At 55.4% G+C, this 57,671-nt stretch carries 55 protein-coding genes (2 of these 55 cut by a window edge); 33 read left to right on the plus strand and 22 right to left on the minus strand.

Going from position 1 to position 57,671, the window contains the following annotated elements:
- The 6 genes from ACOOFE_RS26290 to ACOOFE_RS26315 form a co-directional block, all read right to left on the minus strand.
- On the minus strand, positions 1-697 hold the 5' portion of the coding sequence (locus ACOOFE_RS26290) for a thiolase family protein (protein WP_420412754.1). 473 nt of this gene lie to the left of the window's left edge; only the first 697 of its 1,170 coding nucleotides appear in the window; its start codon is at positions 695-697; its stop codon lies off the left edge, out of view.
- Positions 694-2,175, minus strand: a complete 1,482-nt coding sequence (locus tag ACOOFE_RS26295; protein ID WP_420412755.1) for an AMP-binding protein — start codon at positions 2,173-2,175, stop codon at positions 694-696. The genes ACOOFE_RS26290 and ACOOFE_RS26295 overlap by 4 nt, the downstream gene beginning before the upstream one ends.
- A 28-nt stretch (positions 2,176-2,203) precedes the next feature.
- Positions 2,204-2,758, minus strand: a complete 555-nt coding sequence (locus tag ACOOFE_RS26300; protein WP_141184183.1) for a biotin transporter BioY — start codon at positions 2,756-2,758, stop codon at positions 2,204-2,206.
- Positions 2,759-2,897: 139 nt separating this feature from the next.
- On the minus strand, positions 2,898-3,509 hold the full coding sequence (locus ACOOFE_RS26305; RefSeq protein ID WP_420412756.1) for an energy-coupling factor transporter transmembrane component T family protein: 612 nt from the start codon (positions 3,507-3,509) through the stop codon (positions 2,898-2,900).
- The gene (locus ACOOFE_RS26310) at positions 3,506-4,282 is read right to left on the minus strand and encodes an energy-coupling factor ABC transporter ATP-binding protein (protein WP_420412757.1); all 777 of its coding nucleotides are present in this window, start codon (positions 4,280-4,282) and stop codon (positions 3,506-3,508) included. The genes ACOOFE_RS26305 and ACOOFE_RS26310 overlap by 4 nt, the downstream gene beginning before the upstream one ends.
- 156 nt (positions 4,283-4,438) lie before the next feature.
- The gene (locus ACOOFE_RS26315) at positions 4,439-5,848 is read right to left on the minus strand and encodes a PLP-dependent aminotransferase family protein (RefSeq protein WP_420412758.1); all 1,410 of its coding nucleotides are present in this window, start codon (positions 5,846-5,848) and stop codon (positions 4,439-4,441) included.
- A 94-nt stretch (positions 5,849-5,942) separates the two neighbouring features.
- Between ACOOFE_RS26315 and ACOOFE_RS26320 the strand changes: the two genes are divergently transcribed.
- The 3 genes from ACOOFE_RS26320 to ACOOFE_RS26330 all read left to right on the plus strand — a co-directional run bounded on the left by ACOOFE_RS26320 (position 5,943) and on the right by ACOOFE_RS26330 (position 8,852).
- The gene (locus ACOOFE_RS26320) at positions 5,943-6,539 is read left to right on the plus strand and encodes a LysE family translocator (protein ID WP_420412759.1); all 597 of its coding nucleotides are present in this window, start codon (positions 5,943-5,945) and stop codon (positions 6,537-6,539) included.
- Between the two features lie 298 nt (positions 6,540-6,837).
- On the plus strand, positions 6,838-7,533 hold the full coding sequence (locus ACOOFE_RS26325) for a substrate-binding periplasmic protein (protein ID WP_420412760.1): 696 nt from the start codon (positions 6,838-6,840) through the stop codon (positions 7,531-7,533).
- Positions 7,534-7,922: 389 nt separating this feature from the next.
- The gene (locus ACOOFE_RS26330) at positions 7,923-8,852 is read left to right on the plus strand and encodes a LysR family transcriptional regulator (protein WP_420412761.1); all 930 of its coding nucleotides are present in this window, start codon (positions 7,923-7,925) and stop codon (positions 8,850-8,852) included.
- Positions 8,853-8,879: 27 nt separating this feature from the next.
- Here ACOOFE_RS26330 and ACOOFE_RS26335 read toward each other — a convergent pair whose 3' ends face one another.
- Both ACOOFE_RS26335 and ACOOFE_RS26340 read right to left on the minus strand, forming a co-directional pair.
- Positions 8,880-9,689: a 3-keto-5-aminohexanoate cleavage protein gene (locus ACOOFE_RS26335; RefSeq protein WP_420412762.1), complete on the minus strand. Its 810-nt coding sequence runs from the start codon at positions 9,687-9,689 to the stop codon at positions 8,880-8,882.
- Positions 9,690-9,691: 2 nt separating this feature from the next.
- Positions 9,692-11,008, minus strand: a complete 1,317-nt coding sequence (locus ACOOFE_RS26340; protein WP_420412763.1) for an aspartate aminotransferase family protein — start codon at positions 11,006-11,008, stop codon at positions 9,692-9,694.
- 190 nt (positions 11,009-11,198) lie between these two features.
- Here ACOOFE_RS26340 and ACOOFE_RS26345 point away from each other — a divergent pair, with 190 nt between their 5' ends.
- Positions 11,199-11,615 (plus strand): YcbK family protein, encoded by a 417-nt coding sequence (locus ACOOFE_RS26345; protein WP_420412764.1) that lies wholly within the window; start codon positions 11,199-11,201, stop codon positions 11,613-11,615.
- 155 nt (positions 11,616-11,770) lie between these two features.
- Here the strand turns inward: ACOOFE_RS26345 and ACOOFE_RS26350 are convergent, their stop codons facing one another.
- Positions 11,771-12,130 carry an ArsC family reductase gene (locus tag ACOOFE_RS26350; RefSeq protein WP_420412765.1) on the minus strand — a complete coding sequence of 120 codons (360 nt, stop codon included), beginning with the start codon at positions 12,128-12,130 and terminating at the stop codon, positions 11,771-11,773.
- A 491-nt stretch (positions 12,131-12,621) separates the two neighbouring features.
- On the opposite strand from ACOOFE_RS26350, the gene ACOOFE_RS26355 reads away from it, so the two are divergent.
- The 11 genes from ACOOFE_RS26355 (at position 12,622) to ACOOFE_RS26405 (ending at position 30,997) form a co-directional block, all read left to right on the plus strand.
- Positions 12,622-14,055 carry an adenylate/guanylate cyclase domain-containing protein gene (locus ACOOFE_RS26355; protein ID WP_420412766.1) on the plus strand — a complete coding sequence of 478 codons (1,434 nt, stop codon included), beginning with the start codon at positions 12,622-12,624 and terminating at the stop codon, positions 14,053-14,055.
- Between the two features lie 14 nt (positions 14,056-14,069).
- Positions 14,070-15,230, plus strand: coding sequence for an acetylornithine deacetylase (gene argE / locus ACOOFE_RS26360; RefSeq protein ID WP_420412767.1), 1,161 nt, complete (start codon positions 14,070-14,072; stop codon positions 15,228-15,230).
- Positions 15,231-15,362: 132 nt separating this feature from the next.
- Positions 15,363-16,946 (plus strand): ABC transporter substrate-binding protein, encoded by a 1,584-nt coding sequence (locus tag ACOOFE_RS26365; protein WP_420412768.1) that lies wholly within the window; start codon positions 15,363-15,365, stop codon positions 16,944-16,946.
- A 72-nt stretch (positions 16,947-17,018) separates the two neighbouring features.
- Positions 17,019-17,993, plus strand: coding sequence for an ABC transporter permease (locus tag ACOOFE_RS26370; RefSeq protein ID WP_420412769.1), 975 nt, complete (start codon positions 17,019-17,021; stop codon positions 17,991-17,993).
- A gap of 12 nt (positions 17,994-18,005) precedes the next feature.
- Positions 18,006-18,950: an ABC transporter permease gene (locus ACOOFE_RS26375; protein WP_141184194.1), complete on the plus strand. Its 945-nt coding sequence runs from the start codon at positions 18,006-18,008 to the stop codon at positions 18,948-18,950.
- A 9-nt stretch (positions 18,951-18,959) separates the two neighbouring features.
- Entirely contained in the window at positions 18,960-20,681 is a 1,722-nt protein-coding gene (locus ACOOFE_RS26380; RefSeq protein WP_141184195.1) for an ABC transporter ATP-binding protein, read from the plus strand.
- 630 nt (positions 20,682-21,311) lie between these two features.
- Complete coding sequence (locus tag ACOOFE_RS26385) at positions 21,312-22,892, plus strand: HAD family hydrolase (protein WP_420412770.1); 1,581 nt, start codon at positions 21,312-21,314, stop codon at positions 22,890-22,892.
- Positions 22,893-22,978: 86 nt separating this feature from the next.
- Entirely contained in the window at positions 22,979-24,775 is a 1,797-nt protein-coding gene (locus ACOOFE_RS26390; protein WP_420412771.1) for an IlvD/Edd family dehydratase, read from the plus strand.
- Between the two features lie 161 nt (positions 24,776-24,936).
- On the plus strand, positions 24,937-27,399 hold the full coding sequence (locus ACOOFE_RS26395; protein WP_420412772.1) for a response regulator: 2,463 nt from the start codon (positions 24,937-24,939) through the stop codon (positions 27,397-27,399).
- Between the two features lie 247 nt (positions 27,400-27,646).
- On the plus strand, positions 27,647-28,570 hold the full coding sequence (locus ACOOFE_RS26400) for a GNAT family N-acetyltransferase (protein ID WP_420412773.1): 924 nt from the start codon (positions 27,647-27,649) through the stop codon (positions 28,568-28,570).
- A 150-nt stretch (positions 28,571-28,720) separates the two neighbouring features.
- A complete protein-coding gene (locus ACOOFE_RS26405; protein ID WP_420412774.1) occupies positions 28,721-30,997 on the plus strand; it encodes a transglycosylase domain-containing protein in 2,277 nt (758 codons plus the stop codon).
- On the opposite strand, the gene ACOOFE_RS26410 is transcribed toward ACOOFE_RS26405, so the two are convergent.
- From ACOOFE_RS26410 to rph, 9 genes are all read right to left on the minus strand, one after another.
- The gene (locus ACOOFE_RS26410; protein WP_420412775.1) at positions 30,994-31,839 is read right to left on the minus strand and encodes a dienelactone hydrolase family protein; all 846 of its coding nucleotides are present in this window, start codon (positions 31,837-31,839) and stop codon (positions 30,994-30,996) included. The two genes, ACOOFE_RS26405 and ACOOFE_RS26410, sit on opposite strands and share 4 nt — an antisense overlap.
- 182 nt (positions 31,840-32,021) lie before the next feature.
- The gene (locus ACOOFE_RS26415) at positions 32,022-32,894 is read right to left on the minus strand and encodes a dienelactone hydrolase family protein (RefSeq protein WP_420412776.1); all 873 of its coding nucleotides are present in this window, start codon (positions 32,892-32,894) and stop codon (positions 32,022-32,024) included.
- 13 nt (positions 32,895-32,907) lie between these two features.
- A complete protein-coding gene (locus ACOOFE_RS26420; protein ID WP_420412777.1) occupies positions 32,908-33,330 on the minus strand; it encodes a hypothetical protein in 423 nt (140 codons plus the stop codon).
- A 63-nt stretch (positions 33,331-33,393) separates the two neighbouring features.
- Complete coding sequence (locus tag ACOOFE_RS26425) at positions 33,394-34,125, minus strand: M48 family metallopeptidase (protein WP_420412778.1); 732 nt, start codon at positions 34,123-34,125, stop codon at positions 33,394-33,396.
- A gap of 147 nt (positions 34,126-34,272) precedes the next feature.
- Entirely contained in the window at positions 34,273-34,698 is a 426-nt protein-coding gene (locus tag ACOOFE_RS26430) for a DUF2852 domain-containing protein (protein WP_420412779.1), read from the minus strand.
- Between the two features lie 165 nt (positions 34,699-34,863).
- Complete coding sequence (gene phaZ / locus ACOOFE_RS26435; protein WP_420415641.1) at positions 34,864-36,384, minus strand: polyhydroxyalkanoate depolymerase; 1,521 nt, start codon at positions 36,382-36,384, stop codon at positions 34,864-34,866.
- Positions 36,385-36,705: 321 nt separating this feature from the next.
- On the minus strand, positions 36,706-37,869 hold the full coding sequence (hemW, locus tag ACOOFE_RS26440) for a radical SAM family heme chaperone HemW (RefSeq protein WP_420412780.1): 1,164 nt from the start codon (positions 37,867-37,869) through the stop codon (positions 36,706-36,708).
- A gap of 6 nt (positions 37,870-37,875) precedes the next feature.
- The gene (rdgB, locus tag ACOOFE_RS26445) at positions 37,876-38,514 is read right to left on the minus strand and encodes an RdgB/HAM1 family non-canonical purine NTP pyrophosphatase (RefSeq protein WP_420412781.1); all 639 of its coding nucleotides are present in this window, start codon (positions 38,512-38,514) and stop codon (positions 37,876-37,878) included.
- A gap of 13 nt (positions 38,515-38,527) precedes the next feature.
- A complete protein-coding gene (rph, locus tag ACOOFE_RS26450; protein WP_141184206.1) occupies positions 38,528-39,241 on the minus strand; it encodes a ribonuclease PH in 714 nt (237 codons plus the stop codon).
- A 189-nt stretch (positions 39,242-39,430) separates the two neighbouring features.
- On the opposite strand from rph, the gene hrcA reads away from it, so the two are divergent.
- From hrcA to ACOOFE_RS26500, 10 genes are all read left to right on the plus strand, one after another.
- Positions 39,431-40,483, plus strand: a complete 1,053-nt coding sequence (gene hrcA, locus ACOOFE_RS26455; protein ID WP_420412782.1) for a heat-inducible transcriptional repressor HrcA — start codon at positions 39,431-39,433, stop codon at positions 40,481-40,483.
- Positions 40,484-40,545: 62 nt separating this feature from the next.
- A complete protein-coding gene (locus ACOOFE_RS26460; RefSeq protein WP_420412783.1) occupies positions 40,546-41,355 on the plus strand; it encodes a HesA/MoeB/ThiF family protein in 810 nt (269 codons plus the stop codon).
- A 90-nt stretch (positions 41,356-41,445) separates the two neighbouring features.
- Positions 41,446-41,676 (plus strand): DUF2798 domain-containing protein, encoded by a 231-nt coding sequence (locus tag ACOOFE_RS26465; protein WP_420412784.1) that lies wholly within the window; start codon positions 41,446-41,448, stop codon positions 41,674-41,676.
- Between the two features lie 56 nt (positions 41,677-41,732).
- On the plus strand, positions 41,733-42,398 hold the full coding sequence (locus ACOOFE_RS26470) for a phosphoribosylanthranilate isomerase (RefSeq protein WP_420412785.1): 666 nt from the start codon (positions 41,733-41,735) through the stop codon (positions 42,396-42,398).
- Positions 42,399-42,411: 13 nt separating this feature from the next.
- Positions 42,412-43,617 carry a tryptophan synthase subunit beta gene (gene trpB / locus ACOOFE_RS26475; protein WP_420415642.1) on the plus strand — a complete coding sequence of 402 codons (1,206 nt, stop codon included), beginning with the start codon at positions 42,412-42,414 and terminating at the stop codon, positions 43,615-43,617.
- A gap of 479 nt (positions 43,618-44,096) precedes the next feature.
- Complete coding sequence (locus ACOOFE_RS26480) at positions 44,097-44,267, plus strand: hypothetical protein (RefSeq protein ID WP_420412786.1); 171 nt, start codon at positions 44,097-44,099, stop codon at positions 44,265-44,267.
- Positions 44,268-44,436: 169 nt separating this feature from the next.
- Positions 44,437-45,270, plus strand: coding sequence for a tryptophan synthase subunit alpha (gene trpA, locus ACOOFE_RS26485; protein WP_141184211.1), 834 nt, complete (start codon positions 44,437-44,439; stop codon positions 45,268-45,270).
- Between the two features lie 181 nt (positions 45,271-45,451).
- Positions 45,452-46,411: an acetyl-CoA carboxylase, carboxyltransferase subunit beta gene (gene accD, locus ACOOFE_RS26490; protein ID WP_420412787.1), complete on the plus strand. Its 960-nt coding sequence runs from the start codon at positions 45,452-45,454 to the stop codon at positions 46,409-46,411.
- A gap of 139 nt (positions 46,412-46,550) precedes the next feature.
- Positions 46,551-47,867, plus strand: a complete 1,317-nt coding sequence (locus ACOOFE_RS26495) for a bifunctional folylpolyglutamate synthase/dihydrofolate synthase (RefSeq protein WP_420412788.1) — start codon at positions 46,551-46,553, stop codon at positions 47,865-47,867.
- Positions 47,868-47,901: 34 nt separating this feature from the next.
- Positions 47,902-49,164, plus strand: coding sequence for a hypothetical protein (locus tag ACOOFE_RS26500; protein WP_420412789.1), 1,263 nt, complete (start codon positions 47,902-47,904; stop codon positions 49,162-49,164).
- On the opposite strand, the gene ACOOFE_RS26505 is transcribed toward ACOOFE_RS26500, so the two are convergent.
- Positions 49,161-50,078, minus strand: coding sequence for a methylated-DNA--[protein]-cysteine S-methyltransferase (locus ACOOFE_RS26505; RefSeq protein ID WP_420412790.1), 918 nt, complete (start codon positions 50,076-50,078; stop codon positions 49,161-49,163). The genes ACOOFE_RS26500 and ACOOFE_RS26505 overlap by 4 nt on opposite strands.
- A gap of 78 nt (positions 50,079-50,156) precedes the next feature.
- Positions 50,157-50,618 carry an Lrp/AsnC family transcriptional regulator gene (locus tag ACOOFE_RS26510; RefSeq protein ID WP_141184216.1) on the minus strand — a complete coding sequence of 154 codons (462 nt, stop codon included), beginning with the start codon at positions 50,616-50,618 and terminating at the stop codon, positions 50,157-50,159.
- A 203-nt stretch (positions 50,619-50,821) separates the two neighbouring features.
- On the opposite strand from ACOOFE_RS26510, the gene rocF reads away from it, so the two are divergent.
- On the plus strand, positions 50,822-51,688 hold the full coding sequence (rocF, locus tag ACOOFE_RS26515) for an arginase (RefSeq protein WP_420415643.1): 867 nt from the start codon (positions 50,822-50,824) through the stop codon (positions 51,686-51,688).
- 10 nt (positions 51,689-51,698) lie between these two features.
- Positions 51,699-52,790: an ornithine cyclodeaminase gene (locus tag ACOOFE_RS26520; protein WP_420412791.1), complete on the plus strand. Its 1,092-nt coding sequence runs from the start codon at positions 51,699-51,701 to the stop codon at positions 52,788-52,790.
- Positions 52,791-52,879: 89 nt separating this feature from the next.
- Here ACOOFE_RS26520 and ACOOFE_RS26525 read toward each other — a convergent pair whose 3' ends face one another.
- Together ACOOFE_RS26525 and pyrF are read right to left on the minus strand one after the other, a co-directional pair.
- The gene (locus tag ACOOFE_RS26525; RefSeq protein ID WP_420412792.1) at positions 52,880-53,713 is read right to left on the minus strand and encodes a substrate-binding periplasmic protein; all 834 of its coding nucleotides are present in this window, start codon (positions 53,711-53,713) and stop codon (positions 52,880-52,882) included.
- Positions 53,714-53,806: 93 nt separating this feature from the next.
- Positions 53,807-54,532, minus strand: a complete 726-nt coding sequence (gene pyrF, locus ACOOFE_RS26530; RefSeq protein WP_420412793.1) for an orotidine-5'-phosphate decarboxylase — start codon at positions 54,530-54,532, stop codon at positions 53,807-53,809.
- A gap of 237 nt (positions 54,533-54,769) precedes the next feature.
- Here pyrF and hisB point away from each other — a divergent pair, with 237 nt between their 5' ends.
- The 6 genes in view from hisB to hisF are tightly spaced (at most 29 nt apart) and all read left to right on the plus strand, a layout consistent with a single transcriptional unit that may run on beyond the window.
- Positions 54,770-55,363 (plus strand): imidazoleglycerol-phosphate dehydratase HisB, encoded by a 594-nt coding sequence (gene hisB / locus ACOOFE_RS26535; RefSeq protein ID WP_420412794.1) that lies wholly within the window; start codon positions 54,770-54,772, stop codon positions 55,361-55,363.
- A 29-nt stretch (positions 55,364-55,392) separates the two neighbouring features.
- Complete coding sequence (locus ACOOFE_RS26540) at positions 55,393-55,896, plus strand: DUF2628 domain-containing protein (protein ID WP_420412795.1); 504 nt, start codon at positions 55,393-55,395, stop codon at positions 55,894-55,896.
- Positions 55,893-56,546 carry an imidazole glycerol phosphate synthase subunit HisH gene (hisH, locus tag ACOOFE_RS26545; RefSeq protein ID WP_420412796.1) on the plus strand — a complete coding sequence of 218 codons (654 nt, stop codon included), beginning with the start codon at positions 55,893-55,895 and terminating at the stop codon, positions 56,544-56,546. The genes ACOOFE_RS26540 and hisH overlap by 4 nt, the downstream gene beginning before the upstream one ends.
- A 17-nt stretch (positions 56,547-56,563) precedes the next feature.
- The gene (locus ACOOFE_RS26550; RefSeq protein ID WP_141184224.1) at positions 56,564-56,851 is read left to right on the plus strand and encodes a DUF1330 domain-containing protein; all 288 of its coding nucleotides are present in this window, start codon (positions 56,564-56,566) and stop codon (positions 56,849-56,851) included.
- 6 nt (positions 56,852-56,857) lie between these two features.
- Positions 56,858-57,601, plus strand: coding sequence for a 1-(5-phosphoribosyl)-5-[(5-phosphoribosylamino)methylideneamino]imidazole-4-carboxamide isomerase (gene hisA, locus ACOOFE_RS26555; protein WP_420412797.1), 744 nt, complete (start codon positions 56,858-56,860; stop codon positions 57,599-57,601).
- On the plus strand, positions 57,598-57,671 hold the 5' end (the start) of the coding sequence (hisF, locus tag ACOOFE_RS26560; RefSeq protein ID WP_420412798.1) for an imidazole glycerol phosphate synthase subunit HisF. 706 nt of this gene lie beyond the right edge of the window; only the first 74 of its 780 coding nucleotides appear in the window; it begins with the start codon at positions 57,598-57,600; the stop codon falls past the right edge of the window. The genes hisA and hisF overlap by 4 nt, the downstream gene beginning before the upstream one ends.

The following is a 57,671-nucleotide window of genomic DNA, read 5'->3' on the forward strand; positions in this document are numbered from 1 at the left end:
TTGTTGCGGCAGTGAGACCAGTTGATTGATTTCCTGCGAGGACGGGCGCGCGCAGCGCTGTCCGGCTCGTAAGGCCGCGTGTAAAACTGTCAGTCTTTAGATCGCTGCCCGGACAATGCACCAGTCTATCGCCGATGCTAGCGGCCGCAGCACGCGCTTTATCATGTGAGCCAACCGCAAATTCTGCCTGAGCGGTTCGGCAAAGTTCATATCGGTTCGCAAGCTCGGCAGCGGCTTCTGTTAGGTCCGGATCGGAAAACGGAGGCGGCGCAAAAGGCGGGCGGCTATAGGCGATCGGCTCAGACACAGGCGCAAGGGGCCGATGCAGTCGCAGGGGTGCCCGGCTGAAACTCTCCGTACCTCCAGCCAAGACACACTCGGCAGCGCCCGCTTCGATCAACCGGGCCGCCATGATGATCGCATCCAGGCCCGAGCAGCATTGAGTGTCGAGGGTCAAAGCCGGAACGGTTTCAGGCAATCCGGCGCGAAGCGCGGCCATGCGCGCCGGGTTGCCCCCGGCATACAGCGCATTTCCCAGAAGAACGTGGTCGACTGATGTGTGATCAAGGCCGGCGTCTTCAACAAGTTTGTCGAGGACTGGCGCTGCCAATTCATCGGCCTGAAGGTGACTGAGGCTGCCGCCCCTTGGGGCGACCGGAGTTCTACGCGCTGCAATGACAACGGCGCGGCGCGTCATAGGGCCTGGCTTTCCATCTGCCGGACCCCTGACTGTTCACAATCTAGACTGTCCTTTATAGCGGGAATGTCGGGTTTGCCGCCCGCGGTCAGAGGCAGTTTATCTCTGATGTGAAACCGCTTCGGACATTTGGCACGCCCAACACGTGCCCTGCAATGATCCGCCAGCGCGCGTTCAGGGTCTTCAAGAGCTGTTTTAAGTTCAACAACAGCTTCGAGCCTTTGGCCACGCAATGAATCATCAAGACCCAAGACAACTGCCCCGGAAACATCCGGATGCTGGAGAAGGGCCGCTTCAATCTCTTCCGGATAGACATTCAGCCCAGAGGTAATGACCATCCGGTTCCCACGTCCGGATAGGAACAAAAAACCATCCTCATCCAGAAAACCGTGATCTCCAAAGGTCAGCCAACCGTCTTGCCACTTTGTTTCCGGCGCAGTGCCGCAAATATAGTCCCTGAAAAGAAGGGCGCTTTTCACCCAAACCGGACCGGATACCCCGGCCGCTGCTGGATCAGCCGGATCACCAATGGCCACTTCAACACCATCCGCCGGGCGTCCGACAGATCCAAGTGGCAGTTCTTCGCCGCTACGGGCAAAACTGATGAAACTTGTTTCAGACGCGCCGTAGAACTCTACCAACCGGGCATTCGGGAATACCTTTGTAAGCGCGGTGCGGGCCTCTCCGGACCATTTTGCGCCGCTGCAAAAGACCAGGGGTACGCACTCCAGCGGCCCCGTCCGGCGTGCGGCTTCAACAATCAGCTGCAGTTGGGTCGGCGTTGCATAAAGCGCCGCGCCGCCGCCATCTGCCTGCAATTCGGCAAGAACCGTTCGTGGATCAAACTGCGGCATTAGCGTTACCGAGATCCCTCGATGAAGCCCATGCGCCGCGCCATAAAGATGGAGGGAATGGCTCACACCACCAGCAAGAACAATCCGGTGCGGGTGTATTTGGTCAAAATCAACATCACTCAGCCGGAAACTCTCCAACCACGAGCGGTGCGACCTCACATACCCTTTTGGAAGGCCGGTCGAACCGGATGTGAAGCCGGCATAAAAGTCGGAGCAATCTGGTGGCGGAGCCTTTTGTATAAGAGCCAAGGTCGGACCATTCGCGTCAGCCATTTTTTCATTTTTTTGCCAGAGCGCCTGATACTCAGCGTCATCAATACAAAGGGCTGGCTGTGTTGCCGCGATCAACTCCTGAATTCGCGACTTTGGCCAAGAGGCCTCCATAATCATGGCAATCCGGCCAGCACGTGCACAGGCAAAAAAACAAACGAGAGTTGCCGCGGGATCTGAAAGAAGAAGTGCCACGCGCGCGCCAGGCACAGTTAGCGCCAGGACAGCGGCCTCAAGCTTTTGAACCGCGTCAAAAAATCCGTTCCACGTCAAATTGGTGGACGCGCATTTCAGCGCGGCACTGTTCGGATGGTGCCACGCTGAAGTTTCCAGGTGTTCGCCGATATAAGCCATCCGGCGCCGGGTCCCAAAGATCTCAGGATTAAGACCGTGACAGGACTGCGCCCGGCAAACCACGTGCAATTGTCTGAGCAACGACGGCAGTAATCGCCACCTTGATCAAGTCGCCAGGAATGTAGACGGCGCTGCCCAAGGCCGCTTTAGCCAAAGACAAACCGGTCATGATCGAAATACCTGGAATGCCGAAGGCGTAGACAACCAGAATGCCGCCAACGGCCGCAGCGACTGCGGAGGACACCAACATGCTGGAATTGGGTGTTGCGCGCATGATCAGACCGGCAACAAACGCCCCAACCGGCCAACCGATCAAGAAGCCGACGGACGGGCCGGCAAAAACCCCGAGACCGCCACGGCCACCGGCCAGGAATGGCGCGCCCAACGCAACAAGGAACAGAAACAGAAGGACAGCAAGGCCGCCGCGGACCGGACCAAGCATCACGCCGGCGAGCATGACGCCGAGCGTTTGCGCGGTGATCGGAACACCCCCAAGAAACGGAATTGCAACCGGCGGCAACAAACCAAGCGCAGCGATCAAAGCTGCATAAAAAGCAATGTGAACCAGAGAACGATCTGCCATGGGAGTTTTTACCTTCTTTCTCGACTTCGTTGTTTCATTGTTCAAGAGCCCAGCACCCACATTTGCCCGGCTCCATTCCCTTTTCAGCTGGCCCATTGTCTTTGATTGAATTGCGGCCTGCTAAATTCCTCCACACCCGTCAGCGGGGCGCCATTCCTTCCGATCCGCCCCGGGCTGCCAAAGCTTCCGACACATTGTCTGACATCTTAAGCGCCTGCAGCGCAAACGGTGCAATCAGCCGCCAAGATGTCTTTTGCCCGGTTCTCGCCTGGAAGGCTTCCCGCAACATCCCGAAAATTTCGATCAGGTGCGGCGCAAAGCGCAAAACCAGAGTCACCCCAAGTGCCGGCTTGCGGGCGGAAAACCCGAGCCACTCAAGCGGCCGGAAGAGCGGCATCACCGCAGCAAGCATATCATCCATACGCGTTGTCATCGAGACAAAGCTGGCCGCAAGCACCATAACGCAAAGCCGCAAAACAGCAGCGATGCCTTCCATAACCGTCCCAGACAACCAATGCAGCGCCAGAATAGCCGCCAGAAAGATCGATAGCCCCTTGAGCAGCCGCAGCCGCTCGACACCGCCCCGCCCCAAGGACACATAGGCAGCGAGCACAGCTGCAAAACAGACCAGAAACACCCAGATGGTCTGGGTCTTGAACAACAAAAGACTGCCAATTGCCACTACAAGCAGCTTCAGCCCGGCCGGCAGGCGGTGCGCCCAACTTTGACCAGATAGGTAGACCGACATCATATTGCGGCCACCTCCATAAAGGTGCCGGACCGGCGTTCGATATCAGCCTGGTAAGCAGCAATCACCTTTGCAGCCGGACCATCCATCCTCACGCGACCGTCTTCCAGCCACAGTATCCGGTCAAACCCTTGAAGCAGGCTTATGTTGTGACTGACCATAACAATGCGCTGCGGCAGTGACATGAGCTTGTCAAAAATCCGGCGCGACGCAAGGGCATCCAGGCTTGTCATTGGTTCGTCCAGGACCAAGACACCGGGATTCATCACCAGAACCGCCAGAATACAAATCAGCTGCTTTTGTCCACCCGACAACTCGGCAAAGGGCATGGCGGCAAGGCCGCTGCAGCCATGCTGATCGAGAAATTCCAACGCTTGCGTCTGGGCTTCCTGTTTGGTGGCACCGAGCTGGGTTAGGCCGAAAGCAATTTCTTCTTCAACAGTTGGAAAAATTGCCTGATGATCCGGGTTTTGAAAAACAAAGCCGACATGGCGCGGCAGCTCGCTGCGCACGTCCGCTGCTTCGGCGCCAAACAACGTCACGCGGCCGCTGTCGGCCAAATGGAGCCCATTCAACAAACGCACAAAACTGCTTTTGCCGGACCCATTCAGACCAATCACCCCAATGCGGTGTTCATCAAGCGTCAGGTTGAGATCACGCAAGATCTCCCGGCCACCCAGCGTCAATCCGGCTTGATCGAACCGGGCATAGGGCGACGCGGTTGGATTGCAGGCTCCAGCTTTTTTATCTTGTTTTTTTGAGCGCCAAAGCACCATCGGTTCCTGCCACGCACTAGCCGAGCGGCTGATATGTTGCCGCTACGTTTGCGCCGCTTATCGTCTGGAACGCTATTGATGTCAAAACATCCACATCAATTTGGATGCAAACATCGCCGCTTTGACTAGGCCCTTCCCCTATAACAAGGCAGGTTGTTACCCCACAGGACGAGTAAGGTCCGGTGGCTCAGAAAACTCAGCGATTGTCGCCTTTATCCGCTCAAGTGCCCAGCGGAACCGCTCGTCGCTTTCTTCTGATCCGAACGTGATGCGGATATAGGGTGCTGGTTTTTGTCCTTTGGTTTGGAAATACCGGGCGGACAGCACCGAGATATCCTGATGCGACAGCGCGGCTTGAAGCGCATCGGGATCAACATCCGGTGGCAGAGCCAACCAGCCAAAGACCTTTTGACTGCCACTTTGCAGGAAATGCGGTTCTAGAATCTTACGGGCCACTTCAAACCGGACACTGTTGGCCCGCCGCTTTACACGCAAAGCCTTCGCCAGCTGACCTTCGCGGACCCAGCCCGAAATCAGCTCGGCCGTAATTGGCGATGCCATCCAAGTACTTTCACCGATTTTGTTTCGGATAGAATCGCCGAAGGGTGCAGGAACGTGCACAAAACCGATCCGGCTTCCCGGAGAACAGACTTTTGAAATACTGGCAATGGAAGCAGTCCGCTCCGGCGCCAATGCGCCAAAAGCCGGCAAAGTTTCGGTGAGAAATGGGGTGTAGGGATCATCTTCTATGATCTTCAGATCGTGCGCCCTTGCCACATCGACCAAGGCATTGCGCTCTTCACAGGACATGGTGTGGGTGGTCGGGTTTTGCATATTGGGCATTAAAAAGACGCCCTTCACGTGATGCAAGCTAGCCGCTTGCGCCAGGGCATCCGGATCCATCGCCCCAAGACCTCCATCAGCCCGCTGCAAGGCAGGCACAGGAACGGCCTTCAAGCCGAGCGCTGCCAAGGAACTGAATATCGACGGATAGGTGAACTGATCGACCGCGACGGCATCGCCGGGCAGAAACAGCGCCTGACACGTAACCTGGATCCCATGCTGAGCACCGCAAGTGACGGCGACCCGGTCCGGATCGGCATCCAGCCCATAATCCTTAAACACCAAGACCCCGGTTTCCCGGTGCGCCATTAGCCCTTCCGACGGTACAAACCCATTGAGACGCTCAATCCCGTGCGTTTTCGCCATACGAACCAACCCATCCGACAGGCTGGGATTGAGATGCGGATAGGCGAAATTGCGCGCTAAGTCACAACTGTCCGGTTCGCCTTCTTTCGGGATCAATGGCGAAATCTTCTGACTTTCCGGCGCCACATAAGTGCCGCGTCCTGTTTCACCTTTGACCAGCCGGCGGCGCTCCGCTTCGGCGTAGGCGCGCGTCACCGTGCCCAGCGTTATGCCAAGTTGATAGGCAAGCTCGCGTTGCGGCGGCAGGCGGTCTCCTCGGGCCAAACTGCCCGCCAGAATATCCGCCTCCAGCGCATCGGCAATTGCCAGGTAAATCGGCCCAGAAGCCGTATCGATCGCAGGAACCCACATTGTCATGAGAACAATGTTATCATTGACCCATACATTTTTTCAAGTCAGTGGTTGTTTTGAGCACTTTGTATCGATTGTATCGAAATTGAATGAGTCCCTGATGGATATCGCCACCTTAACGGCCTTCGCCCTATTTATTATCGTTATGACCGGCACGCCTGGCCCGGGAAACCTGACCTTCTTGGCCATTGGTGCGGCGGCTGGCTACCGTTCTGCATTCCCGGTTATTGTTGCATCACAAATCGGTTCTCTTCCGCTGAAACTGAGTGTTGCGTACGGTCTTGGTCATGTGATGGCCAACGGCGGGCCGATTGTATTGGCCTTCAAAATCCTCAGCATGGCCTATATGACCTACCTTGCCTGGCGGATTGTGTCTTTGAGCGTAAAACCCAAAGGTGAAGTGTCTTTGCCCAGTTTTTGGGAGGGGCTTTTGATCCACCCGCTCAGCCCGAAGACTTGGGCCATGAACATGGTTGCCTTCACAACCTTTCTTGCTGGCAATGGTCTCAGCGTTCATGAAAACGCGATCATTCTGACCACCGGTTTTGTGCTCGGCGGGCTCGTGTTTCACTCTCTTTGGGCCCTGGCTGGGGTATCCATTCTGGCGATCGTCGGCGAAGGCCGTTTGATGCGGGCGATCACTGTGTTGATGGCCTTTACAATGCTCGCGGCGACCATTTGGGCGTTAATGCTGTAGAGCTCAAATCTATGATTTGCCGCAGCCAACGGGAGCACAATCTGGTGTGAAACCGTCTGATAGCCGCAGACTTCACTGCCTCGCGGACAGCAGGAGCTTTTGAAGCCAATTATTCGATCTGCCGGAGACAATTCCTGTCGATTTTCAACGCCTCAAACACCAAGTCCCGAAAAACTGCCAATTTATTGCGATCTGCACACATGCTCAAATACAGCTCTTCTATCAGGTATAACTGAGGAACAATCTGTTGGGTCGCAAGCCTTGGTTCCGAATTCTTATTGCCGTTCCCGCAGTTTTTTTGACGGCGATAACGGCCACCGCAGATACTCGCACTCCAACGATCATTTTGGCGACAAACTACCCGCCGTTCGATATTGAAGAGCCGATAGATAGCCTGCATGGCTTTGATCATGAAGTCACAATGGAAGTGTTCAAACGCCAGAACGTGCATGCCAAAATCGTCTATGTTCCGTGGTCACGCGCAGTCCACGAAACGGAAATCGGAAATCATCCCGGTTTGCTCACCTGCGCCCGCACCGAAGACCGGGCAAAACACTATCTTTTCAGCGAGCCCATAAGCCGGGAAGCTTATGGAATATTTTATCAAAACGATTTTCCGGTAGATGAAATCAGGAATATGCCTGATCTTGCTGGCTACCGCGTTGCCTCCGTTTTGGAATATGCGCCGAATGCCACTTTGAAAGACAATGGCGCAGTTCTTGTCGACATTCCCTCCGATGAAACAGGCTTCAAAATGCTGGAGCTCAATCGTGTCGATTTTGTTTACACCGGCAAGGCAGCCGGGGACTACATCCTCAAACAGCTCGGGCTAAGAAATAAGTTCGCTTTCAAACCTTTTGTTATCTGGGACTATCATCTTTGTTTTTCCCGCAAACACCCGCGCTCAAGTGAACTGCGGCAATGGTTTAATGCCGGGCTGGCTCGAATCAAGGCTGATCAGACTTACACGCGCATCCATGAGAAGTATCGCTGATCCAAACTGATAGACGCCAGCCCAGCAGGCATGTGCACCATTGTAATATGAGCATTACCGCCTCAGCCGATCAATTTCCTGGTGCCATTTGTCTTCGAAACTGAGGCGCGCGCGGACCGGCGGTTCAAAGCCAATATCACGGCGTAGATCCGGCGGCAGGTCGCAAATTTGGACCAGCTTCCGCCGCCCAGCCCAACTTGGTCCAATCAGACTTTGAATAAGTCCGGTTAATACACTTTTCCTGTTCCCCTGGTCTTTCACAGGGATTGAATCTGCTCTAGGCATAGCTCAACTCGTTTTTTGAATTGCATTTGTATAAATCAATATTGTCCCTCCATCATTGATTGACCAATGAAAAGACGATAGGCATGCATAAGGAGTATTTATGTATGGCACAGTCCCTTCCCCCTCTGCCCGCAATCCGGGCCTTTGAAGCCGTCAGCCGGCACCTGAGCTTCACCAAGGCAGGTGAGGAACTGGGCATGACCCAGGCAGCGGTCAGCTACCAGATCAAGCTTCTGGAAGAAAAACTCGGTTTTGCCGTGTTTGAACGCAAACCCCGCAAGATAGAGCTGACGGCCAAAGGAGCGCAGCTTGCAGAAGGGGTTGTGGACGGTTTTGAGAGGCTGCGGACTGCGTTCGAGGATGTGCGCGGTACCCATGCAAACGAACTGGTCATCAACAGCAACACAACTTTTGCCATGAACTGGCTGGGGTCCCGGCTGTTTGAGTTCCAGATGAAAAACCCGGATCTGGCGGTTAGAATCGTTCCCTACGGGCCGTGGGAAAAACCGACTTTTGACTGCGCCGATGTGACTATATCGGCCTGTTTTCCGCCCCCGGAAGGCTCTGTCACCCTACCGCTGGTCAAAGCTGAGTTTACACCGCTGGTCGCGCCGGAACTTGCTGCCAACATCGGCGGTATTCACACGCTAGAGGATCTTCTCAAAATACCGATCATCGACCCCGGCGATCCCTGGTGGTGTATGTGGTTCACTGCTGCTGGATTGCCCGATCCCGATCTGAGCCGCTGGCCGGAATCCCGTATGGGATCTCAGGCGCTGGAGGCCAACCGGGCGCTGGCCGGGCAGGGGGCTGCGATCCTGACCCCCTATTTTTGCCGCGATGCACTGCAGTCCGGACGGCTGATTCAGCCATTTGAGCTGGTCTGCGAACACCCGAATGAATCCTGGTTGCTGAGTTATCCGCCGCAAAACAAAAACAGCCGGAAAATCCGGCTGTTCTGCGACTGGGTAGTCGCGGAGCTGAAAAAGGACGGGCTTGAGGTTCCGGCAGGATCGGACGGACTGGCCGCCTAGCAACTGTTTCGCTTGAATGGGGCGCTCCTAGAGAACTGAAATGTTCTTTTCTTCCAGCGCCGCCACCAGATCCTTTACTCTGTCAGCGTTGTCGTTTGCACACGCGCCGTCGCGGTTCCAAAGACTGTTTTCAAATCCGATCCGAGCCTTGCCGCCCTTTTGAATGGCATGCACCAAACATTCGGTTTCCCGATGGCCAAAGGCACAAACCGCCCAATCGATTCTATTGCCGTTACCCCGGGCTTCTAGCCGCTCCAAAAACGGCTCCAAGTCCTCCGGCGCGCTTTCCTGATTGCTGGAATACCGACCGAGGACGAGCAATATCTGATGCCCATTTCCGGGTATCACGCCGCTTTCGACCAGATCAAAAAACCGGTCGAGATCCTCCGGACTATAAAGGATGTGCTGCACCGTACAGCCGTCCTTCAATACCTCTTCATAAAAGACTGCAGCGGCATCTGTGTTGTTATCAGGAACCATTTCCCGAACCGCGATCGAAACAAACGATGGCTTGACCGCCCGCACCAGCTGCCGTTGCTCATCCGGCGTGTATTTCCCGACAGCTTCCGTGGTGATTTGAACCTGCATATGCGGTGCAGCCGATGCCAGCTCTGACAGCAATTCTTGATACCGGTCCGCGTCCAGAACATGACCTCCGCTGTCATCGCGGACATGCGCATGGATGGCGCCGGCGCCGGCTTTAAAACAAGCCACCGCGGTATCCACGGTATCCCGAATGGACATGGGCAAAGCTTGGTGATCGGCCTTCGTCCGGCGTGCGCCATTTGGCGCCACCATGATCAATGGCAGCGGAGCCACGTCTTTCTCAAGTCTCATGATCAGAAAACGGCCTTGAACGCTGTTTGAAGTTTGTCTGTGATTTCGGAGATGTGGCTGTCGTCGATGATAAACGGCGGAGCCAACAGAATGTGATCTCCGTTAACCCCGTCAATTGTACCGCCCATCGGATAACAGATTAGCCCGGCTTCAAAGGCCGCCTTCTTGAGCGCCTTGTTGATGCCACGCTTCGGATCGAAGGGGGCTTTTGATCCCCGGTCTTCAACCAGTTCAATGCCCCGGAACAGTCCGCGTCCTCGAATGTCGCCAACATGGGGGTGCTGACCGAAAGCGTCTTTCAGTGCAGCATCCAGTTTGCCGCCGAGCGGTGCGACACCGGCGGCAACACCACCAGTCAGCTTTTTCAAGACAGCGACAGCTGCGGCACAGGCTGTCGGATGGCCGATGTAGGTATGGCCGTGCTGGAAAAACCCGGTTCCATTCTCAATCGCTTCATAGATTTCCGAGGTACACAGCATGGCCCCGATTGGCTGGTAGCCAGCTCCAAGACCCTTGGCGATGGTCAGGATGTCCGGAGCGATCCCGTCTTGTTCACACGCAAACAGGGTTCCTGTCCGGCCCATGCCGCACATGACCTCATCCAGGATCAGCAGGATACCGTAGTGGTCGCAAATCTCACGGATTCGTTTGAAATAGCCTTCGACAGGCGCCACGGCCCCGGCCGTTGCACCGACCACCGGTTCGGCGACAAAGGCCATGACATTTTCCGCGCCCAACCGCTGGATTTCAGTCTCCAGTTCATTGGCAACCCGTCGACCGTACTCAAACGCTGTTTCGTCGTCTTGCCGGCCCCGGTACTCAAAACACGGAGAAATATGAGAAGTTTCAATCATCAGCGGCGAAAACGGCTCCCGCCGCCATTGATTGCCGCCGGTTGCCAGCGCGCCGAGCGTGTTGCCGTGATAACTCTGCCTACGGGCAATCACCCGGTGCCGGGAAGTTTCACCCTTCTCCAGAAAATACTGGCGCGCCAGCTTGAGCGCAGCCTCTACGGCCTCAGACCCGCCGGAAACAAAATATACCCGGTCGAGATCGCCTGGCGCATGCTCAATCAATAAGTCCGCAAGCTGTTCGGCAGGTTCCGAGGTGAAAAACCCTGTGTGGGCAAACGCGATCTGATCGACTTGCCCCTTGATGGCTGCGATCACATCCGGATCGTTGTGACCGAGGCACGACACTGCGGCTCCACCAGAACCGTCAAAATACTTTTTTCCTGAATTATCAGTGATATAGCAGCCTTCTCCACGCACTGCGATGGGCGGCTTGGCTTTGGTATGACGGGGAAATACGTGAGACATTCTGGGGCACCTGACCAACAAAAGGCGCGCTGATAGAAAGCGCTTGTGACATTTGTATCAGAAATACATAGTGATTGAAACATTTGTTTCTAGCGCCGGTTAACCACGTCTTTCATTAAAATTTTAATCAAATGCCCGGTAATTTTGCGGGTGGGGGACAGACACACATAAGATTGCAAGGCTGTTTGTTATGCGTCAGCGTTTTTTGGCCTGGATTGTTTTTTTGGGCTTGTCCGCCGTTCTGGTGGGCTGCGGCTCGGTTGCCGGTGTCACCGGATTGGGCTGGGCGACCGGCTCCCACAACTCCATCCACTACGACGATTCTTCGTGGTGTGTTCCGCGTAAGCTGAAGAAAGTATTGAATAAAGTCGCCAAACGGTACGGCAAGGTGACCGTGCATTCCACCAAACGCTGGTGGCTGGAAAACTGGTGGAAGGGGGGCGCCAAGGATTCCTACCATCTGAATTGTCAGGCGGTTGATTTCTCAGTTGGCGGCAATCCGTCGTCTGTAATCGCTTTTCTAAAGTCCCAGCCGGCTGTTGGCGGCTACAAACACTATTCCTCAGGCCACTATCACATCGACACTGGCCCACGCCGGACTTGGTAAACGGTTCTGGCCTTCGGCCTGCCGTTTCCTCTATGCCTCATAGGCGTTTTCATTGAAAGCACTTGCCGCCGTCCTGGCCTTGAGCCGGGACCACAATGCAACAGACCCCGGCTCAGGGCCGGGGCGGCGGCAGGAACAACCGCTGTCTGCACACCCTACTTCAGCTCGCCCAACTCGAGAGCCATTTCCCAGGCCACAGCATCAAAACCAATGAAGTTCTTGGACTCGCCTTCAACGATCGGCCGTTTGATCACAGACGGATTATCAATCATCACGTCGAGCGCGCTTTTGGCATCCGTAACACCGTCCTGGGTTGCCTCATCAAGGCGCCGCCAGGTTGTGCCGCGTTTGTTCAAAACCGCGTCCCAGCCAAACTCACCAACAAAATTTGCCAGTTTGTCGGCGTCGACTCCCTCCTTCTTGTAGTCATGGAACGTGTAGTCCACACCCGCTTCTTCCAGGAATTTCCGCGCTTTTTTGACCGTATCGCAATTCTTGATGCCGTAGACCTTCATAGATCTCCATCCTGTAGCTGATTGTTTGGCGGCACCTTTGCCTTTTGGCCGCGCGGTTTCAAGGCTGCACGTCGACAATCCACGAACCGGTCACCATCTGTCTTGACGAAGGCGTTGCAAGCTGCACTCAATTGCAAACAATTTGCCGTTCACATCCTCAGGCACCGAAACAGGCATCCAAGTTCGTGACCGATTCTACTGCACTTTCAAAGCTGTCTCGAACAGTTAAAGCAGTATCCCGCCCCAGACCCGGACAGGGAAACTGGCGTCAGAGGCTGAGACTGTGGAGCGGTCTGATCCTGTTTTTGTTTTGCCTCAGCCATTTTTCCAATCACGCGTTGGGTATTATCTCCGTCAATGCGATGGAAAAGGCCTCGCTTTGGCACTACTGGATTTGGCGGGGTCCAATAGGCGAGACAGTTCTTCTCTTCGCCGCCTTAACCCACGTCGTGCTGGCATTCTGGCGCACATTCAAGCGTCGCACGTTGAAAATGCCGCCCTGGGAATTCACTCAGCTGGTTCTGGGCCTTTACATTCCCTGGACGTTGATCCCGCATGTGATTGTCACCATGGGACTGGCCAAGCAAACCGGCTTCATTCCGAACTATCACCAGATGCTCACCATTCTTTGGCCGATGAATGCGTTCATGCAAGGCGTTCTCCTGCTGGTGGTGTGGACCCATGCGATGATCGGGCTCCATTTCTGGCTGCGCCTTTATCCTATTTATCATCGGGTCAAATATGGTGCGCTTGCTGCGGCCATTGCCTGGCCGGTTCTGGCCTTGTGGGGGTTTGTTGAAGGGGCGCGGCGCCTCGCCTTGGCCAAAGACGTCAAAGTGAAAGTCAGTCAAGATCAATGGGATTGGGTATTCGTGCTGACAGATCAAGCCCGGGCGTTTTTCTTCAGCATTGTTATTTTCAGTCTTCTGGTGATCCTGGGCCGCTATCTTGCTAGCCGGTTTTCCCGAGGTGTTTCCATTTCTTATCCAGGCGGCCTGTCTGTCAAAGCGCAGCCCGGGGCATCGCTTTTAGAAATCAGCCGGATGCACGGTGTACCACTGGCCTCCGTCTGCGGTGGGCGCGCCCGGTGTTCAACCTGCCGCGTGAAAGTGATTGAGGGCCTGGATACCCTTCCGGAACCAAGTCCAGCAGAAACTACGGTTTTGAAACGGATCGGTGTCTCCGAAGATGTCCGGCTTGCCTGCCAAATCCGGCCGGCATCAAACCTTCAGGTCCAGCCTTTGGTGGCAGTCAAATCCCAAAATGGCCGTCAAACTCATATTCAAGACGCCTATTATTGGGGAGTTGAGCAGGATGTTGTCATCATGTTCGTCGACCTCAGAAATTTCACCAGCATGACAGAAGCGCAGCTGGCGTACGATGTGGTTTTTTTGCTCAATCAGTATTTGGACCGGGTGTCGGCCGTCATCCGCGCAGAAAGCGGCCATGTCGACAAGTTCATCGGTGACGGGATCATGGCGATTTTTGGTATGCAGACCGGGCCCGAAACCGGAGCGCGCCAAGCTTTGAATGCGTGCCGGCGGATAGAAAAGGTGATGCAGGCTCTCAATGATGAAAAAGGCCCACAGTTCCGCGACGCAATCCGGCTCGGTGTCGGTCTGCATCTCGGCCAAGCCATTTTGGGACGGATCGGCGCAGCAGGAAGCGACGGTTCACGAGGTGGATTGACGGCTCTTGGCGATGTTGTGAACACAGCCAGCCGCCTGGAAACGGAAAACAAAACCCACGGCAGCTTTCTGGTGGTTTCCAAGGATGTAATTGACGCAGCAAGCGCGACGGCACCTGAGGATAGCCTGTGTGAAATCAGCGTGCGCGGCAAAGAAAAGCCGCTTGAAATCTTTGCACTTCAACAAATGGATGGTTTATTGCTGCCAGGTGAAGCGGGTACGGAAATACCCGTATAAAAATTGGGGCAAGCGTGCCGAAACTCTATACGCCGAAGGAAATGCTGGCGAAACTTGTGTCATTCAACACGGTTTCAAGCCGCAGCAACCTCGAACTAATTGCTTTTGTAGAAGACTATCTTTCTTCGCATGGTGTTACATCTCATAAGGTCCCGGATGAAACAGGCGAAAAGGCCGCCTTGTTTGCAACGGTTGGCCCCTTGGTAGATGGCGGCATCGTTCTGTCCGCACATACTGATGTGGTGCCCGTTGAAGGTCAAAACTGGTCCTCGGATCCTTTTACCGCCCGCGTAGAAGACGGCCGGTTTTATGGGCGTGGCACAGCGGATATGAAAGGTTTCGCCGCGACTGTCCTTGCAAAGGTTCCTGATTTTCTCGCCGCGAGCCTCTCAAAACCGGTCCACATCGCTTTGTCCTATGATGAAGAAGTCGGCTGTTTTGGCGCGCCGCCGATGATCAAATCGATGCTTGCCAACGGGCCTCAGCCTGCCGCTGTCATTGTTGGCGAACCAACCAACATGAAGGTTGTCACAGGACACAAGGGCATCGCGGTTCTAAAAACCCAAGTTCACGGCCATCCAGTGCACTCCAGCCAGTTGCATCGGGGTGTTTCTGCGATTTCGGCCGCCGTTAAGCTGATTTCCTGGCTTGATGACCGCACAGCGGAAAACAAAGCCAAAGCCGATCCGGAATGCCCATTCGAACCGCCCTACACCACTTTGCACTGCGGAACGATCCAGGGAGGCAAAGCCCACAACATCACGGCGCAGTCCTGCGAATTCATGACCGACATCCGGCTGCTACCGGGGGAAAACATCCATGACTGGATCAAAGCCTACCAGGATTTTGCAAAAACCCATGTTTTGCCGGACATGCAAGCCATCTCAAAAGATTGCAGGATCGACATAGATGTTCTGGCCACTGTTCCAGGCCTCGCCGAAGAACGTGATGGAACAGCCGAAGAATTGGTGCGCCGCTTAACGGGCGATAACGGTCATCATGTTGTGGTTTACGCAACCGAAGGTGGTCAATTCCAAGAACACGGCCTTTCGACCGTGGTTTGCGGCCCTGGGTCTATTGACCAAGCACATCAGCCGGATGAGTTCATTGAACTTGCCGAATTGGACCGCTGTACAGTTTTTCTGGACGATCTGTGTGGAAAAGTTTTGCGCTAATGGGCTAAAACCGGTTTGATGGCTTTCGCTATCGCTGCCATAATTGGGATAATTTACGATCTCAATGGCCGTAAAGAGAAACCGAAGAACAAACAGTTCATGTAAGTGCTGAATAGCAACAAAGAGGGGACTATGAAAACCAAAACCAAAATGATTGCTGCGGTCGTAGCAACATTTGGCGTGGCATCTGCCGCGCAGGCGGAAACACTGAAGTTTGCGTTCCAAGGCACGCTGAATGCCCTGGACCCGTACAGCCTCAACGAAACATTCACGCTCTCCGCACTTGGCAATACCTATGAAGGTTTGACCCGCCGCGGCGCGGACCTTCAAATCGAACCGAGCCTGGCCGAGAGCTGGGAAGTTGTTGAGCCGAACCGCTGGCGTTTCCACCTGCGTAAGGGCGTCAAGTTCCACAATGGCAATGACTTCACAGCAGCTGACGTTGCCTTCTCTGTCGACCGTGTACGCTCTGAAGGTTCCGACCTCACCACCCGCGTTCCGGGTGATGCCAAAGTCGAAATCGTCGATGACTACACTGTCGATTTTGTCCTGACCGGTCCGAACCCGATCCTGCACTATGAGTGGGATACGTTCTACATCATGGACAAGGAGTGGACCGAAGCCAACGACGCGGTCAAAGTCACGTCTGCCTCTGACACCACACCGAACTATGCTGCACTGAATGCAAACGGCACTGGCCCGTTCAAATTGGTGAGCCATGAGCCGGGTGTGAAATCCGTCTATGAAAAGAACGACGGCTGGTGGGACACCGCATCCCACAATCTGGATACTGTTGAATTTACACCGATCGGCTCCGATGCGACACGCGTTGCAGCGCTTCTGTCCGGTGAAATGGACATGGTGTATCCGATCCCGATCCAGGACATCAAACGCATCAACGACAACGACGGCACTGTTGCTCTGACTGGTCCGGAACTGCGTACCATCTTCCTTGGTATGGACCAGATGCGCGATGAGCTGCTCTATTCCGACGTCAAGGGCAAGAACCCGTTCAAGGATGAAAAAGTCCGCAAGGCGTTCTACCATGCAATCAACATCGAGGCGATCAAGCAGAAGGTGATGCGCAATCTTGCAACACCGTCCGCCATCATGATCTCCCCGTTCATGTTCTCCAAAGCTGGTGACTTCGAACGGTATCCGTACGATCCGCAGGCTGCCAAAGACCTTTTGGCTGAAGCTGGGTATGCGGATGGCTTCTCCGTTGGCATGGACTGCCCGAACGACCGTTACGTCAACGACGAATCGATCTGTCAGGCAGTTGCTGCGATGCTGGCCCGTGTTGGCGTCAAGATTGACCTCAATGCCCAGCCAAAAGCGAAGTATTTCGCCAAGGTTCTGGCATCCGGTGGTTTTGACACCTCGTTCTACCTGCTCGGCTGGACCCCTGGTTCCTTCGACAGCTACAACATCCTTACCAACCTGATGCATTGCCGCGACGAAGCTGGCAAAGGCTCTCCGTTTAACCTTGGTGGTTTCTGCGATCAGAACATTGATGCGTTGACCGCTAAGATCCTGGTTGAAAACGATCCGGCAAAACGCGACGACATGATCGCGGAAGCCTACAAGATCTCCCATGACAACGCCTATTACATCCCGCTGCACCAGCAGGGTCTGGCGTGGGGCGTTGCCGACAACGTTGATCTTGTCCAGCGTGCGGACAACCAGTTCCACTTCCGCTTCGTCACAAAGAAGTAAGCGGTCTAAAACAATCGAGCGCCCCCGGTACTTCCGGGGGCGTCTTTTCTTGCCAAAATGTAAAGAGCCGAAATGATAGGTTTTGCAACACGTCGTTTGATACAAGCGATGATTGTCATGCTGGTGGTGGCCCTGCTCGCCTTCACCATGTTCCGTTATGTCGGGGATCCGGTCAATCAGATGGTCGGGATCGAGACATCAATTGAGGAACGCGAAGCATTGCGCGAGCGGCTGGGATTGAATGATCCCGTCCCGGTGCAGTTCTACCGCTTCATCAGCAAAGCCGTACAATTTGATTTCGGCACATCCTATCAGTTCCGCCAGCCGGTTTCCGAGCTCTTTGCCAAGCGCATTCCAGCGACACTTGAGCTCAGTTTTGCCTCCTTTATCTTCGCTCTCATCGTGGGGATACCAATGGGCATCTATGCCGGTCTCAACCGGGAATCGCCCATCTCAAAGCTGTTTTTGTCCGTCTCCCTGGTCGGGATCTCGCTGCCGACCTTCTTCATCGGTATTTTGCTGATCTTCCTCTTCTCAGTGACTTTGCAGTGGCTGCCGAGCTTTGGCCGCGGCGACGTGGTTCAGGTCGGCTCCTGGTGGACGACCGGCTTTTTGACTGTATCCGGTCTGAAAGCCCTGATCCTGCCAGCGGTAACGCTTGGCATGTACCAGATGACCTTGATCATGCGTCTGATCCGCGCCGAAATGCTGGAAGTCATCCGGACCGATTATATCAAATTCGCGCGCGCACGCGGCCTGCCGGACCGGCTTGTCAACTTCCGCCACGCGTTGAAAAACACAATGGTGCCGGTGATCACCATCACTGGTCTTCAGTTGGGCGCGATCATCGCGTTCGCCACCATTACCGAAACCGTCTTCCAATGGCCGGGCATGGGACTGATGTTCCTGCAGGCTGTTCAGAACGTCGATATCCCGATCATGTCCGCATACTTGTTGCTGACCGCATTCCTGTTCGTTGCGATCAACTTCATCGTCGACATCCTTTATTTCTTCATCGATCCGCGTCTGCGGGTCGGCCGGCCATAAGGAGACTTGAAAATGGCTGATGTCTCCAACACAAACTCCGCACCGCAAGGCCGGCTGGCGAAGATGATCGACACCGATATCTTCCACTCGTTCCTGCGCTCGAAGGTAACCGTCGTCGCAGCATTTATGACACTGCTGCTGTTCTTGCTGGCGTTTCTCGCGCCTTGGGTCGCCCCGCACAATCCTTTCGATCTGGCAACAATATCTATTCTGGACGCCCGGGTTCCGCCGGTCTGGATGGAGTTTTCCGATCCGCGCTTCCTCTTGGGAACCGATGATCAGGGCAGGGATCTCTTGTCCGGCATCTTCTATGGTATGCGCATTTCGCTGATTGTCGGCTTCTGCTCAGTTCTCGCGGCAGCCGTCATTGGCATCACAGCTGGGCTGGTTGCCGGTTACATGGGTGGCCGGGTCGATGCCATCATCATGCGGATCGCCGATGTTCAGCTCACCTTCCCGGCAATTCTGATTGCGCTTCTGATCGATGGTGTCGCGGCAGGTATCTTTGGCGGAATCGACCGCGAAGTTTTTGCGTTCTACATCCTGATCGTGGCGCTCGCCTTGTCTTTCTGGGTGCAATATGCCCGGACAGTGCGCGGTTCGACGATGGTGGAGAAAAACAAGGAATATGTGCAAGCCGCCCGGGTGATTGGCATCCCGTCAGTCATCATCATGGCTCGCCACATCCTGCCGAACGTCATGGGACCGGTTCTGGTCATCGCGACCATCAATCTGGCATTGGCAATCGTGACCGAATCCAGCCTGTCGTTCCTCGGTGTCGGCATGCCGCCCACCCAGCCGTCGCTCGGCACCCTGATCGCGATCGGCAACGACTTCCTCTATTCTGGGGAATGGTGGATTGCGATTTTCCCGGGTATTGCGCTGGCATTGCTGGTGCTCAACGTCAACCTTCTGGGCGACTGGTTGCGTGACGCCCTCAACCCGAAACTGCGCTGAGGTGCTTCCGTGAACGTCCTAGATATCAAAGACCTTCGGGTCGAGTTCCCGGGTCGCAAATCAGTCTTTGTTGCGGTTGACGGGGTCAATTTGAGCGTTGAAGCCGGCAAGATCCTTGGTGTTGTCGGAGAATCCGGCGCCGGTAAATCCACTGTCGGTAACGCAGTGATCGGCCTCCTTCAGGAGCCTGGTCATATTGCCGGTGGTGAGGTCTACCTTCACGGCGACCGGATCGACGAGCTGCCTTATAAAAAAATGCGCAAACTGCGCGGCCGCAAAATTGGCATGATCTTCCAGGATCCGCTGACCTCGCTCGATCCGCTGCAGACGGTGGAATCCCAATTGGTGGAAACCATTCGGACCCACTTGCCACTCTCGGCCAAGGAAGCCCAGCAACGCGCCATCGAGCTCATTGATGCTGTCGGCATTCCCAATCCGGCGGAACGGATCAAACAGTATCCGCATCAGTTCTCCGGCGGGATGCGTCAGCGCGTTGTGATCGCGCTGGCACTGTGCGCCGAACCGGAACTGGTGATTGCCGATGAGCCGACCACGGCACTCGACGTTTCCATTCAGGCGCAAATTCTGGAGCTGATGAAAAAGCTCTGTGCTGAACGAAATGTCGCCATGCTGGTGATCACGCACGACATGGGCGTGATTGCCGACATCACCGACCATGTCGCGGTGATGTATCATGGTGAGCTGGTGGAATACGGTGAAACCAATCAGGTCTTGGGCGCCCCAGTCCACCCCTACACACAGAGCCTGATTTCGGCCGTTCCGCGCCCGGATATCAAGGTGGAGCGCTTTCCGGTGGTCAACTACATCGAAAAGGCTGGCACACCGCAAAAGCAGATCGACATCTCTACCCATTGGCTCGGACAGTCCCGGGACTACGAAAAGGTAAGCGGTCCGCTTGTCCAGATCCGCGACCTAGAAATGCGCTTTGAAACAAAGGGTTCGATTTTCCCGTCACAGCGCCAGTATTTCCATGCGGTCAAAAAAGTCAGTTTCGATATTCATGAAGGCGAAACCTTTGGCGTCGTTGGCGAAAGTGGCTCGGGCAAATCCACCATCGCACGCGTGATTACTGGCCTTTATCACCCGAGCGGCGGATCGATCCTCTTCGGCAAGACGGAATTGACGTCACTGAAGAACCAGAAAGAAATTCTGGCGATGCGCCGTCAGATGCAGATGATTTTCCAAGATCCATATTCGTCGCTGAATGCACGCATGCGGGTCCGCGATATCATCGCTGAGCCGATCAAGTTCCACAAACTGGCCTCCAGCAACACGGAAGTCCGTCAAATCGTCGATGATCTGCTTGATCACGTTGGCCTTGGATCGGCGGCGGGTCAGAAGTTCCCGCACGAGTTTTCCGGCGGTCAGCGTCAGCGGATTTCCATTGCGCGTGCGCTGGCGACCCGGCCCCGGTTCCTCATTTGCGATGAACCAACGTCGGCGCTCGATGTTTCGATCCAGGCACAGATCCTCAATCTCTTGAAGGATTTGCAGGAAGAACTCGGCCTGACAATGCTGTTCATCAGCCATGACCTCGCCGTCATCCGCCAGATGTGCAACCGCATCGGTGTCATGCGCAATGGCGAATTGTGCGAAGTCGCAGACTGCGATCAGTTGTTTGAGGCTCCACAGCACGAATACACACAGCAGCTCCTCAACTTAATGCCGTCCATGGAACTGCTGTCCCGGGCCAATCTGGAAACCGCCTAACCCGGCCTTTGGAACAAACGCTGTCCCGCGACCTCGTGGGACAGCGCGCATCTCACCTATAAATCACTGATTCTGAGTCTTTTTTCAGATTCGCCCGAGTCGCTCTCTTGACTCCATCAGACCCGCCGATTCCCTCTTTCCCGACGTTCGATAGTCACAATGGAGTGGCAGCCCGGCAATTCTTGCCGGTCAGAGTCACCGGGTGATATCAGTACTTTCCTTTTACATACTGAACACCGCTATCATTCCCATTTATTTAATATTTTTTCATTTCTTTTAGATTTGTTCACTATGAATATCGTATATATTCCATTTATTGACCAGATATCAAAATCATTTTCTTGCTGTAATTTGTTATTACTTTTTTCTGATTTTTATTTTCTATTTCACAAACAAACTCTGCGTATTATGACTTATTTTCCGAATATTTATTCTTTAGCCGAAAGCCACTGTAAGGTCTTCGGCATCGACAATTATGCCGATGTATTCAGCGACTTAGAGATCGGGCCGCAGCTAGTCGCATTGCTCCAGCTCTAGCCGTCCCGCATTTTTGTTTCCTGCTCGCCAACCCGGCAAAAGTCTTCGGGAAGAGCGCAAACAACAGGGACGAAAATGCAACAGGTCGCGGCCATGCCAACTCAAACACTCATCGTGCTCTACCGGATGTTTTTTCTCGGCGGATCAGCATGTATTTTTGTTCTGGCAGCACTGATCTCAGATTTAACACCCGCTCTCCTGCTCGGCAGCAGCCCCTTGAGCGGGTCTATATCCGTTCCCGCACTTTGCGCCCTGTCGTGCCTGCTTGCTGCCTCTTGTCTTGCTTTTTCGTTCCCAGACCCGGCCGGCCGGCGGCTGAGCACTTTGACTTTTGCTGCAAGCTGCCTGCTTCTCGTCGCGTCGCTGAGCTTCTTACCTACTGCCATCGGCACAGTTTCCTCAGATCTGCTGGCTTTCAGTGCCGCCGTTATGATGATCCTGCGTGTTCTGGCGGTTTGGATTTTGCCGCCGCGCGGTGAACGGTGTGGCACACGGGAAGCATTCATCTCTTCCCAATTGAGCATTTTATGCTGTGGTCTTTGGCTCGCGGTTGATCCGGTCCAAGCTCCCATAGCCGGCGCTGTCTGCCTCTTGCTGTCCTGGCCCTATCTGGCTGATGGCATCAATGCCTTTGCCGACAAGGTGTATCATGAGGCCGCCAAAGCCGCCGGCCTTCGCAATGTGGCACCAGGAACCTTTACCAAAGTTGCCTCCGCACGTGACATCGTCATCGATAAAGCAGCCGTCATGTCTGGCCCTACCCTGACCGTAACGAATGTGATGGCCTTCGACAACGATCCGAGAACCCTTCTGGCTGTTGCGGCCTCTGCCGAAGCCGGCTCAGACCATCCGGTTGCCCATGCGCTCCGTCAATTGGCGGAACAGTGGCAGGTCGACCTGAAATACCCGGACCGGATAGATCCGGCCCCAGGTTTAGGTGTTGTGGCGCTTCTGGGCGGTCAAACGGTTGTTGTTGGAACAACGGATCTTTTGAACAAACTCAAGATCGACAGCTTCACGGCTGATGCCATTGCCAAATCGCTTGAAGCTGATGGCAAGACCGTACTCAGGGTAGCCGTCGGTGGACGGGTCGTCGGTGTGCTTGGGCTAGAAGGCACGTTGCGCCAGGATGCAGGTGTTGCCGGAATGGCCTTGCGGGCTGAAGGACTGGTGCCTTGGCTCTATAGTGGCGATAGCGAAAAAACCCGGCAAGCCCTTGCTGAAATGCTCGGCCTGGAGCCCGTTGCGGACCCCAAACCCGGCGAATCTGCTAGCGAAGCGGCCTTCCGGACATTGGAAGACCACAACCCCCTGGTACTCACCTTGTCACAGGACAGAACGTCCTTTGAACTCAGATCCTTCCGGCCCAGCGCTTCTGATGAAACCGCTCCTGAAACCACATTGCTTGCAGTCAGCAGCACCGATGATATTGGCGCTTTTCCTGCGCTCAAAGAACTTGCCATGCGACGGACCGCATTGGCAGCTCATGCCCGTCGGTTTTTGTCCGGTCTGTCTGTTATGTGCGGTATTTGCGGTGGCCTATTGCTGTTGCCTTTGTCGGCAACACCGGTGCTCTTTGCGGTGAGCCTTGCCATTTTGTGGGGTTTTGCCCGCTTCTCAGTCGCTGACAGGTCCCAGCAAGTGGTCAATAATGCTTTGATTGCTGCGAATTAACTCGCACACCTTTCAAAAACCGCTGCCCCCTTGTATCTATCGGCTTAATATCTCCGCCGTAAGAAATACAGAGGGTGAGGCGCCAAATGAGCAATACCAAAAAGCCGAATTTCCGGTCCGCTGCCTGGTTCGACAATCCAGACAATCCGGGAATGACGGCGCTCTATATTGAGCGGTATCTCAATTTTGGCATTACCCGCGAAGAACTGCAGTCCGGCAAACCGATAATCGGTATTGCGCAGACAGGCTCCGACCTCTCACCTTGCAACCGCCACCATCTGGAGCTAGCAAAACGGATCCGGGAAGGCATCCGGGACGCAGGCGGAATTGCCTTTGAATTTCCAGTCCACCCCATTCAGGAAACCGGCCGGCGGCCCACAGCGACGCTTGATCGTAATCTTGCCTATCTTGGACTGGTTGAATTGCTCCACGGCTACCCGATCGACGGTGTTGTGCTGACCATTGGCTGTGACAAAACCACACCGGCCTGTTTGATGGCCGCGGCCACCGTCAATATTCCAGCCATCGCACTCTCCGTTGGTCCAATGCTTAACGGCTGGCACAAAGGTGAGCGCACCGGCTCCGGCACAATCGTCTGGAAAGCGCGGCAAATGCTGGCAGCCGGCGAGATCGATTATCCAGGTTTCATGGATCTGGTTGCATCCTCCGCCCCGTCCGTCGGGTACTGCAACACCATGGGCACTGCGACGACCATGAACTCACTAGCTGAAGCCCTCGGCATGCAGCTTTCAGGATCTGCTGCCATTCCGGCGCCTTACCGCGAACGCGGCGGAATGTCCTATGAGACCGGACGCCGGATTGTTGAAATGGCGTATGAGGATCAAAAACCCTCAGACATCATGACAAGGCAAGCCTTTGAAAACGCGATTGTCGTCAACTCAGCCATTGGCGGATCAACAAACGCACCGATCCATTTGAATGGCATTGCCCGGCATCTTGGAATTGAACTCACCAATGATGATTGGCAGGAAATCGGTCATGATGTGCCGCTGCTGGTCAATCTGCAGCCGGCCGGTGACTATCTCGGCGAGGACTACTTCCATGCCGGTGGTGTTCCTGCAGTCATTTCCGAACTACTGCGCAATGGAAAACTGCCGCATCCTGATGTCGTTACCGCAAACGGCAAAACCATGCGGGAGAACTGCGACGGCATCACCACCGATCTGCCGGACGTCATCAAGCCGTTCGAAGCCCCGATGTTGGAAAAGGCCGGGTTCCTCAATCTAAAGGGCAATCTCTTCGACAGTGCGATCATGAAAACCAGCGTGATCTCAGAGGAATTCCGCAACCGCTATCTCTCCAATCCGGATGATCCTGAAGCCTTTGAGGGTCGGGCGATCGTTTTTGAAGGGCCAGAAGATTATCACGACCGGATTGACGACCCTGCACTGGAGATCGACGAGACTTGCATGCTTTTTGTCCGTGGCACCGGACCGATCGGTTATCCAGGCGGTGCGGAAGTGGTCAACATGCAGCCGCCGACGGCCCTAATCAAACGTGGCATCACCGCCTTGCCATGTATCGGTGATGGTCGCCAGTCTGGCACGTCCGGCTCGCCGTCCATTTTGAACGCGGCTCCAGAAGCGGCGGCTATGGGCGGGCTGGCCCTCATCAGAACCGGAGACCAGGTCCGGATTGATCTGAACAAAGGGACGGCAAATATCCTGATTTCAGATGAAGAACTCGCCAAACGCCGCGCCGATCTTGAAGCAAACGGCGGTTTTCAAGTTGCCGAGAGCCAAACGCCCTGGCAGGAAATCCAGCGTGGTTTGGTTGCCCAATTCGATAAGGGTATGGTTCTGGAACCTGCGGTTAAATACCAGGATGTCGCCAACAAAGGCCTGCCACGGGACAATCATTAATCTGCACGGAGCCAGTTTCGCCAAGCTCACCTGATGTCTAAACAGGTGACTCAGGATAATTCCTAGGGAGACATACGACCTCAGCATAACTGCCAATGAAACGTTTTTTCAAAGATTTACCTGCACTCTAGCTACAAATGAACTTGTAGAGAGTAGGGTTCTTGGGCAGTTACACCAGCAAGCAGGCAGCCAGCTCCGGGCAGGAAGCGGCTCCGATCGCGGAACAGAGCACCACCGAAAATGCTGCTTTGAAGCACGCCGCAACACTTCCAGAAACCGGCACTGCGGATCTGGACGGGGCTGTCATCAACACCGGTTTAGACCGGACTGCTGAGATCGATGTGGATGAGGACATCGGGCCGGAGGTTGGACCCGGGCGGCGTGCCACGGACATTCCTGTCACCGCTCCGGCCAAAGCTCTGCAAACCCTTGCGACTGTGGGCCTGGTCGTCGGACTGATTGCTGCTCTCTTCCTCGTCGCAACCGAAGGGGTTAACCGGTTCTTTGGTGTGGGACTGGCGTTTTTCGCGGGCGGACTGGCCGTATGGCGGCTGTTTGCTGACGATATGCACCGGTCCATCCGCTCTTTGCAGCACAAGGATGAAAAGATCCGCCGCCTGATGGCCCGCTGTGAGGAACTGGAGGACCGGGCCTGGGAATTGGGTGAGTCCGATGAACGCCACGCCAGCATTCTCGGAACGCTTGGTGATGTGGTTATCCGACGGGATCAAGACGGCACAATCACTTATGCCAATTCAGCAGCTGAAGATGTTTTCGGGCCAGGCCATGCGCTTCAACCGGGCAGTTCGATGCAATTGCCGATCATTCATCAAGCAAGCCGCGAATTGTTTGACCTGGATGCACCGGAAGAAGCCTGCGAAGGCATTGGATTTGGTGACCTCCACTTGAAAACAGCACAGGGTGAGCGTTGGTTTTCGCGGATCGACATTCCTGTCCGCGATACGGCCACCGACCGCCAGCTTGTTCAGACGGTTCTTCGTGATGTCACCGAGCGCCGCCTCATAGAAGAGGAGTTGCTGGCTGCCCGGCATTCAGCGGAAAGTTCCAACGAGGCGAAATCGCGGTTTTTGGCCACCGTTAGCCATGAGATCCGGACACCTTTGAATGGTGTTCTCGGCATGGCGGCACTGCTGCGCGACACCCGACTGACCAAGGAGCAAAGCGCTTATATCGAAGCTCTGGAAACCTCCGGCGAAACACTTCTTTTGCTCATCGATGAAGTTCTGGACTTTTCTAAGGTCGAGGCCGGCAAACTGGATATCCATGCGGTTCCGGTCAAGGTCGGAGCCCTGGCGGAAAGCGTTGTTGAATTGCTGGCTCCCAAAGCCCACGCAAAAGACCTCGAAATTGGAACGATGATCGATCCGCGCCTGCCGGAAAATGTCACGTTGGACGCGACCCGCGTCCGCCAGATTCTGTTCAATTTGATCGGCAACGGCGTCAAATTCACAGATACCGGTGGTGTTGCTGTCGAGCTCGTCGGCCGGCAAAAACCGGAGGGTGGCAGTTTCATCGATCTTATTGTTCGCGACACTGGGATCGGTTTCGGTGCCGACGAGGCTGAAAGGCTGTTCCAGGAGTTCGAACAAGTCGATCACGGTCCTGCACGAAAATTCGGTGGAACCGGCCTAGGTTTGGCGATTGCCCAGCGCCTTGCGCGTTTGATGGGCGGCGGCATAACCGCAAAACCGGCTGAGGGCGGTGGAGCGCTGTTTGAAGTCTCTTTGCCGATCCCCGAAAGCTTGAATGGCAGAGCGGATACAAGGCTCGACAAATTCGGCGACAAGGACATCGTTTTTGTCACCACCAGCCAGATTGAATGTCCGCTGCTTGCCCGGCGGCTTGCCAGCCACGATGCGAAGGTATCGGTTCTGGCACCTGGCAGTGAGGGGCTCGACGATGCACTGATGCGCGCTGATCTGATTGTTGTCGACAACGCCGCCTTGTCCGACAGCGCGGGCTGGCTTGCCACAGCCCATTTGAGTGGCTGTGCCGCTCCGGCTGTGGTTCTGATTTCACCACCAGAGCGGGACCGCCTGGAACATCTGCGTGAAGCCGGTTACGCCGCCTATCTGATCCGCCCGGTTCGCATCGAATCGCTGGTTCAAGTCTTCTCCGGACTTTTGGATGCAGAGTCGCCGGGCCATGCCTGGGATGTCAGCGCGGAACCGGTTCAAAATGGGTTCATGGCGAATCGCAATCCGGTGCCGAGCCGCCCCTTGAGACTGTTGGTCGCCGAAGACAATGATATCAACCGGCTTCTAAGCGAAGCCATGCTGCGCAAGCTCGGTCATGTGCCGGTCATGGCGGTCGACGGCGAAAAGGCTGTTGCGGAAGCAGCGACCGGATCCTTCGATGCAATCTTGATGGATCTGCATATGCCCGGCTTAGATGGCATCAGCGCAATCAAACAGATCCGGCTCGATGAGCACAAAACAGGCCGCCCCCAAGTCCCTGTACTCATGGTAACAGCGGATGTCATGAAGGAGGCGCGCGATCGCGCTACTGAAGTCGGTGCTGCCGGATATCTGACCAAGCCGCTGTCTGTAGACGCCATCTCGGATGCCCTTGCCGAAATCAGCCGGATGAAAGCGACTGGCTGACAGGTCTGAAGCCCCCATATGCCAATTGGTTTCACAAGGTCCGCCTTGTGATATAGGCTACACTTGAAAGACATGGGCCAAAACCCAATGTCATTCAGTTGTCGGAAAAGTATGATCTACGGCATGACCAATCTTTAGATTGCCGGATCATGAACGAAGTTCCGGCAAGGAAACCCGGTCGAGAACTCCCGCATCAAGGCGGCAGGCGGGTTTCCAATTTGAAACGGCAAAGGGTGGACCGTCCAATATGCGCCAGAACCCATTTTCTCCCAGAAAACTGGTGCGGAAATTTACGCCTGCAGTGCGTCCGGCAACAGTAATGCCGCGCAATGTTGTCCGGTTACCCGTAAAAACCGGCGAAACCCTTGGCCGTATCGGCTCTTTAGAGGTGCGCATGGCGCGCAACTTCAAGGAAGTCAAAAAAGCGCAGCGGCTGCGTTACGAAGTCTTCTACGAAGAAATGTCGGCCGTTGCCGATGCGCAGGCTCTGGCAACCCGCCGGGATGCCGATCCCTTCGATGCCTATTGCGATCATCTTCTCGTCGTTGATCATGCCTCACTGAAGCGCAACAAACTCGGACGCCTGAAGCCCGAAATCGTCGGCACCTACCGGGTGCTGCGGCAGGAAATTGCGGATCAACATGGCGGATTCTATACGTCCGGTGAATATGACATCCAAGCCTTGATCGACGCCAATCCGGGCAGACGTTTCATGGAACTTGGCCGATCCTGTGTTCTTAAGCCCTACCGGAACAAAAAAACGATCGAGCTGCTATGGCACGGACTCTGGTCTTATGTGCTGCGTCACAAGATCGACGTGATGCTCGGCTGTGCGTCGATTGAAGGGACCGATCTTGACGAGATTTCCGGCCAACTGTCTTTTCTACATCACCATGCCCGAGCACCGGAAGAATGGCGGGTTCGGGCGGTCGAAGACCGGTTCGTGGATATGAACCGGCAACCTGCAAACGATATCAATCAAAAAGAAGCCTTGCGGGCTTTGCCGCCGCTGATCAAGGGCTACTTGCGCCTCGGGGCCTTCATTGGTGATGGCGCGGTTGTTGACCATCAATTTGGCACCACAGATGTCCTAATTGTCATGCCGGTTTCTGAACTGAACACTAGGTACGTCAACTATTACGGTGCCGACGCGAGCCGCTACGCCAGCTGATCCCCTAATTCGGGCTCGAATCGCTCATAATCCCTGCCAAAAACTGCAAGGCTTAACGCCCCCTTAAATTGCCGCATTCTAGGATCATGACCGGGGATATCTGGAGCTTTCCAGACACTTGGCCAGACACTTGGTATGGGACGGTAATAGATGGCGCCAAGGGCGAAACGCCAGGCACGGGTAGAGCCGACACTCGGTGCGGCCAGCAGCAGTCTGCTGGACCTGCGGCTGCGTCCGGACGACCGGCCCAGTGGCCCATCCGGCAAATCCCGGCCAAAATCCAAATCCGGAACCAAGGCTAAACCGAAATCTAAATCCTCCGGATCATCAAAGTCCAAAAAGCCGTCATCCGCCAAAGCCACCTCCCAGCGCGGCAAAGGTAAAGCGTCTGGCGGAAAGTCCGGTGGACGCGGCGGCCGGTCCGGAGCCAAACGCCGGAGCCAAAAGCGCAAATCCCGGTCGTCGTTTACACAGTTCCTCGGCCGGCTGGTCAAGCGCGGCGTTTATTGGGGCGCTGTTCTCGGCATCTGGGCCACGATCGCTGTGGTCTGTGTGATCGGCTATTATGCCGCCTTCCTTCCGCCAACCTCAGAATGGCAGGTTCCAAGCCGTCCACCGAACATCAAGATCGTTGCCTCGAATGGCCAGTTGCTTGCAAATAGGGGCGATACCGGCGGTGAAGCCGTGCGGCTGGAACAATTGCCGCCGTATTTGCCGAATGCCGTCATTGCCATCGAAGATCGGCGGTTCCGATCGCATTTCGGCATCGATCCCCTCGGTTTGACACGTGCGCTGGTAACCAACTTGACCACCGGACGGCTGGTTCAGGGCGGGTCCACCTTGACCCAGCAGCTGGCAAAGAACCTCTTCTTAGAGCCGGACCGGACGATCAAACGGAAGATCCAGGAGCTGGTGCTCGCCTTCTGGCTTGAAGCTGAATACTCCAAGGATGAAATCCTGGAGATGTATATGAACCGGGTTTACCTCGGGTCCGGTGCCTATGGCGTTGATGCTGCAGCCCGCCGCTATTATGGAAAATCCGCACGGCTTATGACGATTGCCGAATCCGCGATAATTGCCGGCCTTTTGAAAGCACCATCGCGCTATTCCCCCGCGCGTAACCCGGATTTGGCAGAAGATCGGGCGCAGCTCGTTCTCGCAGCCATGCACGAAGAAGGTTACATCAGTGCCGAAGAAGCCAAGAACGCGCTCGCGGCCCCTGCAAAAGTCGTCCGCCGGCACACCACCGCTAGCGAAAACTATGCGGCTGATTGGGTGATGGATGTGCTGCCGCATTTTGTTGGCTCAATCGAAGGCGACATCATTGTCGACACCACCATCGATCCGGCAATCCAAAGCGCTGCGGAAACCGCACTCCGCCAGGCCTTGAAGGACAACCGTCAAACGTTCGGGGTTTCACAGGGCGCGATTGTCACCATCGATACAGCCGGTGCCGTCAAAGCGATGGTTGGCGGGGCCGATTATTCGAAAAGTCAGTTCAACAGAGCCGTTTACGCCAAGCGCCAGCCGGGATCTTCGTTCAAACCGTTTGTCTATCTGGCTGCGCTGGAAAACGGCATGACTCCGCAAACCGTGCGCCAAGATCAACCGATCACAATTGGCGGCTGGTCACCGAAAAACTATACCAAACAATACTATGGGCCCGTGACCCTGACGCGTGCCTTGAGTCTGTCGCTCAACACAGTGGCCGCCCGGCTTGCCTATGAGGTTGGCGCCGGAAATGTGGCCTCCACAGCCAAACGCCTCGGCGTCAATTCGGATTTGAAGCGAAACCTATCGTTGTCGCTTGGAACATCTGAAGTCACACCACTGGAAATTGCCGCGGCCTATGTTCCGTTTTCAAATGGTGGTTATGGTGTTCTGCCGCACATCATCCGGCGGATCAAAACTGTTGACGGTAAAACGCTCTATTCCCGGGCCGGTGATGGACGCGGCCGTGTGGTCGAGCGGCGCGATGTCGGTAACATGAACCTAATGATGTCGGAAACCCTCCTGACCGGCACCGGGCGTAAAGCCAGGCTGGAAAACGGCCGGCCGGCTGGCGGAAAAACCGGCACCAGTCAGGATTTCCGCGATGCTTGGTTCATTGGCTATACGGGCAACATGACCACCGCGGTCTGGTTCGGTAACGACGACAATTCGCCAACGAAAAAAGCGTCGGGCGGCAAATTGCCAGCCGTTGTTTGGAAAGAGGTGATGGACAAAGCACACGCGAAACTGCCTGCCGCCGATCTTCCAGGCGTACCAAACGTGCCCGTCTCTGTGTCCGCACCGAAACGTCCCGTTGCTCCGCCGTCCAACACCGAGGCAGAAAGCGGACCCATTCCGCCAGCACCGCTCGGCGACAGTGGGGAACGAAGAGGCCCGCTGAACTTGTTGCGCAACCTCTTCGGCGGCGGTGGCTAGAGTTTTTCTTCAAAGAACACTTGTATCGTCTGAATGGCCGTTTCATGCGCATCCGGCGCGTATTTGAGCCAGTGCATACGCCCAGTATCTCCTGGAATGCGGATTCCGTCGCCCACATCCGGATTGTCAAAGGCATGGGTAGCACCTGGCAAAAGAGTCAAGTCGACTTCATGCTCGGTGTTTTCCGTTCCAGCCTTCAGCCTCCGGCAATCGGCCGCCGGGGTCCAGTCATCTTCTTCGCCAATTAATATTGAGACAGGACGGAAGAAAGTCCGTCCGGTAATGCAATACGGATAAAACGCCGCAACACTCTGGAATGTTTCTGGAAATCTTTCGCCGATACCGTTTTCACTGACGGCTGACAGTGCCGCGATGCCACCATGGGACCAGCCGATCAAACCGATCCGGTCCGCATCGATGTCAGACTGTTTTGAAAGATACTGAAGCGCGCCATAAGCATCCAGCACACGGCCGGATGGAGATGCGGCCGCAATGCCGCTGCCGCACTGGCGGACAATGCTGCGCGGGCGGAAACTGTCGACGATCAGCGCCGCAAACCCCGCATCATTTAGCTTATCCGCCCAATCGAAATGCGATTGCTGGATCCCGCTGCAGCCATGCATCAAGACAATGGCCGGATGCGGCCCGTTGCCAGACGGCAGCTTAAGATGGCCCCAAATCTGGTTCTCTGGTCCCGGTTTGGTGGTTTCACCGCCCGGCATTGCAGCAGCTGAAAAATGCACGACATCAAATCCGTAACCTGCCGATGCAGGCACGGTTTGAAGGAAAAGGCCTGCAAAAAGAGCCAGGCCAACAGTTTTTATGATAGAAATGCGTTTCATGGGGGCTCCTAAACCTGCCCCCCAGCATGGTCTTTGGCGCGCCTCTCGCGCTTGGCAGATTTTACCATAGTGTGGTCACTTGCTCAATCAAAGACGCATTTCCGGTTTATGCATCTTATAAGTGCAAATCATTAAGCTCGGAGTATCACTCAGCAACTGCTGTCCCGCTCTTCTGATCCTGATCACAGCCTCTCGCCAAGAAGCTGTTTAGTCCTTTGAACGGCTTTTTGGTGGGCCGCTCTATTGTATTGAAGCCAGTGTTTTTGCCCTGGGGCGCCTGGCACAAAAAAGCCCGATCCAAACATAGGATTGTCGAACCCATGAAACGCATCGGGATAAACTGTTAAATCCAACACATGCGAGTGGCTTTGAGTTTGTTTCTGCAAATTCTCGCATGAAGCTGCTGAGGTCCAATCATCCGAAGCACCGATGATCACGGCCACGGGTTTCGTGAAGCGCCGTGATGCAACACAGTGTGGATAGAGTGCGATCACTGTTTGAAATTCAGCAGGGAATGTCGCTCCGACACCATTCTCAGTGACGGCTGATAGCGCGGATATTCCACCATGCGACCAGCCCATCAAACCGATACGGTGTGGATCGATGTCATTTTGCCCGCGCAGAAATTCCAGGGCACCATACGCATCTAATACCCGTCCGGCTGGGGAAGCAGCCGTCGATCCGCCTCCACATTGTTGAATGAGACTGCGCGGCCGGAAACTATCAACGACCAGTGTTACATATCCGTCCGCGTTCAGCGTCTTGGCCCAGTCGAAATGCATCTGTTGAATGCCGCCACATCCATGCATCAAAACGACGGCCGGGTGGGGACCTTTTCCTGCCGGACGTCCCAAATGTCCCCACAACGGATAGCCGTTACGGTCACCCTTTGTTTCTGAAGTCTTATTGACCGCTGCAGAGGGAAAATGAACGACGTCATAATGTTCAAATGCAAACCCCTGCTGCTGTAAACCACCGAAAGCAGCTATGAAAATCGCCATGAAAATCAAGATCTTACACAAATTCGAAAAACTCAAACCCAAAATTCTTCGCATATTAGTTCCACCCTCAACACCTGTGACTATAGGTAAAAACAAGCGTATCAGTTGTAAAACGGCCAGTCGGTTGGCAACGATTATAGACTTCCCGAGTGCCGTGCACCGTCACTTGAAGCTGATCTTCCCGGACCGGGCCTTCGACAAAATATTCCAAAGGTGTTCCGGGACAGTATTTTGAGAACACCCGCGCGGTTCCTGAGTACCAATTTCCGTTTTTGATACCGTTGAACAACAAAGTTCCGGACTGAACACCCGCATTGGCCAGAACTGGTCTTGGAACTTCATATGACAGCCAACGCTGATTTCCCTCCGCCTGCAAGCGCATAAGGGACCCGTTGTGGTTCCAGCAACTGTCTGCTCGAGATTCCGCCCCCGTGGCAAGCCCAACAGATAGAATTGCGCTGACAATCGCCGCATTTGCAGTGAACCGCATCTTTGCCTCCCAGCCATTTCCAGGATCAAGCGAACCACATATCCGGCAAAAAGCAACTGATTTTCAGCCGTAGCCGTGCAAGCGCAAACCGTGTTCTTTCAGCCAGACACGGGCCTCCGGCGTCTGCGGCGCAAGCTCTTCGCACAACCGCCAAAACCGGTCTGAGTGGTTCATTTCCTTCAAATGCGCCACCTCATGGGCGGCCACATAATCTAGGATGTCCGGTGGCGCCAGTATCAGGCGCCAGGAAAACGACAAACGGCCATTCGACGCACAGGATCCCCAACGGCTTTTGGTGTCACGAACACTGATCGCGGTGATTTTTTTGCCGATTTTGACCGCATGTTCTTCCGCCCGGGCGGTTAGATCCGCTTTGGCTTCGCCCTTCAGCCAGGATGTGACTTTTCTCGGGATATGATCCTCAGCTCCCGGCACCAAAAGGGCGGGGGAGCCACAGTCCGCTTCACCTTTGGAAACCAGTCCGCGCAGCTTTCCGGTTGGCAAGATCAGATGATCCTCACCGCGCAACGGAACAAAATCTCCCGGACACAGCGCAACTTGATCCGGCCGGCCGTCTAGGCGTTCGATCAGCCAATCAATGTGCTGCCGGGCAAAGCGCTCGGCCCGGGAAAGATCTCCCCCCTTCGGCACGGTCAAAACCGGCCCGGAATGGTCAGCGGGAACGCGCAGCAAATACCGCTGCGCCCTTGCATTGGCGCGCAGACGAATTTTTACCGGGGTATTACCGGCATCAATTTCAATATAGTCGGGCAAGGTGATTTTGCGGGCGCGCAATTTGGTTCCCATGGATGAAGAGCGAATCAGTTGCGGCTAGTTTATGCGAGAACACCGGCCGTTCAAAAGGACGAAAGCGGCGCCTTTGAAAGGCACCGCTCTCGGTCTGCCCGCCTGGGAGGAAGCGGGTCTGGGAGGAAAGTTAGATCAGGCTGGATTTGCTTCTGCACCACCAGCCGGACGGCGGCGGTTGGCCATAAAGCGATCGAATTCTTCCTGATCACGCGCCCGGCGCAATTCGGTCATGAACTCATCGAACTCGGCGCGCATGGCGTCGATTTTCGCCCGTTCTTCTTCAAGACGTTTCAACTCACGCTCCCGGTACTCATCGAAAGCAAGATTGCCAGTCCGCCCATAAGAAGGTTTGCCCATTTGATCGAATGCTCCTTTCAGCGGGCTACCCCGCCATTGATCTTTGGCATCGCGGGCCATGCCCTCGAACCGGTCACCCCACAAAATGTAGGCCAGCATGGCGAGGCCAAGCGGCCAGAATACCACAAACCCAAGCACCATCAGACCAATGGTCATCGGCGTCCAGGCGGGTTTAATCCTACAGCTTTTGGTCGTCGTCATAGTCCTATCCATTCAAGACATCCACGATTGAGACGTGGGGATTGATGGGCTGTCCTTCAAGGATTTGTGATCCAAATCACGTTGTGCGGTGCCGTCAAAACGAAAAAATCCCCGCTGTTGCCAGCGGGGATTCTTGTGACCTCAACAAAAGATCAGTTTCTTTAGTCAGCTCACCGTTTCTGCGAGTGACTGCGCCTGAGCAATCCAGTTGTCCCGAGCCATGCGGCCACGGAAATCCAGTTTGGAATCAAGAGCTTCGATTTGCTCATCTGTCAACGATGCGATCTGCCAGTAGTGAAAAATACCAGCTTCGTTGAGTGCAGTTTCCAGCTTTGGTCCGACACCGCTGATCGCCTTCAGATCGTCTGCAACACCCTTCGGTTTGGCCAATAGGATTTTTTCCAGCGACGCGCCGGCCGATTTCGGCTTGGCGGTGACCGCCGCGGGTTTGGCAGACGGTTTGGCCTTGACAGAAGCCGATGGTGCTTCGTTGGCACCCGCCCGGTTGGATTGAATAAAATCCATGACCCGTGGAGCAATCTCGGCTCTCCAGCGCGATCCATTGAACACACCATAGTGGCCGACATTCGGCTGCTCGTAGTGTGCCTTCATCTCATCAGACAGATTGACGCAAAGATCGTGCGCTGCCCGGGTCTGACCCCGGCCTGTGATATCGTCTTTTTCGCCCTCAACAGTCATCAACGCTGTCCGGGTGATCTTGGAACAGTCCACCAAACGGCCATTGTGCTGCATTTTGCCTTCCGGCAGGGAGTGATCAATGAAAACCGTTTCGACCGTTTGCAGATAGAATTCCGCCGTCAGATCCATGACCGCCAGGTATTCGTCATAAAAATCACGGTGTTTTTCAGCGCTATCGCCGTCCCCTTCCACCAGATGCTGGAAGAAGTCCCGGTGTGCCGTCACATGACGGTCGAGATTCATGCCCATGAACCCGGAAAGCTGCAAAAAGCCGGGATAGACATCCCGCATAAAGCCAGCGTGCGGGAACGGCACCTTCATGACGACGTTGTTCTTGAACCACTCTATGCCCTTGGATACGGCAAGATCATTCACTGCCGTCGGTTCGACCCGGGTGTCGATCGGGCCCCCCATCAAGGTCATGGTTGCTGGCACATAAGGATCTTCGCGATCCTCCATGACTGCAACAGCCGCCAAAACCGGAACGGACGGCTGGCAGACGCCCAAGACATGCGTATCGGGGCCCAGGAAGTGCAACATCGAAATGATGTAGTCTATGTAGTCATCCAGATCGAATTTGCCTTCTTGGATTGGCACCATGCGGGCATCAATCCAATCTGTGATGAATACATCGGCATTCGGCATCAAGGCTTCGACCGTGCCGCGCAGAAGCGTGGCATAGTGGCCCGACATCGGCGCCACGATCAGGATCTTTGGATCGTTGCGGTGCGAAGTAACACCCCGCTCAAAGTGGATCAGATCACAAAACGGCCGACCCCAAACAATGTTTTCCCTGACGGGAACACGGACACCACCGACGACGGTTTCATCCAAACCGAATTCCGGTTTTCCGTAGCGCCGTGTGGTCCGCTCCAGAACTTCGCAACCAGCTGCAATCGAACGCCCGTAACTGGTGTGAGTCAGCGGATTCAGTGGGTTTTGGAAGTAGAGCCGGGTCATATCCGCCATTGCCCGCAGCGGTGCCATAGCGGCATGGTTCAGCTCATATAAATGGTAAAACGGCAAAGGCGCATCTCCTTTGTTCACGCAGCCGCCGCCTGCCCCCTTATTGGCAAAACCTCAGCTGATTTGTTGCGGCCGGTTCTTCTTAACATCACCTATTGCATTGCAGCAGGATAGCCACAGTGGGCGCCTCCGGCAATAGTGCTATTTGGTAGGAGAGCGCAGAAATCTGCCAATTTCCGCATGAGTTGCGAGTTTAGCCGCCGAAATGACTAGTTACAGATGAAACAAGAACTGTATTTAAATCAAAGTGATAAATATAATTTAGCCATTCAAATGTTTCGATCAAGCGGCCAAGTCCGCAACAACCGCATCCAAAACGAAAAAACCATCCCGTGTCGCACGCACACGGTTATCCCCGAGTTCCTCAACCATTCCATGATCGAGTAAGTCTTTCAGCCGTTTCGGATCAACGGATCTATGAGAGAAAGCCTCAAACCGTTTCAGGTCGATTCCCTCTGTAAGGCGCAAGCCCATGAGCAAGAATTCGTCGCCCTGCTCTTCTTCGCTCAAGCCTGCAAACTCGATCATCCCATGACCGTTCTGCTCAACCGCCTCCAGCCAAGTCTCCGGGTGGCGCTCGGTGGCTGTCGCCATCCGGTTAACGCCGACGCTCAAGCGACCGTGGGCACCAGGCCCAACGCCGACATAATCACCGTAGCGCCAATAAACGAGGTTGTGGCGGCATTCCGCGCCTGGCCGGGCATGGTTTGAGACTTCATACGCGGGCAGTCCCTCCGCGTCCGTCACCTTCTGGGTCAGTTCATAAAACTGAGCGCCCAGTTCTGGGTCGGGCATCTTCAATTTGCCAGCGTGATAAAGATTGTAGAACGGCGTGCCTTCTTCGATCGTCAGCTGGTAGAGCGACAGGTGATCGGCCGCCAGACTAATGGCCTCCTTCAATTCCGCTTCCCAGCTGGCCAGTGTTTGGTCTGGACGGGCGTAGATCAGATCAAATGACAAACGCGGAAACGTCGAACGGGCGATCTCTATTGCCTTTCGAGCCGTATCCGCGTCATGCAAGCGGCCAAGGAGTTTCAAATCCGTATCGTGCAGAGATTGCACACCAAGTGAAACCCGGTTGACCCCAGCGGACCGGTAGCCTTTGAAGCGGTTGGCCTCGACCGACGTTGGATTGGCTTCCATGGAAATTTCCACGTGCTGGTCCAGGGACCAGCGATCAGAAATAGCTGTCAGGATCCGTTCGACTGTCGCCGGCTCCATTAAGGAGGGCGTACCGCCACCCAAAAACACTGACTGAACAGTTTTGCCCTGGGTCAGCTCTGCAAAATGGCTGAGCTCGCGCTCGAAAGCTACCGCATAGCGGGCCTGATCCACTGGCTGATGGCGGACGTGAGAATTGAAATCACAATAGGGGCATTTGGCTGAGCAAAACGGCCAATGCACATAAATCCCAAATCCGCCCTCAGAAGCCGGGTTCGCCGCCACTTAAGATTATCCTTTCAAACAAGCCTTAGAGAACAGTTCAAACGCACGCGAGCGATGCGACAAAGCCGGTGTATCCGGTCCCCAGCCATGCTTTTCCTCAGAGGTCATTTCGCCAAAAGTGCGCTCATGCCCATCCGGCTGGAACACCGGGTCATATCCAAACCCTTGAGTTCCGCGTGGCGGCCAGACGATTTGACCTTCCACCTCTCCGCGGAAAAACTCTTTGTGGCCATCCGGCCAAGCAAGGCACAGAACCGCGACAAAGGATCCACGGCGACGGTCCGGTGTTGCTGCCCCGGCAGACTGCAGCTTTTCCTCAACTGTCCGCATGGCCATCGCAAAATCTTTGTCAGGCCCAGCCCAGCGCGCCGAATAAATGCCCGGATCGCCGCCGAGTTCAGCGACACAAAAGCCGCTGTCGTCAGCAAGCGCCGGAAGGTTCGCCGCCGTTGCTGCCGCAACGGCTTTGATTTCCGCATTGGCTTCAAAGGTCGTGCCGGTTTCCTCCGGCTCCGGCAATCCGAGATCACCAGCTGAGACCACCTCAAACCCATACGGTTCAAGCAACTCGTTGATTTCGCGCAGCTTGCCCTTGTTGTGACTGGCGACAACCAGCTTGCCAGGCTCCAGTTTGCGATGGCTCATGACACTGTGATCCTCAGAGAATGCTCATCTTTTGCAAGTCGACCAGACGGTTGATGCCTGCCTTTGCCAGACCGAGCAGTTGAGCGAACTCGTCTTCAGAGAACGGCTTGCCTTCCGCGGTGCCCTGAATTTCGACGATGCCACCAGACCCGGTAATGACGAAATTGGCATCGGTTTCGGCGGTACTATCTTCATCATAGTCGAGATCGAGCACCGGCGTGTCCTGATAAATACCGCAGGAAATGGCCGCGATGTGATCCGTCAAAACATCACCGGACACCATGTCCCGGGCCTTCATCCATTCGATACAATCGCGTAAGGCCACCCAGGCGCCGGTAATTGCGGCAGTCCGTGTACCGCCATCGGCCTGGATGACATCACAATCGACAGAAATCTGTACTTCGCCCAAGGCTTCCAGATCGACGACGGCGCGCAAGGACCGGCCAATCAGCCGCTGGATCTCCTGAGTGCGGCCGGACTGCTTGCCAGCACTTGCTTCCCGGCGCATGCGGCTGCCGGTTGCGCGTGGCAGCATGCCATATTCCGCCGTCACCCAACCTTTGTTCTGGCCGCGCAGCCAGGGCGGAACCCGCTCTTCAAGACTGGCGGTGCACAAGACATGCGTGTCGCCGAATTTTACCAGGCAGGAGCCTTCAGCATGTTTGGATACGCCACGCTCAAGCGTGACAGCACGGAGTTCATCGGCAGCGCGTTTTGACGGACGCATGGCTCTCCCTTTCAACCTTTGAAAAAAGGCGAAGCAGCTAGCCCGCCTTATTTGTTAACGGCCTTGTAGACCTCATTTCCCGGCGGCGTAAAGGCCAAGCTTCACCTCTGGACCATTTTGCGCCTATATCTTGAAGAACAGGATTTTGGTTCGCCGGATCTCCCGGCGGCCGCGACGGAGAAAAACACTTTGAGCCTTAGCGACCTCGACAGAAGATCCCGGGACATCTTCCGCTCGATCGTGGAAACCTATCTAGAGACCGGAGAACCCGTCGGCTCCCGCAATATCTCGCGCAATCCCAGCATTTCCTTGTCGCCCGCTTCCATCCGCAATGTCATGTCGGACCTGGAGCACATGGGCCTTCTGCATTCGCCGCATACCAGCGCCGGGCGTTTGCCGACCGAAATTGGTTTGAGATTTTTTGTCGACGCACTTCTGGAAGTTGGTGACCTCACCCAGGACGAGCGTCATCAGATCGACGTCCAGGTCAAAGCTTCCCAGCAGGCCAATTCAGCTGAACAGGTACTGACCGAAGCCAGCCAGATGCTTTCGGGTCTTTCCATGGGGGCGGGTGTCGTTCTGACCCACAAGTCGGACATGCGGCTGAAACACATCGAATTCGTTCGCATCGAACCGTTGAAAGCGTTGGCCATCCTGGTCGGTGAAGACGGCACTGTCGAAAACCGTGTCGTGGACCTGCCGCCGGATTTGCCGTCCTCCGCATTGGTCGAAGCATCGAACTATCTCAATGCAAAAATTCAAGGCCGGACAATCGGAGAAATCCGCACTGAGCTTGAAAAGGTGCGCGCAGCTGACCAGGCCGAGCTCAACCAGCTCAGCCAGAAGGTTATTGATGCCGGCTTGGCGGTCTGGAGTGGCGAGGACGGCATGAGCGATCCAGGAACCTTGATTGTCCGCGGCCGGTCCAACCTCCTGTCCGATCTGGAAGCGGCGGAAGATTTGGAACGGATCAAACTGCTTTTCGACGATCTGGAAAATAAAAGCGATCTGATCCAGCTTCTAGGGCTTGCCGAACAAGGCGATGGCGTTCGGATCTTCATTGGCTCAGAAAACAATTTGTTCTCGCTATCCGGTTCTTCTTTGGTGATTTCGCCCTACCGGGACAGCAATCAACGGATCGTCGGTGCGCTCGGTGTCATCGGGCCGACTCGGCTGAACTACGCCCGTGTCATTCCGATGGTCGATTACACCGCCCGCCTTGTGAGCAAGATTTTGGGCTAGGGCTTGAACAACCCCGCAACTCTCGCCCATTTAGTAATAAACTCCTCAAAACAGGCCTCACCATGCAGTCCTTATCGCCCGCCGAATTGGAACGTTATGCCCGCCATATTGTCCTTCAGGAGATTGGTGGCGCTGGTCAGCAAAAGCTGAAAGCTGCGAAAGTGCTGGTGATCGGTGCCGGCGGTCTTGGCGCGCCGGTCTTGCAATATCTGGCAGCAGCTGGGGTGGGCACGCTCGGTATTGTTGATGACGACACCGTGTCGCTCTCCAATCTTCAACGGCAGATCATCCACGATACCGGCCAGCTCGGCGAACCGAAAGTGGCCAGCGCGGCCGAAGCGATTGCCAAACTCAACCCAAATGTTGAAGTGATGGTTTTCCCAACGCGGATCACCGGTCAGAATGCCATGGCGCTGGTCTCTGAGTTCGATCTCGTGGTTGATGGTTCGGATAACTTCGATACCCGTTATCTTGTGTCCGATGCCTGTTTTTTTGCCAAGAAACCCTTGGTGACGGCAGCGGTCGGCCAGTTTGACGGTTCGATCACGACCCTCAGGCCCTTTGAATCGAACGCAGACGGTGAGCTTAACCCGACCTACCGCTGTCTGTTTCCACAGAAGCCGCGCGCCGGACTATTGCCGACCTGTGCCGAAGCCGGGGTGCTGGGCGCGCTCACGGGGATCCTGGGTACGATGCAGGCGATGGAAGTCTTGAAAGAACTGACCGGGACAGGCGAGGGGCTCACCGGACGATTGATGATGTTCGACGCCAAAGCCTTCCGGATGGAAACCATCCGTTACAAACGCTCTCCGAAAAATCCGCTCAATGGGGACAATCCCAAAACCTGGGCCGAGCTGCTGGAACAAGGATAGGCACGCGTTGCGCTAAATTTGATCATTCCTAACACCCAGTTTTGACGCATAGTTCATCCTGAACTTCAAAAATCCGGATTCAAGATTGTCATGCACCCAAGATTTGCCCCTTATCTCTTCGGCGCCATGCTGTCCGGGTCGATGTCGTTCATTGTGTCCGGCATTGCCACCTTCCGGGCGATTGGTCCGCATCCTGAGTTTTTCAGTTTCTGGATTGAATCCTGGCTGTTTGCCTGGGCGGTTGCCTTTCCAGCGGTCCTGGTGATGGCGCCGGTTGTCCGGAAAATTGTCGCCAAACTGGTCAAGGCGCCAGAAGAATAAGCGCCCCAGCCATCATCCTTTGACAAAGGCTTCCCCAGCGGCGATACCTCGAAGTTATGTCGGATATCAAAGTCAAAATCTGCGGTCTGTCGACCGAAGACACCATGGAAGCGGCGCTGGAGGCGGGTGCGGATATGGTTGGGCTCATGTTTTTTCCAAAAAGTCCCCGCCATGTAAGCCTCAGCCAAGCCTGCAAGCTGGCCGATATGGCACGCGGCAAGGCGGAGATCGTCGCAGTGACGGTCAATATGGATCTGGACGGCCTTTCCCGGATCAAGGAACTGGTTGCCCCTGACATGATCCAATTTCACGGCTCGGAGGCCCCGGAATCTCTGGCTGCTGCCAAAGTTATGCATGGCATCAAGGTCATGAAAGCAATTTCGGTTGCCGGCAAATCGGATCTGGAACAGGCGCTTTACTACTCTATTGTTGCAGACAAGATCCTCTTTGATGCCAAACCGCCCAAAGGATCAGACATTCCCGGCGGCAATGGCGTTTCGTTTGACTGGACGATCCTGAAAGATCTTGACCTGAAGAAGCCGTTCATGCTTTCGGGGGGATTGAATATGGACAATGTGGCGGACGCAATCCGTTTGAGCGGCGCCAAGGAAATCGACTTGTCGTCCGGCGTTGAACGCGAACGCGGTGTCAAGGATCCTGAATTGATCCGGTCGTTCCTGGCCAAAGTAAAAGATATTCAGGCGGAAGCGGGTAAGGAGTAAACGCGTGAACGATATGGCGAACAGCATCCGGACGGGTCCGGACGATCGCGGGCATTTCGGCATTTTCGGCGGCCGCTATGTGGCGGAAACCCTGATGCCGCTGATCTTGGATCTGGAAGCGCATTACAAAGCTGCCAAGAACGATCCGGAGTTTCATGCCGAAGTCGAAAAGCTGAACAGGCATTATACGGGCCGGCCGTCGCCGCTCTATTTCGCCGAGCGGCTGACTGAAGAACTCGGCGGCGCGAAGATCTATTTCAAGCGCGACGAGCTGAACCATACCGGATCCCACAAGATCAACAACTGCCTTGGCCAGATCCTTTTGGCCAAACGCATGGGTAAAACCCGGATCATCGCGGAAACCGGTGCAGGCCAGCATGGTGTGGCGACCGCCACCGTTTGTGCCCGCTTTGGCCTGCCCTGTGTTGTTTATATGGGCGCGACAGACGTTGAGCGGCAAAAGCCGAATGTCTTCCGCATGAAGCTTCTGGGCGCCGAAATCGTCCCGGTGACCGCCGGTGCCGGCACCTTGAAAGACGCCATGAACGAGGCGCTGCGCGATTGGGTGACCAATGTCGACAACACCTACTATCTGATCGGCACGGCGGCAGGCCCGCACCCATATCCGGAGCTGGTGCGCGACTTCCAGTCGGTGATCGGCAAGGAGTTGCGCGACCAGATTTTGGAAGCTGAAGGCCGTTTGCCGGACGCACTTGTCGCCGCTGTTGGCGGCGGATCTAATGCGATTGGCCTGTTCCATCCGTTCCTCGACGACAAAGACGTGAAAATTGTCGGCGTCGAAGCAGGTGGACGTGGCCTGACCGGTGAAGAGCACTGCGCTTCCCTCAACGCAGGGAAGCCAGGCGTTCTCCACGGCAACCGCACCTATCTGATGCAGGATGACGACGGCCAGATCCTAGAAGGCCATTCGATTTCTGCCGGTCTCGACTATCCGGGCATTGGTCCGGAGCATTCCTGGCTGAAGGAAATTGGCCGTGCAGACTATGTGCCGATCATGGATGACGAGGCGCTGGAAGCCTTCCAGATGCTGACCCGGGTTGAAGGTATCATTCCGGCGCTGGAACCAGCCCATGCCCTCGCTCAGGTGGCTAAAATGGCCCCGCAAATGGACAAGGATCAGATCATTGTCATGAATCTTTGCGGCCGCGGCGACAAGGATGTCTTTGCCGTCGGCGAAATGCTGGGCTTCGATCTCTGATCTAAATAGACTTACGAAATGAGGGGCTGGGCACCTTGGTGCCTAGCCCTATTTTTTTATGCGCGGCAAATTCTTCTTCCAATAGCAATTGCCGGCCACGGGCATCCAGGTTTTGCATGTCCGTTTGCCTTACTGGGAAATGCGATCCTGCGACTGGCGTCTGTTTCAGACTTTTCACATGACGCCAAAGTTTTTCAGACAGAGGCTCCGGTGCAGGTTCGAACAGGGAATGGGCCATTTTCAGCTCCTTTTTCCATTTGGCTCTTCATTCAACATAGGCGCACATAGTGCGCATTTCCAGATCAAATATCGAAATGAAGACCTGATCGGTGTTGAATGCATTTCTACGGCGCAGCTTTTCCCGAGTTCAGCAGCCACAGCATTGCTGCAATGCAAAAACAGCACTCGTGTCCATATCAGGGAAGATTATATTGAGCTCAAATAGGCAGGAGCCATGCCTACTTTGAAAGGATCTTCCAATGGCACTCCGTTCAGTTTCAGATTTCTTACATCAGGTCGGTCAGGCCCAGCGTATGTCAGCTGATTATGATCGCTTACGCCAAATGAGCCCTGAATGCCTGTCGCGTATGGGTGTGGAGCGCAACGATATCGCGACCCATCTCTACAACAAGTACTTCGGCAACCGCTGATCCGATAGGACTGCGCGAAACGCCTGAAATTGCCGCGACGTTGACAATATGCGGCTTCTGAAAGCCATATCGGCAGTTCTTTGATTGACATCCCCTTGCCCGCTCCCCTACATCGCTTGGATGTTTTGCAGACGGGACCCGTCTGCTGTATGGGCAAGAGGACAGCTGAATGACGGAAACGCGTATCGATCGCCGGTTTAAAGCCTGTGCCGAAGCGGGCCGCCCCGCATTGGTCACCTTTATTACAGCTGGCGACCCGGACCTTGAAACGTCACAAGCGATCTTGAATGCCCTCCCGGCCGCCGGTGCCGATGTGATCGAACTGGGCATGCCGTTCTCCGACCCAATGGCTGAAGGTATTCCGATCCAGCTGGCCAACCAGCGTGCGCTCGCCGCCGGGCACACAATGGATAAAACGCTGGACATGGTCCGCGCGTTCCGCAAACAAGATCAAGACACGCCGATCATTCTGATGGGTTACTACAATCCGATCTATGTTCGTGATCCGGTGAAATTCGTTCAGGTCGCCAAGGACGCCGGTGTTGACGGCTTCATTATTGTCGACGTGCCTGCTGAAGCGGATGACGAGTTCTGCATTCCAGCACTGGACGCCGGACTGAACTTCATTCGTCTGGCAACCCCCACCACCGATGACAAGCGCCTCCCGGCCGTTCTGGCCAATACCTCCGGTTTCGTCTATTACGTCTCCGTGACCGGTATTACGGGCGCAAAAATCGCTGATACGGGCCGCGTTACGGCCGCGGTCAACCGGATTAAAGGTCATACGGATCTGCCGGTTGCGGTCGGATTTGGCGTCAAAACCGCAGAACAAGCTGCAGACATCGGCAAGGACGCGGACGGCGTCGTGGTCGGGTCTGTTCTTGTAAACGCGGTCAAAGACAGCCTGGATGCTAACGGAAAGGCAACGGACCGGACCGTAAAAGCGGTCGCCGATGTGGTTGCCGACCTGGCTTCTGGGTGTGCGCGCGCTCGCGCGGCCTAAAGCTAGATCAGCGGCTGTTCAGGTTGAATCGCTTGAACAGCCAAAAGCTGATCGATTTTAAGGTGGTAGAGCATCTTGTCTGCGTTCGCCTGAACGCAGGATGCTCTAGGCCTTAAAAATGTACCTTTTCCAGCGGACACAGTCCGTTGTTGTGTAACTTTAGTAGACGGACGCGTTTGACGTGAACTGGATCAACTCAATTGTGCGCCCCAAGATCAGTGGTCTTTGGAAGAAGCGCGAAGTTCCGGAAAACCTCTGGATCAAATGCCCTGAAACGGGCGAAATGGTGTTTCACCGGGATCTAGAGGCCAATCTTTGGGTCATTCCGAGTTCCGGCCACCATATGCGTATGCCGGCACGCAAACGGTTGGACTCCTTCTTTGATGAAGGCAACTACACGCGTCTCGAAACACCGGATGTTACCGCCGATCCGCTCAAGTTCCGCGACAGCAAGCGCTATACTGACCGGCTGAAGGAAGCCCGTTCTAAAACCGGCGAAGAAGAAGCCATTCATGTGGCGCAAGGCAAAGTCAACGGTATGGACCTGACCGTTGCCATTCAGGATTTCGCCTTTGTCGGTGGATCTTTGGGCATGGCCGTTGGCGAAGCCATCCTTTCCGGGATGATGAAAGCGGTTGAAGACAAAACACCGTTTGTCATGTTCGCAGCTTCCGGCGGCGCCCGCATGCAGGAAGGGATCCTGTCGTTGATGCAGATGCCGCGCACCACAGCTGGGATCCAGATGCTGCGCGAAGCCGGCCTGCCGTACATCGTGGTTCTGACCAACCCGACAACCGGGGGTGTCTCCGCGTCTTATGCCATGCTCGGTGATGTGCACATTGCAGAACCGGGCGCCATGATCGGTTTTGCCGGCCGCCGTGTCATTGAACAGACCGTGCGAGAAAAGCTGCCGGACGACTTCCAGACCGCTGAGTACCTGCTTGATCATGGCATGGTCGACATGGTTGTGCCGCGTCAAGAAATGAAAGACACGATTTCCCGGGTTTGCGGTATCTTGATGAAACGCGAAGTCGAATTGCCTACAATGGCGTTGGAAGCCCCGAAGGCTGAAAACAACGACGTGGAAGAGCCGACGCAGGACACCCAAGAACCGGAAAAACAGCCTGAAGTCGCTGAATAAGTGTAAGAATCTGACTGGCTGATGTCGCTTTTCAGCCATGGCCAGTCAGATCCGGGTGCTTTTTCGATTTCGCCTGCTGCTATGTCCTGCAGATGGCAAATAGCCAAAGCACGAAGTACAGGACCCTGCGGAGGGCCCCTTGGATCAAATCACAAGAATACTCGACCGGCTGCTAGCGCTGCATCCCAAAGAGATTGATCTCTCCCTGGGACGTATGCACCGCTTGCTGGACGCGCTCGGCTCGCCAGAGAAACGGCTGCCGCCGGTCATTCATATCGCCGGGACCAACGGTAAAGGCTCGGTGACGGCGACGTTGCGCGCCATCCTGGAAGCCTCCGGAAAACGCTGTCACGTCTATACGTCACCTCATCTGGTCTCCTTCAACGAGCGGATCCGCCTGGGAACAGACGGAAAATACGTTTCTGATCTAGTGCTCTTTGATGCCTTGCAACGCTGCGAAGAAGCCAACGGCGGCGAAGAAATCACCTTTTTTGAGATTACAACGGCAGCAGCATTGTTGCTCTTTGCCGAACATCCGGCCGATGTCGTTCTTCTGGAAGTTGGTCTGGGCGGACGCTTAGACGCCACCAATGTCATCAATGAGCCGTTGGTGTCGGTGATCACGCCTGTCTCCATGGATCATGAGAAATTCCTCGGTGACGACCTCACCGTGATCGCGGCCGAAAAAGCAGGCATCATCAAACCAGGTGTTCCGGTGGTTTCCGCTGAACAGGATCCGGACGTACTCAAGGTGATCGAACGCCAGGCTGCGCGAAACAAAACCCGCGTCGACGTCTTTGGCCAGGATTTTGTTTCCCAGCTGGACCAAGGCCGGATGACCTTTCAAGACGAAGACGGATTGCTGGATTTGCCGCAGCCGGTTCTCGGCGGCAGCCACCAATTCGCCAATGCCGCCCTGGCGATGGCCGCACTCAAAGCTACCGGATTGTTGCCAGACGAAGATGTCATCAGCACTGGGCTCAAATCCGTCAATTGGCCTGGCAGACTGCAGCCGCTCACGCACGGCCCACTCGTCGATATGTGCCCAGAAGGATCGGAGGTCTGGCTCGACGGCGGGCACAATCCTGGTGCTGGTATTTCTATTGCCCAGTTTATGGGCGAACAGGAAGAACGAGCTCCCCGGCCGCTGTATCTGATTGCCGGAATGCTCACGACAAAAGATCCTACCGGGTTTTTCCGTCCGTTCGATGGGCTGGTCCGCCATGTAGGTACGGTGCCGATTGCGACCACCAACACGGCCCGTTCTCCCGAAGAATTGGCGGACCTGGCACGCTGTGCTGGCCTTGAAGCCACGCCGTTTCCCTCCCTAGACGCAGCCATAGCCGATGTGGCAGCTTGTGCCGCAGACGATGGCGAAGCCCCGCGGATACTGATTTGCGGCTCGCTTTATCTTGCCGGTGAGGCCCTTGCCCGGAACAATATGGCACCGGACTAAGCCTCACCCTCCGGTATATGGTGGAGGTTTTAGTATGCTTTTGTCCGGTCCGGCGCTCAAACGGGTCGCTGCAGGTTTGATGTTTGCAGGTTTTTTGACCGGACCTGCTCTTAGTCTGTCTGATCAATATGAAACGGCGCCAGAACAGGCTCCAGCTACGCTCCTTAACGGCAAAGACTTTGGCCCCGGCTATGCCATTCTTCCGCCGGTTCGCAGCAACGGCTTCTTCTATGCCTATCAGCTCCAAGCCAGCCAAGGTGTCGAAACAGTTCAAGGAACCGGACTTCTCAACCTGCGGCTATCGGAAATCAAAGCCTATGTCGCTTTGGAAAGCCTGAAAAAAGACACGAGCTTTCTCGAAGGCCTGAAACAATCCGCGCAAAAACCAGTCGATTTTGTTGAGAGCACGATTAGCGACCCGGTCGGTACAGCTAAAAACACCGTATCAGGCGTCGGGCGCGTATTCGGCCGGCTCGGCAAGGGGGTGGAAGCCGCTGTGACCGGACAAGGTGGGTCTGCGACAGACATTGCAAAGTCTATCACCGGGCAGGCAAAAGCACGGCGCGAACTGGCGGTTGAACTGGGGGTGGACCCTTATACCTTCGACAAGCATCTGTCGGCCAAGCTCGATGAAACCGCCAGTGTGACCGCGGCAGGCAGCTGGACCGTGACTGCGATCACGGCGCTGATCCCCGGAGGGGTGTTTGTCAATGCGACCCGGACGGCTGATGATTTTCGGAATGTGATCGTCGACAGCACCGAAAATGAACTGCGCGAGCGGACAGCGGAGACTTTCCGCTCTGCTGGGATCTCTGAAACCAATATCCTGAAGATCGAAGCCAACCCACACTATACAGCGTCCGAAAAGGCCGCGGTCGCCTATCAGCTGGCCGCAATGCCCGGTGTGCAGAACTTGGATCTGATCGCCGAAGACGTTGCAAAAGCGGCAGAGCGCAGTCTGGCCTATTTCCAGCTGCGCCGCTTGGTGCTTCTGGAGAACTACAACAGAACCATCTCCGGACTGGGCCAAATTCGAAACGTCGCCGGACTTTCAGTCGCTATCCGGCGCGACGGCATGGCGGCAATCGTCATGCCCTACGACATCGTTGCTTGGACGCAAACGACGGCAATGAGGTTTTCAAGCCTGCAGGAAGGGTTCAACCAGCTCCCCTTTCCGCCAACCGGTGTTGACTTGCTGATCACCGGCGATCTCACACAAATGGCAGCGGAACGTCTGACTGCCTATGGATGGCAGATCACCGGCAATTTTCCGATGCCGGATGGCCCGGTGCATTAGACACATTCCAGAACCGGTCCGGAAAGGCCCGTTTCCCAGCCCAGAATGGCACGTTTGCGGGTAAGGCCCCAATGATAACCGCCAAGCTTTCCGCCTTTGGCGAGCACCCGATGGCAGGGAACCACAAAGGAAATTGGATTACGCCCGACCGCAGATCCGACCGCCCGGGAGGCCTTCGGACTTCCAAGGCAAGCGGCAATATCGGAATAGGTGGTCGCTTTGCCCATCGGGATCTTTAAAAGCGTTTGCCAGACCCGGATCTCAAAATCGGTTCCGATCATAACGATGTTCAGCGGCTGATCTTCCTGCCATCTCTCTGGATCGAACACACGGCCCGCATATTTGGCGGTTTCTTCTTGGTCCTTGTGAAAAGCGGCTGCCGGCCAGCGTTCACACATATCAGCAAGTGCGCTGTCTTCTTCGCCCGGATCAGCAAATCCCAACCCTGCCAAGCCCTTGTCTGTTGCCATGATCAGGACCTGACCGAACGGGGAGGGATGAAATCCATAGGCAATCTTCAACCCGGCACCCCGGTTTCTATAATCGCCGGGCGTCATGGCTTCATGGGTTACAAACAGATCATGCAGCCTGGAGGACCCAGACAACCCGACTTCGTAAGAGGCATCAAGCACGCTAGCGGTATCGCGCAACAACGCCTTCGCATGATCCAACGTGATCGCCTGCAAGAATTGCTTGGGGGTGAGCCCAGCCCAGCGTGCAAAAACCCGCTGCAGCTGGATCGGTTGCAATCCAGCTTCCTTGGCCAGCAACTCCAGCGTCGGCTGGTCCCGCCAATCCTCGGTGATCCGCTTCAAGGTTTGCCGGACGACCGCATAATTTTCCGCTGCTTCCTCACCAACTGAAATCGGCTGCGGATCTGACGTGAACTGGGAAAGATCGAGTGCTTTGGTCATTGGAGAACCGTCTGTTTCTAAATCTGGTGCCACTATACTCTGCGCTAAACGCGGCAGCGACCCGATTTGCGAGGCAGATTACCCCAGCACATCCTTGAAAAGGTCTGCAGAGACGGCTGGTCCCTTCCGGGTGCTCAACAGTATGTTTGTTTCCGACCCTGAAATACCGTCTATCAACCGGATGCGGTGAAGGGCATCGTCAAAGGCCGCCAGGTCCCGCGTCGCAATTTCCAGGATCAAGTCCCACTTGCCGTTGGTGGAGTGGATCGCCCTGACTTCAGTCATGGCGCCCAGCGCCCTGGACACCGGATCGGTGTTCTGACCATCCACCTCGACCAGCGTAATCGCGCGGATCGGCAGGTCGCGCCAATCATCACGCAAGACCGCTGTGAACCCCAAGATCTCTCCGTTGTCTGTGAGCTTCTCCATTCGGGACCGAACCGTTGCCCGCGAGACTTTGAGATCGCTTGCCAAATCGGACACGGACCGGCGGCCATCATGGCGTAAGAGCGAGATGAGACGGGTATCAAGATCATCCATTTTATCAATCCGGAAAACATGACTTATCAAATTGATAATTCTGACCGCACTTTTGATCAAGTGACTGGATTTACTCCGCCGCGCCAAATTCGCACAGTCCCCGCAATAAAACCTGGCGCAAAGGCACGCGGATCGTGGAGCAAAAGAATATCGTACTGGTCGGAGCACCGATTGAGGAAGGCGCAGGCCGGCGCGGTTGCGTGATGGGCCCTGACGCCTACAGAACTGCCGGCCTTGCCGATACGCTGGAAGCGCTCGGCCACATGGTGACTGACGCAGGCAATCTCTGGCCTGAGAATGCCGAGGACGCCACACCGCCAAACGGGACAGTCAAAAACTTTGAAGCCTATGCCGGCTGGACCCGAGCGCTTTATAGAAAAGCCGCGGATCTGGGCGCTGGCGACAGTTTTCCGATCTATATGGGCGGCGATCATGCAATGGCTGCAGGTACCGTTGCCGGACACGCCAAAGCGGCCGCCGAAAAAGGCCGCCCTCTATTTGTACTCTGGCTCGATGCCCATTCCGATTTTCATACCCTCGACAGCACGGGAAGCGGAAACTTGCATGGTACGCCGCTTGCTTTTGCCTGCGGACTGCCAGGATTTGATGCGCTTTTAAGCGCACCTTTACAGTATCCGGTCGCGCCCGAGCGGGTGGAAATCATGGGGGTTCGCTCCATCGATGACGCAGAGCGGGAGTTTCTTTTGAAACACGGCGCCGGTGTCTCGGACATGCGCCAGATTGACGAAGAAGGCATTGGCGCCCTTCTTGAGCCGTTTCTGGAGCGTGTGCGCACCGTCAATGGCCTTTTGCATGTCAGTCTGGACGTCGATTTCCTGGATCCTGACATCGCACCCGCGGTCGGCACCACCGTGCCGGGCGGAGCAACCTTCCGCGAAGCCCATCTTGTCATGGAAATGCTACATGACAGCGGCCTCGTGACGTCGCTCGACCTGGTTGAGCTCAACCCGTTTCTTGATGAACGCGGCAAGACCGCACGCCTGATGGTGGATCTCGCCGGCAGCCTCTTTGGCCGCCGCGTCTTCGACCGTCCGACACGTAGCTATTAAAGGGAATACCATGGCTGAGATCCGTCACAACCCGAACCCGTCCGACTTGGCTTTTGTGCCCTTTGTCAGTGTCGACCACATGATGGCCAATGTCCGCGCCATCGGTCCGGAAACCTTCATGCGCGGTATCGCGGATTACATCGAACAGGATTTCCGCCGCTGGGAGAGTTTCGACAAGAAGCCGCGCATTCCGGCGCATGCACCGCAGGGTGTGATCGAGTTGATGCCGGCCAGTGATGATGAGTATTTCGGTTTTAAATATGTGAATGGGCATCCGGCTAACACCCGCACCGGTATGCAGACTGTCACCGGGTTTGGCGTCTTGTCTGAAATGTCGACCGGGTATCCTGTTCTATTTACAGAAATGACTATTCTGACTGCCCTGCGGACAGCAGCGAATTCGGCGTTGGCGGCCAAGTATTTGGCACCGAAAGGATCAAAGACCATGGCCATCATCGGCAATGGCGCCCAATCTGATTTCCAGTGCCTGGCGTTCAAAGACATGCTCGGCATTACCGAAATCCGCGCCTATGACATCGAACCGGCTGCAAGCCTACGCCTTGCACGCAACCTGGCAAACTCCGGGTTGAACGTCACCATCTGCAAAACACCGGAAGACGCCATTGAAGGTGCAGAGATCATCACAACAGTGACTGCCGATAAACGGTACGCCACGATCCTGACCGACAACATGGTCGGCTCTGGCGTCCACATCAACGCGATCGGCGGCGATTGTCCGGGCAAGACGGAACTTCATAAAGATATCTTGTTGCGATCGGATATTTTCGTTGAACTGACCGAACAAACCCGCGAAGAGGGGGAGCTTCAACAGCTCGATCCGGACCATCCGGTGACCGAGCTGTGGCAAGTCTACGCCAGCAAGGCCGAAGGCCGGACATCGGACAATCAGATCACCCTATTCGACAGCGTTGGGTTTGCGATCGAAGATTTCGCGGCCTTGCGCTATGTGCATGATCTTTTGCCGAGCATGGGCCATTACGAAAAACTCGATCTGCTGGCCGACCCGGATGATCCGCGCGATCTTTTTGGCATGGTGCTGCGGTCCGGCGCGACCAATGGTGATCAAGCCGCTGCGGGCTGACTTGCAAGAAATCAGCCACCGCTTCTGCGGTGGCTTTTTTGTGATCTAAAGGCCCAGGGATTTAACGGCACTTCAACCAAAGTCGAAATTCAATTCAACTGCGCAGCACCTTTGCCGTCGTAAACGCCGTTCGCCAGATCCTTCTGCATGGCATCGAAGCGGCCGCTTTCTTTCAGCTTCCTAAATCCGGCATTGAATTTCTCGACAAAATACTCTGCCTTATCGCATTGTTTCGATACGATCAGGTGTAGGGTCGATTTTTCGAATTCCTTGGGATGATAAGTGATTGAAGCGGCTTCGTCTGGCGACAATGAAGCCCGAATTTGGGCCAGTCCGACAGTCAAGTCATTTGGAAAGACATCTATTCGGTTCGCAGCCAGTTTCCTGAAATTCGTTTCATCGTCCGCTACCCATTCGACATTGAGCTCATAGTTCTCGATACGGTTCATGAAATCGGTGCCGTAATCGTATTCCAGCGTTGTCCCAACCACGAGACCATAGAGATCGTCGAAGGTTTGCCAACTGAACGGCCTATCCTTGCGATGAAAAAACACAAAAGATGTTTCGCTGATCGCATCTCCCAGAAGAAAACTCTCCAACGTTTCTTGTGCAGGCCACCACGTAGCTGACGCATGCCAGTTCTGACAGGTTTTAGCGACTTGATATGAGCGTTTCCAGGGAAAGAAGCCCCACTCAACATCAATTCCTTCCAGCTTGAAAGCTTCGGCAACGATGTGGGAGTTTACGCCGAACTGATAGCTGTGTTTCGACATGAAAGGCTGCCACTCACCGTTGGTTATCCGGATCGTTTCGGCCGCGCTGGCATCGCTTGCAAGAAACGATGAAGTTCCTGCCAAAAACACAACTGCGGAAGTATACAGAGCAAAGCGGTTAGCTGCCTGCCGGACAATCATGGTGCGCATAGTGATCCCCGAAAACGGGTCGACGCTCAATCATGACCGGTCAGCACGGTCATGACAACATGGCAGCTTTACATCTGACATTTTCCCCTACGTTCAAACGGCGCTTTCGATTTCCTGAACGACGGCTTCCGCAGCTGCTTTCGGATCATCGGCCTGCGTAATTGGACGGCCAATGACCAGATAATCACTGCCGGCCTTGATCGCATCAGAAGGCGTCATCACCCTGCGCTGATCACCGGCGACGCTGCCTTCCGGACGGATCCCTGGTGTGACAATCACCAGGTCATCCCCGAGGATCTTGCGCATGTTTTTCGATTCCGTAGGTGCGCAGACGATGCCGCCCATGCCCGCAAGCTTGGCATCCTTTGCTCTGTCTTCGACGACACTTGCAATCGGGCCCTTGTAGCCCGCGGCAACCAGATCGGCCTCATCCATGGAGGTCAGGACGGTCACTCCAAGGATACACAGATCTGGATTGCCTTCTTCGGCTAGGCCCTTCAGGGCGGCGCGCATGGTTTTTGGATAGGCATGAACGGTCATGAAGGTCATGCCCATCTTGGCAACATTGCGCACCGCTTTGGTAATGGTGTTGTCGATGTCGTGCAGTTTCACGTCCAGAAAAATTTTATGGCCGCTTTCGGCAAGCTCTCGTGCGAACTCCAGCCCGCCTGCAAATTGAAGCTCCATACCGATCTTGTAAACACCGACTGTGCCTTCGGTTTTCTTGACCAAATCTTCCGCTTCGCGGACGGTTGGAACATCCACCGGCAACATCAGACGGTCGAGGGCAGATTTCGGGGCAAAGCGGCTGGTCGGCATGTCTATCTCCTGGCTACGGAATTGCCCGTTCCTATCACCAAGTCCCAGGCGGAACTACCGAATAAACGGAACGCCCCCGTGAGCTGTCTTCACGGATAGGCTGCTCGATATCCGATCAAAAGCTGGTCAGTCAAAGGAATATCGCGGCGTCGAAGCTTGGCTATTTTCTTAAAAGGTTCAGCCTGCTACAACAGCGCCGCCGGTCAGCTTTGACGGCTCAAGAGGAGACTGCCTTTCATGCGCACAGCGAGCGTATCGCGCGATACCAAGGAAACCAAAATTTCGGTCGATATCAATCTGGACGGAACGGGCGCTTATGACGTTCAAACCGGCGTCGGATTTTTCGATCATATGCTGGAGCAACTTGCGCGACATTCGCTGATCGATATCAAGGTGCGCGCAGATGGGGACACCCATATCGATTTTCATCATACGGTGGAAGATACCGGTATTGCCCTCGGACAGGCCTTGTCGCAGGCGCTGGGCGGCATGGCCGGGATCACCCGTTATGCCGACACGCACCTTGCCATGGACGAAGCTCTGACCCGCTGCGCGCTGGATGTGTCTGGTCGGGCGTTTCTGGTCTGGGACGTGACCTTTGACCGGGACAAGGTCGGCGACTTTGATACCGAACTGTTTCAGGAGTTTTTCCAGGCATTCGCCATGAATGCCGGGATCACTCTTCATATCGCCAATCTATATGGGTCTAATTGCCACCATATTGCCGAAACCTGCTTCAAGGCGGTTGCCCGGTCCCTGCGCAAAGCGGTCGAGATCGACCCGCGTCAGGCTGACCGCGTGCCGACGACCAAAGGCCAACTGGGCGGCTAACGCCCGTATTCCAAGGAACGGACCGGCCCATGACCAGCTATGTTGTGATGGCTCCGCCCGAATTTGAAACCCTGGGCGGCGATCCGGAAATCACCGGTGACCTGCAATTCGTGCCGGACAGGTTTTCGGCGCTTGCCTTCCTGTTCTCAATTCCCTGGATGCTGGTCCATCGTATGTGGCTGGTGTTGCTTGGTTATCTTGCCATCACACTGGTTATTGAAGCCACGGCCCTGTCGCTGGGCGGACCAGCTGCCGGCATCGCAGCCCTTGCAATCGCTTTCCTGTTTGGCTTTGAAGCCCAGACGCTGCGCTGCTGGTCCTTGCAGCGCAAGGGCTGGCACATGCTGGGCGTTGCCGAAGGTGTGGCCAAAGAAGAAGCCGAACTCCGCTTTTTCCGCAATCGTGCGGACTATGAACAAAATCCCTTCAAGAGTGACCGGCAGAGCTCCCGGCCCGCCGCTGAACCGATTGTCCCAAGGATCGGCAGCGAGCAGGTCGTCGGCCTGACCCTTGGTCCGGAGACCCGTCAATGACAATTGCGATCATCGATTACGGCTCGGGCAATCTGCGCTCGGCCGAAAAGGCATTCGAGCGCGCGGCCCGCGCTCATGCCCATGTTCCCGATGTGATCGTCACCGCAGATCCCGAGCGTGTTTTGAAAGCCGACCGGATTGTCCTGCCCGGCGTCGGCGCCTTTGCCGACTGCAAGCGCGGCCTTTGGGCCGTTGACGGCATGCCCGAAGCCCTGGAAGAGGTGGTTCACAAACAGGGCAAACCGTTTTTTGGTATCTGCGTCGGCATGCAGCTGATGGCCAGCCGCGGCCTGGAATTTGAAACCGTGGAAGGTTTTGATTGGGTCAGCGGTGATGTCACTGAAATGAAGCCTGCCGATCCGACCTTAAAAATCCCGCACATGGGCTGGAACACCATTGACGTGCGCCCGGAAAGCCATGCTGTGTTCAAGGGAATTGAAACAGGGCCGAACGGTTTGCACGCCTATTTTGTGCACTCTTACCACTTTTCCTGCGCCAATGACGCGGACAGGCTGGCGACCTTCGACTACGCCGGCACCTTCACCGCGATGGTGGCCAAGGACAATATGATCGGAACACAGTTCCACCCGGAAAAAAGCCAGCGGCTTGGCCTAGAGCTGATCGCCAATTTTCTGGACTGGACGCCATAACAAAAGGGGAGAACACCATGGCAAAGGGTTATTGGGTCGCACGGGTCGATGTTCGCGACGCAGATCGCTATCCGGATTATGTGGCAACAGCAAAACCGGCCTTTGAGCGCTTTGGGGCGAATTTCCTAGCGCGCGGCGGAAATGCCAACACGATCGAGGGGCCTGGACGCGCGCGGAACGTTATAATCGAATTTCCAAGCTTCCAAGATGCCGTCGATTGTTATAACTCACCGGAATACCAAGAGGCGGTCAAAATCCGCCAATCATGTGCCGATGGCGAAATCGTCATCGTGGAAGGAATTTAAGACAAAATGATCCTGTTTCCCGCCATCGATCTGAAAGACGGCCAATGCGTGCGTTTGAAACTCGGCGACATGGACCAGGCAACTGTGTTCAACGACGATCCAGGCGCCCAGGCCAAGGCTTTTGAAGATCAGGGTTTTGAGTGGCTGCATGTGGTTGACCTCAATGGCGCCTTTGCCGGAGAAAGCGTCAATGGCGCTGCGGTCGATGCCATTTTAAAGTCGACGAAAAACCCGGTTCAACTCGGCGGCGGGATCCGGACGCTGGACCATATCGAAGCATGGCTGGACAAGGGCATCAGCCGAGTAATCCTCGGCACCGTTGCGGTCCGGGATCCAGACCTGGTCAAAGAGGCTTGCAAAAAATTTCCGGGCAAGGTTGCTGTCGGGATCGATGCCAAGGGTGGCTATGTCGCCGTTGAAGGCTGGGCGGAAACGTCTGAGCTAACGGCTGTCAGCTTGGCGAAGCAGTTCGAGGATGCAGGCGTTTCGGCGATCATCTATACGGACATCGACCGGGACGGCATCTTGAAAGGCCTCAACATCCCGTCGACTTTGGAACTTGCACAAGCCGTCTCCATTCCGGTGATCGCTTCCGGCGGTCTGGCTTCCATCGACGATATCCATCAGCTGTTGGAACCCGAGTGCGCTATTCTGGAAGGCGCAATTTCCGGCCGCGCGCTTTATGATGGCCGCCTCGACCCAACAGTAGCGATGGACCTGATCCGCACCAGCCGGAGCAAAGCCTCATGACCCTCAAAGCCCGTGTCATACCCTGCCTCGATGTCAAAGACGGCCGAGTCGTCAAGGGCGTCAATTTTGT

It is taken from the genome of Roseibium sp., assembly GCF_965216085.1.
Classification (GTDB): domain Bacteria; phylum Pseudomonadota; class Alphaproteobacteria; order Rhizobiales; family Stappiaceae; genus Roseibium.

Bases quoted from the DNA above. Each gene is read 5' to 3' on its own strand.
- ACOOFE_RS26295 (WP_420412755.1), bottom strand. From the start codon at position 2,175: ATGGCTTATATCGGCGAACACCTGGAAACTTCAGCGTGGCACCATCCG.
- ACOOFE_RS26300 (WP_141184183.1), bottom strand. From the start codon at position 2,758: ATGGCAGATCGTTCTCTGGTTCACATTGCTTTTTATGCAGCTTTGATC.
- ACOOFE_RS26305 (WP_420412756.1), bottom strand. From the start codon at position 3,509: ATGATGTCGGTCTACCTATCTGGTCAAAGTTGGGCGCACCGCCTGCCG.
- ACOOFE_RS26310 (WP_420412757.1), bottom strand. From the start codon at position 4,282: ATGGTGCTTTGGCGCTCAAAAAAACAAGATAAAAAAGCTGGAGCCTGC.
- ACOOFE_RS26315 (WP_420412758.1), bottom strand. From the start codon at position 5,848: ATGACAATGTGGGTTCCTGCGATCGATACGGCTTCTGGGCCGATTTAC.
- ACOOFE_RS26320 (WP_420412759.1), top strand. From the start codon at position 5,943: ATGGATATCGCCACCTTAACGGCCTTCGCCCTATTTATTATCGTTATG.
- ACOOFE_RS26330 (WP_420412761.1), top strand. From the start codon at position 7,923: ATGGCACAGTCCCTTCCCCCTCTGCCCGCAATCCGGGCCTTTGAAGCC.
- ACOOFE_RS26335 (WP_420412762.1), bottom strand. From the start codon at position 9,689: ATGAGACTTGAGAAAGACGTGGCTCCGCTGCCATTGATCATGGTGGCG.
- ACOOFE_RS26340 (WP_420412763.1), bottom strand. From the start codon at position 11,008: ATGTCTCACGTATTTCCCCGTCATACCAAAGCCAAGCCGCCCATCGCA.
- ACOOFE_RS26345 (WP_420412764.1), top strand. From the start codon at position 11,199: ATGCGTCAGCGTTTTTTGGCCTGGATTGTTTTTTTGGGCTTGTCCGCC.
- ACOOFE_RS26350 (WP_420412765.1), bottom strand. From the start codon at position 12,130: ATGAAGGTCTACGGCATCAAGAATTGCGATACGGTCAAAAAAGCGCGG.
- ACOOFE_RS26355 (WP_420412766.1), top strand. From the start codon at position 12,622: ATGCCGCCCTGGGAATTCACTCAGCTGGTTCTGGGCCTTTACATTCCC.
- ACOOFE_RS26365 (WP_420412768.1), top strand. From the start codon at position 15,363: ATGAAAACCAAAACCAAAATGATTGCTGCGGTCGTAGCAACATTTGGC.
- ACOOFE_RS26370 (WP_420412769.1), top strand. From the start codon at position 17,019: ATGATAGGTTTTGCAACACGTCGTTTGATACAAGCGATGATTGTCATG.
- ACOOFE_RS26375 (WP_141184194.1), top strand. From the start codon at position 18,006: ATGGCTGATGTCTCCAACACAAACTCCGCACCGCAAGGCCGGCTGGCG.
- ACOOFE_RS26385 (WP_420412770.1), top strand. From the start codon at position 21,312: ATGCCAACTCAAACACTCATCGTGCTCTACCGGATGTTTTTTCTCGGC.
- ACOOFE_RS26390 (WP_420412771.1), top strand. From the start codon at position 22,979: ATGAGCAATACCAAAAAGCCGAATTTCCGGTCCGCTGCCTGGTTCGAC.
- ACOOFE_RS26400 (WP_420412773.1), top strand. From the start codon at position 27,647: ATGCGCCAGAACCCATTTTCTCCCAGAAAACTGGTGCGGAAATTTACG.
- ACOOFE_RS26405 (WP_420412774.1), top strand. From the start codon at position 28,721: ATGGCGCCAAGGGCGAAACGCCAGGCACGGGTAGAGCCGACACTCGGT.
- ACOOFE_RS26410 (WP_420412775.1), bottom strand. From the start codon at position 31,839: ATGAAACGCATTTCTATCATAAAAACTGTTGGCCTGGCTCTTTTTGCA.
- ACOOFE_RS26415 (WP_420412776.1), bottom strand. From the start codon at position 32,894: ATGCGAAGAATTTTGGGTTTGAGTTTTTCGAATTTGTGTAAGATCTTG.
- ACOOFE_RS26420 (WP_420412777.1), bottom strand. From the start codon at position 33,330: ATGCGGTTCACTGCAAATGCGGCGATTGTCAGCGCAATTCTATCTGTT.
- ACOOFE_RS26430 (WP_420412779.1), bottom strand. From the start codon at position 34,698: ATGACGACGACCAAAAGCTGTAGGATTAAACCCGCCTGGACGCCGATG.
- phaZ (WP_420415641.1), bottom strand. From the start codon at position 36,384: ATGGCACCGCTGCGGGCAATGGCGGATATGACCCGGCTCTACTTCCAA.
- rdgB (WP_420412781.1), bottom strand. From the start codon at position 38,514: ATGAGCCATCGCAAACTGGAGCCTGGCAAGCTGGTTGTCGCCAGTCAC.
- rph (WP_141184206.1), bottom strand. From the start codon at position 39,241: ATGCGTCCGTCAAAACGCGCTGCCGATGAACTCCGTGCTGTCACGCTT.
- ACOOFE_RS26460 (WP_420412783.1), top strand. From the start codon at position 40,546: ATGCAGTCCTTATCGCCCGCCGAATTGGAACGTTATGCCCGCCATATT.
- ACOOFE_RS26465 (WP_420412784.1), top strand. From the start codon at position 41,446: ATGCACCCAAGATTTGCCCCTTATCTCTTCGGCGCCATGCTGTCCGGG.
- ACOOFE_RS26470 (WP_420412785.1), top strand. From the start codon at position 41,733: ATGTCGGATATCAAAGTCAAAATCTGCGGTCTGTCGACCGAAGACACC.
- trpB (WP_420415642.1), top strand. From the start codon at position 42,412: ATGGCGAACAGCATCCGGACGGGTCCGGACGATCGCGGGCATTTCGGC.
- ACOOFE_RS26480 (WP_420412786.1), top strand. From the start codon at position 44,097: ATGGCACTCCGTTCAGTTTCAGATTTCTTACATCAGGTCGGTCAGGCC.
- trpA (WP_141184211.1), top strand. From the start codon at position 44,437: ATGACGGAAACGCGTATCGATCGCCGGTTTAAAGCCTGTGCCGAAGCG.
- ACOOFE_RS26500 (WP_420412789.1), top strand. From the start codon at position 47,902: ATGCTTTTGTCCGGTCCGGCGCTCAAACGGGTCGCTGCAGGTTTGATG.
- ACOOFE_RS26505 (WP_420412790.1), bottom strand. From the start codon at position 50,078: ATGACCAAAGCACTCGATCTTTCCCAGTTCACGTCAGATCCGCAGCCG.
- ACOOFE_RS26510 (WP_141184216.1), bottom strand. From the start codon at position 50,618: ATGGATGATCTTGATACCCGTCTCATCTCGCTCTTACGCCATGATGGC.
- rocF (WP_420415643.1), top strand. From the start codon at position 50,822: ATGGGCCCTGACGCCTACAGAACTGCCGGCCTTGCCGATACGCTGGAA.
- ACOOFE_RS26520 (WP_420412791.1), top strand. From the start codon at position 51,699: ATGGCTGAGATCCGTCACAACCCGAACCCGTCCGACTTGGCTTTTGTG.
- ACOOFE_RS26525 (WP_420412792.1), bottom strand. From the start codon at position 53,713: ATGCGCACCATGATTGTCCGGCAGGCAGCTAACCGCTTTGCTCTGTAT.
- pyrF (WP_420412793.1), bottom strand. From the start codon at position 54,532: ATGCCGACCAGCCGCTTTGCCCCGAAATCTGCCCTCGACCGTCTGATG.
- hisB (WP_420412794.1), top strand. From the start codon at position 54,770: ATGCGCACAGCGAGCGTATCGCGCGATACCAAGGAAACCAAAATTTCG.
- ACOOFE_RS26540 (WP_420412795.1), top strand. From the start codon at position 55,393: ATGACCAGCTATGTTGTGATGGCTCCGCCCGAATTTGAAACCCTGGGC.
- hisH (WP_420412796.1), top strand. From the start codon at position 55,893: ATGACAATTGCGATCATCGATTACGGCTCGGGCAATCTGCGCTCGGCC.
- ACOOFE_RS26550 (WP_141184224.1), top strand. From the start codon at position 56,564: ATGGCAAAGGGTTATTGGGTCGCACGGGTCGATGTTCGCGACGCAGAT.
- hisA (WP_420412797.1), top strand. From the start codon at position 56,858: ATGATCCTGTTTCCCGCCATCGATCTGAAAGACGGCCAATGCGTGCGT.